Origin of the sequence: Niveispirillum sp. (assembly GCF_017996735.1) — a bacterium.
Classification (GTDB): Bacteria; Pseudomonadota; Alphaproteobacteria; order Azospirillales; family Azospirillaceae; genus Niveispirillum.
In genome coordinates, this window is record NZ_JAGOGJ010000014.1 from 1 (window position 1) to 57,142 (window position 57,142).

The following is a 57,142-nucleotide window of genomic DNA, read 5'->3' on the forward strand; positions in this document are numbered from 1 at the left end:
CACCATGCGCTTTGCCGGTCCCGCCTTCACCATCCGGATGCTGCCCGTGGGCCTGACGGGTGGGGTGGTCGGTGACTATATCGATGACGTAGCGCCGGGTTCCGTTGTCGTCATCGACAATGACGGGCGGCCGGACCAGACGGTCTGGGGCGATATCCTGACCTTCGTCGCTCATGCCAAGGGCATTGCCGGCACCGTCATCGACGGGGTGTGCCGCGACAGCGACCGTTGTGTGGAACTGGGCTACCCTGTGTTTGCGCGAGGGAACACGATGCGCACCGGCAAGGACCGGGTGACGGCCGACGCCTATAATGTGCCGGTGCAGATGGCGGGGGTGCGCGTGGCACCCGGCGACTGGCTGGTGGGTGACGCCGACGGTGTCTTGTCGATCCCCGCCGACAGGCTGGCCGAGGTGCTGGCCATCGCCGAACAGATCGAAGCGGCGGAGGACCGTATCCGCGCCGCTGTGGCCGGCGGCATGCGCCTGGATGAGGCACGGCGCGCCGCCAACTATCACAGCCTGCAGACCCGCAGCGCGGAGGGACGATGAAACCATAGATTAAACTGGCAAAAACCCTTTGGTCCCGTATAGATAGGTGCCATGTCGACCGAACCCGAGACGCCTGCAACCAAGCCCGTGCGCCGCCGCCAGCAGCAGCGCGCCATCGACACGCGCGAGCGTATCGTCGAGGCCGCGATTGCTGAGTTCTCGGCCCGCGGGTTCGAGGCAGCGTCGACACGGGCCATGGCCGATGCGGCGGATGCTAAGCACACGCTGGTCACCTATCATTTCAATGGCAAGGAAGGCCTGTGGCAGGCGGCGATGGACCGCACGGTCAAGGCCTTCACCACCAAGCAAAGTGAAAGGCTGGCGGGTCTGCACGGTGTGGACGACGTCATCAAGCTGCGGCTGGTGCTGGAGGATTTCGTGCGCTACAGCGCGGGGAACCTGCATCTCCATCGCCTGATGACCCACCTGTCCAGTGGCGCCAGTCCGCAACTGGATGCGCTGGTCACCGATTACCTGAAGGGCTATTTCGATCTGGTCGCCGACCTGATCCGGTCGTGCCAGGCGAAGGGGCAGTTCGTGGAGGGTGATCCCCATCACCTCCATTACCTGTTCATCGGCGCTGCGACCCGTATCTTCATGCAGTCGGTGGAAGCCACTCGGATCATCGGCCGGTCGCCGCTGGATCCCGGCTTCATCGATATGCATGTGGACCGTTGCCTTGCCCTGTTCTTCCGCGATCCGCCGAAGAAACGCGACCGCCAGGGTTCCTGACACCGACCATCCATACCCCGGACCGACACCATGGGATTGCCTTGGTGAATGTACGTTGCTGCCTGGAACATGCATTCCATTGTAGGCAAAATAATTCACCAGTCGGCATATTGGGCTTTACTAAATCGACCATGTGGAATAAATAAGTTTCGTGCCCTCCATGAAGGAGAGGACCCAAGAAACAGACGGCGCCGATGCGGGCGCCGCCAATCACAAAACAGGGAGGAAAGTGATGCGCGGATTTTCGCGAGCGATGCTGGTTGGCCTCGTCACCACCGTCAGCCATGGCGCCTTGGCCCAGGAACAGAACCCGGCGGATGGCCCCGTCCTGGAAGAGATCATTGTGACGGCCCTGAAGCGGTCGCAGCCGTTGCAGGAGGTGCCGGCATCGGTCACCGTGGTGCAGGGCGAGGCCTTCACCCGAGCTGCCGTCGTCTCCCTGGACCAGATCACACAGGTCGTACCGGGTATCCGCATGCAGGCGGCCCCCGGCGGCACCATCAATCCCGTGGTGCGCGGCCTGGGCACCAGTTCCTCCAACGACAGTTTCGAACAGACGATCGGCCTTTTCATCGATGGCGTCTTTGCCGGCCATGCCCGTGACTATGCCGCCGCCCTGTTCGATGTGGAGCGGATGGAGATCGTGAAGGGCACGCAGGCCGCCATCCTGGGCAAGAATACCAGCGTTGGCGCCCTGACCCTGACCACCCGGAAACCCGGTGCCGATTTTGGCTATGAAGCCAGCTATATGCATGAGTTCGAGCTGGGGTCCGACATCCTGGATGCGGCGATCAACCTGCCGGTCAACGAAACCTTCGCTGTGCGTTTGGCCGGCCAGTTCGCGGACGAGGGGGGCTGGATCCGCAACGCCCTGACCGGACAGGATGAGCAGAGCAGCAACCGCAAGGCCTTGCGCGCCACTGCGCGGTGGGAACCGACCGATACGCTGGAATGGATCGTGTCGGCCCAGGCCCATTGGATCGACCGCGACGGACAGACCTTTTATGCCGGTGCCGACACGCTGGGACGGTTGGCACAGACAGCGGCCATATATGGCGACGCAGCCTTCACCGCCGCCATCAAGGATGTCAGCCGTGGTACGGTGCGGCCGGGCTTCGACAAGATTTTCGACTATACCCAGGGCTGGCGCACCAATTCGACCATCAATCTGGGGCTGGGTGACCACACGTTGACCGCCGTCACCGGTTATGCCGAATATGACATGAAGCGGGTGATCAATCCGGCGGGTGTGCGCGGTGCGCCTGTGCTGCGTACCGCGCGGGAGCATAATGAGAGTTTCGGGCAGGAACTGCGCCTGACCTCGCCCGAATATGACAAGTTCAGCTACATTGTCGGCGCCTATTACTATCACGACAAATGGGGCAATTTTGACTATCTGGATGTGCTGCCGCAGGCCGGGACGCCCCTTAATGGTGCCGTGACCACCGATCAGGAATATAAGACCGAGGCCCTGTCCCTGTTCGGCCAGTTCAACTATTCCCTGACCGAGGAACTGGAGTTGACGCTGGGTCTGCGCAGCGACAACCAGAAAAAACAGGTCGATTACACCCGTGGCATTGTGCGGCCCGGACTGCTGGCCACCGCAGCCTATCCGGCCTTTGCGCCCACCAGCATGGACCGCAAAGACGATTTCGTCGATTATTCCGGCTCTGTCAGCTACAAGCTGTCGCCTGACGCCATGCTCTATGCCAGCTATGCCACCGGCAGCAAGGGTGGTGGCTTCCAGGCCTCCCCCAGCACCATCGCCACCGCGGAGTTCGGTGATGAAGGGGCGAAGACCGTGGAACTGGGGGCCAAGTTCAGCTTCGGGCGTGGCACGACCTTCAATGTCGCGCTGTTCCAGACCCGCATCTCCGATTATCAGATCGCCATCAATACCGGCGCCGGCTTCGTGGTCCGCAACGACCAGATCCAGTCACGCGGTGCCGACGCCGAATTGAGCATCGCGCTGACATCCGACCTGACCTTCTCCACCAGTGTCACCTATGCCGATGTGGAAAAGCGAGGCGTGCTGCCGGCAAACTCCATCTCCGGTGTCCCGTTCGCGCCCAAGCTGACGGGTGTGGTGCAGATGAATTACGAAACGGCGATCAACCAGAATTTCTCCCTCAATGCCAACGCCTTCGTCGAGTTCCGCACCAAGCAGAACATCATCGACCTGGCCAATGCCGTCATCCCCACGTCGGGCGGCTATGCCAAGCTGAACCTGCGGGTCGGGGTGGCGCATGATCCGTCGGGCGTGGAACTGGCGCTGGTGGGCAAGAACCTGACGGACGAGCGTGTGGTCAATTACGGCTATAACGCCTTCGCACAGGCCGGTGCGGCGATCATCTCCACCGACACGTCGCGCACCATCGGCGTGCAGGCGTCATACCGGTACTGAGGGGAGGCGCGGCCATGAGGGAGGGTCTGAACCGGCGCCAATGGCTGGGCGGTGCCGCCGCCCTGGCCGCCGCTGCTTCCCTGCCGGCGGGGGCGGTTGGCGGGGCGTCGCCCAACATCATCTTCATCATGGCCGACGATCTCGGTTATGCCGATATTGGCTGCTATGGCGGGCGGATTGTGGCGACACCCCATATCGATGCCATCGCGGCAGACGGTGCGCGGCTGACGCAGGCCTGTGCCAATTCCTGCGTCTGTTCGCCCACCCGGCTGGCGCTGCTGACGGGTCGGTATCAGTACCGCCTGCCGCTGGGGCTGGAAGAACCGCTGGTCAGGGCCAAAGTCGGGTTGCCGGCGGATGTCGCCACACTGCCGCGCCTTCTGTCCGGGGCGGGATACCGCACCTGTCTGGTCGGCAAATGGCATCTGGGTGAGGCGCCGTTTCCCGGTCCGCTGGACAGCGGCTATCAGCATTTCTACGGCATCAAGAAGGGTGGGGCCGATTATTTCACCCATCTGGCCCATGGCGATCCCGCAGGGGCGGAGGATGGGCTGTTCGACGGGCGGCAGCCGGCCAAGGATGTCGGCTACCTGACCGACCTGTTGACCGACCGGGCGGTGGCGGAAATCGGGCAGGCTGCCAAGGCCCGCCAACCCCTGTTCCTGTCGCTGCATTACACCGCCCCCCACTGGCCCTGGGAGGGGCCGGAGGATGAGGCGGTGGCCCGCAGCTTGAAGGATATCCGCCATTATGATGGCGGCAGCCTGAAGACCTACGCCGCCATGCTAGCCAGCCTGGACCGGGGTGTAGGCCGGGTGCTGGCGGCCCTGCGTGAAACCGGGCTGGCCGCTAACAGCATCGTCATCTTTACCAGCGACAATGGCGGGGAGCGTTTTTCCGATGTCTGGCCGCTGATCGGGATGAAAGGCGAGCTGCTGGAAGGTGGCATCCGCGTGCCCTGCCTGGTGTCCTGGCCGGGGCATGTCGCGCCGGGCACGGTCCCCCGTCAGGTGGCGATCACCATGGACTGGGTGCCGACCCTGCTGGACGCGGCCGGTGTCACCGGCGGGGATTGGGACGGGGCCAGCCTGCTGGCCCCCCTGACAGGCCGGGCCCCACCCGTCGCGCGAACCCTGTTCTGGCGGCACAAGCAGGATGATCAGGTGGCCGTGCGCCATGGTGACTGGAAATACCTGCGTATCAAGGGCCGGGAAGGGTTGTTCGATCTGGCCGCGGACGAACGGGAGCGGGCCAATCGTATCACAGCGGAACCGGCCATCGCCGCCGACCTGAAACAGCGTTTTGCCCGTTGGAATGAAGGCATGCTGCCCTATGCAGACGCCACTTACAGCTATGATGCCGGTTCCCAGGCGATGGACCGGCCATGAGGGATGCCAGGGAGTGATGCAGATGATCGATTTCAATCCGGCCGATCCGGCCTTTGTCGCCGATCCCTATCCCACCTATCGCCGCCTGCGCGACGAGGCGCCGGTCTGGCAGGACCCGGGCAGCGGTCTCTGGCTGGTCACCCGCTTTTCGGGGGTGGAGCGGGCGACGGCGGATTATGCCGCCTTCTCCTCCTCCAAGGGCAATGTCGTGCAGGACAGCCCGACGCGCGTTGGCAAGACGCTGGGGTCCATCGATCCGCCCCGCCATGACGAACTGCGCCGCATCATCCAGCGTGGTCTGGGCAATGCCCGGATCGAGGCGATGCTGCCCGGCATCCGCGCAGAACTGGCCGATTGCATGGAACGGCTGTCGGAAAGGCGGGAATGCGACTTCATCGCCGATATCAGCCAGCCCATCCTGTTCGGTGCCCTGGGCCGCATGCTGGGGCTTGATGCCGCCGCCGCCATACGGGCCACCGAACTGACCAAGGGTCTGTTCCACCAGGATGACGGACCCCTGGGTTCCATCCTGCCGCCGGAAACCTTTCAGGAGATCGCCCGTTTCCTGCGCGACCAGTTGGACAACCGCAAGCAGGAACGTGGCGACGACCTGATCTCCGTCCTGCTGAATGCAAAGGAAGACGGGGCGCCGCTCAGTGACGAGGAGATCGTGGCCAATGTTTCCACGGTGCTGATGGCAGGCAATGCCTCCATCGGGCATTTCTTCCCCAATGTCATGCATGCGCTCTGGTGTCACCCCGATCAGCGGCGGACGCTGATCGAAGATCCGTCGCGCATCCCGGCTGCCATTGACGAGGCGGTGCGCTGGGACACGTCCACGCAGTGTTTCGCGCGCCAGGTGGTGCAGGAGGTGGAGATCGACGGTACACGCATCCCCGCCGACAGCCGCGCCATCATCTTCTACGCGTCGGCCAATCGTGATGAACGGGTCATCCCCGATCCCGACCGGTTCGACATCAACCGCGCCCGTGTGCGCCATTTCGGTTTTGGCATGGGGCCGCATTTCTGCGCCGGGGCCAATGCCGCCCGCATGATGTTGAAGGAGATCATGCGCGAATTGCTGCCCTTCCTCGGCGATTATGACCTGGATACGGGCAGGGCCAAGCGGGTCAGCCACATCATGGTCAGGGGCTTTGCCAACCTACCCATTTCCTGGTGAACTGCGATGAGCGCGCTTGAGCCATCGCCCCTGGCCCTGGAGCGGGAGGGGGCGGTCATGCGGCTGGTGTTGGACCGGCCGCGCACCGGCAACAGCATCAGCCTCGCCCTGGCCCAGGCACTGATGAAGGCGGCCATCGATTGTGACGAGGATGACGGCATCCGCTGCGTGCTGCTGACGGGCCGGGGCCGCATGTTCTGCGCTGGTGGCGATGTCACGGAATTCGCCGCGGCGGGCGACGGGATCGGCGCACATCTGAAACAGGTGACGGCCTGCCTGCATGTCGCGGTGACCCGTTTCCTGCATATGGCGAAGCCTCTGGTGGTGGCCGTCAACGGGCCGGCGGCGGGGGCGGGGTTCAGCCTTGCCATGGCGGGCGACATCGTGCTGGCCACCCCGGAAGCCCGTTTCATCGCCGCATACGGGACGCTGGGCTATACGCCGGACGGCGGGCTGTCCTGGATGCTGCCGCGCCTGGTCGGCATGCGGCGGGCGCAGGAGATTTTGCTGACCAACCGCACGGTCGGCGGGGAGGAGGCAGTGGCCATGGGCCTCGCCACCCGGCTGGTACCGGGCCCCGAGCTGGATGCGGCGGCCATGGCCCAGGCAAGGGAACTGGCCGCCGCCGCGACGGGGGCGATCGGGCGGACACGGGGATTGCTGGGCAGGGCGCTGGACAGTGCCCTGGAAGTGCATCTGGAGGCCGAAGCACAATGCATCGCGGCCAGCGGGCGCACGGCACACGGGCGCGAAGGGGTGGCCGCCTTTCTGGACAAGCGGCCGGCGCATTTTACGTGAAGGGAAATTGGAATGCCGAAACTGACCATCGTTACGCGCAGCGGCGTCGAGCATGAGGTTGAAGGGGTTGCCGGGCGGTCGGTGATGGAGAACATCCGCGACGCCGGTATTGACGAGCTGCAGGCCTTGTGCGGTGGCAGTTGCGCCTGCGCGACCTGCCATGTCCATCTTGATCCCGCCTCTACGGGGCAGGTGCCGGCGATGGAGGAGGACGAGCAGGACCTGCTGGAGGGGTCCTGCCATCGCACTGAAACCTCCCGCCTGTCCTGCCAGATCCGGTTGACGCCGGCGATGTCCGGGCTGCGCCTGACCATCGCCCCGGAAGAGTGACCGTGAGCAGCCCGGCCCGCTGACATCCATCCGAAACCAGCGACCTTTCATCCCGACTGATCGCGATGAAAGGCTTCGGCGGCATGGGTCGCCGCTGCGCCCCATCCACCACGCGGCCATCCGGTCACATCGCGCTTTCACCCCCGTGCCCCGCCGCGCGACCCTGTGGCCTGGCGTTCACGGAAGGCCCTGCGCGGTGGAGCTTCGCGACCTGGAATATTTTGTCGGCGTGGTCGACACGGGCAGCCTGACTCTGGCCGCGCGGCAACGGGGGCTGTCACAGCAGGCACTGTCGAAAAGTCTGGCCCGGCTGGAAGCGGAACTGGGCGTCACCTTGCTGGAGCGCACGCCCAAGGGCGTCATGGTCACCCGCATGGGCGAGGCGCTGCTGTCGCGTGCGCGCACCGTGCTGGCGGAGGTCGGGCATTTCCGCCGTGACGTGGACGTGGCCCTGGGACGGTCGGCGGCACAGTTTGCGGTGGGGCTGAGCCCGGCAGCGGCCGCCGGCATCGGGCGGTTCGCGGTGCTGCGCCTGCAGCAGAAATTCGCCCGCCTGCGGATGCGGGTGGAACCGGGTGTCGAGGCGGATTTTGTGCGCCAGCTTCTGGCCGGGGACCTGGACGCCGCCATCACGGCCAGCATCAGCCATCCCGATCCCCAGATCATGGCCACCAGGGTGGGGGAGGAACGCTGGGTCGTGGTGGGGCGGAAGGAGAACCGCCTGCTGCATCAGGCGAAAACCATCGCCGATCTGGCCGGGGCCGACTGGATCTTCGGCAAGCTGCCCGACGGGCTGGATGCCCGCGTCGATCAGCATTTCATGGAAGCCGGCATCGATCCCATCCAGCCGCGTATCGCCACCCATTCCATCCTGTTCGGCATGTCGGCCCTGGTCGTCTCCGACATGCTGGCCATCCTGCCGCAATCGATGGTGGTGGCATCGGCGCAGTTGCTGGGGCGCGATCTGGCCGGGGGGCAATGGACCACGCCGCTGATCCTGATGCGCCGCCGCCGTGCCAGCCTGTCACCGGCCGAGGCGGCGCTGGCCGATATCCTGAAGGAAGAGGCGGCACGCCTGGGACCGCTGTCCAGTGACCGGACAGACCCGTGAAACTTTGCACCCTTCACGGGTTTCCCGTTGCCGTTTCCGCTCCTCAATGAGCATAATGATACATCATTATATCAAATAAAAGCCGGGGGCTTGCATGTCTGTCGATCGGTCGGAGTTCAGGCAGGGCTGGAAGGTGGTCGCCGCCTCCGCGCTGGGTATCGGAACGGGGCTGTCGCCCATTCCCTTCTACACGACGGGTGTCTTCGTGGCGCCGCTGTCGGCCGAGTTCGGCTGGGGCGTGGACCAGATCATGTTCTCGCTGGTCATCATGACCTTCGGGGCCATGATTATGGGGCCTGTGGCCGGCATGGCAGCGGACCGGTTCGGTGTGCGGCGGGTGGTGCTGGTCTCCGTGCTGCTGTTCGGCGTGACGCTGGCGGGCTTCGCCCTGTCGAACGGGTCGCTGACCCTGTTCTATGTGAACTGGATGCTGATGGCGGCGCTGGGGTCGGGAACCCTGCCCATCACCTGGACCCGCGCCGTGAACAACTGGTTCAACGCCAATCGCGGTCTGGCCCTGGGCCTGTCGCTGCTGGGCACGGGCCTGTTCGGGGCGTTCGCGAAGCTGTATGCCAATTATCTGATCGGCATTGTCGGCTGGCGCATGGCCTATGTCGGGCTGGCACTGCTGCCGCTGCTGCTGTCGCTGCCGGTGGCGTACTTCCTGTTCCGCGATGTGACGGACAAGGGGGCTACGGGCGCACCCGCCAAGGTGGTCCATCGCGGCTTCACCCTGCGTCAGGCGCTGGGCACTTACCGGTTCTGGGTGCTGGCCATTGCCTTCGTGCCCATCGCCTTCGCTGTGGGCGGTCCGATCCCCAATCTGGAAAAGATCCTGGGCTCCAAGGGGCTGGACGCACAGCAGGCGGTGCAGATCGCCAGCATCATCGGCCCCTCGGTGATTGCCGGGCGCCTGATCGGCGGCTGGCTGATCGACCGTTTCTGGGCGCCGGCGGTGGCCTTTGTGCTGCTGGCCCTGCCGGCGGCGGCCTGTCTGCTGCTCACGGGGGACGGGGTGACAGCCACGCCCGCCATCGTGGCGGTGCTGCTGATCGGGTTCGCGGCCGGCGTCGAATATGACATCCTGGCCTTCATGGTCAGCCGTTACTACGGCATGCGCGCCTATGGCGCCATCTACGGCATGATGTACGGGTTCTTCGCGCTGGGGGCGGGCTTCGGCCCCTTCACCTTCGGCCGCATGTTCGTGCAGAGCGGGACCTATGACACGGCCCTGATCTATGGTGCCATCGCCCTGCTGGCCGGCGCGGCGCTGCTGCTGACCATGGGGCGTTATCCCGCGCCGGAGAGCCTGCCGGAGGGTGACATCCGGGCGTGAGTATGCCCGGGTTTGCCCAACCTATCGGCCCCCTTCAACCCTGTTTGCGGGTGGAAGCCAGGATGATGCCGGCGACGATGCGGTGATAGGTGCCGCAGCGGCAGATATTGGTGATGTTCTCGCGGATATCCGCTTCCGTCGGATGCGGATTTTCCGCCAGCAAGGCGGCCGCCGCCATGATCATGCCCGACTGGCAATAGCCGCATTGCGGTACGTTCAGGTCGCGCCACGCGGCCTGGATCGGGTGGTTGCCGGCGGGGTCCAGCCCCTCGATCGTCGTGACCTTGCCCTTGCCCACGGCCTCGACAGGCAGGGAACAGGAACGCACGGGCGCGCCGTCGATATGCACGGTGCAGGCCCCGCAGGCGCCGATGCCGCAGCCGAACTTGGTGCCCGTCAGGCCCAGCGCGTCGCGCAGCACCCAGAGCAGCGGCGTATCCCGACTGACATCAACGGCTTGCCGCCTGCCGTTCAGCGTGAGGGTGAGATGGTCGGTCATGGAAAATCCCGGTTCAGCCCAGCTTGGCCTTGGCCAGCGGCAGGGAACGGATGCGGATGCCGGTGGCGGCGAAGATGGCGTTGGTGACGGCCGGCGCCACGGTCGGCAGGCCCGGCTCTCCAATACCGCCGATGGGCGCCCCATCGCTTTCCAGGATATGGACATCGACGGGCGGGGTGTCGGCCAGGGTCAGCACCGGCTGGTCTGTGAAGGAGGATTGGTCCACCTGACCGTTGCTGACCGTGATCTCGCCATGGAACAGGGCCGACAGGGCAAAGATGGCCGCACCCTGCACCTGCGCCTCGATGGTGCGGGGATCGACCGCCAGACCGGGATCGACCACAGCGACCAGCCGTTCCACCGTAACCTTGCCATCCCGGACGCTGACCTGCGCGCCATGGGCGACCATGGTGTCGTAGGATTCCATGAAGGCGATGCCCAGCCCCTGTCCGGCCGGCAACGTGCGGCCCCAGCCGATGGCAGACGCCGCCTTGTCCAGCACGCGGCAGGCGCGGGGATTGCCGGCCAGCATGCCGCGCCGGAAGGCATAGGGATCCTGGCCCGCCTCCTGCGCGATCTCATCGATCACGCTTTCCAGGAAGAAGCCGTTCTGCGAATGGCCCACGCCGCGCCACATGCCGATGGGGATGGGCGTGGGCTGGTCCACCCAATCCACCGTCAGGGCGGGCAGGGCGTAATGGCTGTCATCCAGACCGCCCACGGCCGCAAAATCGGCGCGGGGCGTGCCGGTGGCGGCCCGTTGCCAGGCAACCAGTGACGGGCCGACGCTGGTCAGATGCAGACCCGTCAGGCGCCGCCCTGCATCGAAACTGGCGCGGGCGCGCAGGCCCATGCCAGGCCGATAGAAATCGTGCTGCGTATCCTCTTCCCGCGTCCAGATCAGCTTCACGGGCCGGCCCACGGCCTTGGCGATTTCCGCCGCCTGCACCGCGAAATCGCGCGGCCAGCGCCGCCCGAAACCGCCGCCCAGGAACGTGCGATGGACCGTCACCTTTTCCGGTGGCAGGCCTAGCAGCTTGCCCACGGCACGGGCCACGCCCAACGGACCCTGCGTGGGTGCCCACAGGGTGGCGCGATCCGCCTCCACATGCGCGACGCAGGTCATGGGTTCCATGGTCATATGGGCCAGGAAGGGCACGTCGTAGAACCATTCCTGGCGATGGGCCGCCTCTTGCCAGGCAGAAGCACTGTCGCCGATGGCCTTTGCCAGCAGCGCCGGCCCCTTTTCCGCCAGGGCGGGCCGCGCCGCCGCCAGCGCGGCGGTGGAGGCAGCCGGGTCGCGCCCGCCCTTGAAGGTCACGGACAGGGCGTCATAGCCACGCCGCGCAGCCCAGAAATTCTCCGCGACGATGGCGACCCCGGCCTCATAAGGGTAAGGTGTATCAAGGATCTGCCCGCCGAAGGGCACGACGGCGACCACGCCGGGAATGGTCAGGGCCGGCGCCGGGTCGAACCGATCGATCACGGCACCGAAGACGGGCGCCATGCGGACCGTCGCGGTCAGCAGGCCCGGCAGCTTCACATCGATGGCGTAGGTGGCGCGACCTGTCACCTTTTCCGCGACATCCTTCGCCGGGGTGGAACGGCCGACCAGTGTCAGTTGGTCACGCGATTTCAGCGGCGGGTTGTCGGGGACGGGCAGGGTGGCGGCTACCGCCGCCAGCCGGCCGATGGTCAGCCGCCGCCCCCCTTGCGTGTCGATGGCAAAGCCGTTTTCGATGCGCACGCGGTCGACAGGGATGTTCCAATCTGTTGCCGCCGCCTGGCGCAGCATCTCACGCGCCTGCGCGCCCAGCTTGCGCAACAGCGGGTAATAGCCGCGCACGCTGATCGACCGGCCCGTCGACTGGTCCTTGGACGCGGGGTTGATGAAGGCGGGGTTGCCATCGGAATGCACGACCTTGACCCGGCTCCAGTCGCCGCCCAACTCGTCAATCATGATCTTGGGCAGGGATGTGAAGATGCCCTGACCCATTTCCGCCGCCGGCGTGGCGACCGTGATTGTGCCATCCGGTGCGATATCCATCCAGGCAGCGAAGGGGGTGGCGGCCTCTCCGGCCTTGCCCGCCGCCACGGCTGGTCGCCCGGCCAGCAGGCCCAGCAGCAGGCCGCCGCTGCCGGCCAGGACGGCGCGTCGCGACAGGGCGGGCACTGGTCCGCTTGCAAGCTCCTTTGTCACCGGCACTCCTCTGCTCCGCCTTGATGATCTTGATTGTAAATGACGACAAAGCATCTTACCTTCCCGCGGTGATCAGCCAGTCAATCCGTGGGGCGTGTGGATGGGGATCACGGCTTTCTGCGGGTTGTCATCGGGATGCTATGTCATCAGGTCTGTTTTTAAAGGTATCATATAAAATACAATAAGGGCAAATCGCTTCCTGTCACGTCCGGCTTTCATGCCGGGTGCGCGGGGTGGGATCAGGCATTGTCGCTGAGGGCGAAACAGGGAAGGGGGCGGATGGTGGTGGGTCGACGCGGGGCATTGTCCAAGGAAGGCAGCAGCCTGCCTGTCTATCACCAGCTCTATGTCGTGCTGCGCCAGCAGATCATCGATGGGGCCTACAGCCAGACGACGCCCCTGCCCACGGAAATGGCCCTGGCGGCGCAGTTCAACCTGTCCCGCGTCACGGTCCGCCGGGCGCTGGAAGTGCTGGAGCGTGAGGGGCTGGTGGTGCGCCGGCAGGGCGTGGGCACCTTTCCGGCGCCGCAGGAAGGGGGGGCAGCCTCCCCGCCGCGCCTGTCGGGCCTGATCGAGAACCTGATCACCATCGGGGTGGAGACGACGGCGCAGACGCTGGCCCACGACACCGACGTGCCCTTGCCGGCCGCCGCCACCATGGCCCTGAAGCTTCCGCCCGGCAGCCGGGGTGTGCGGTTGGAGCGGTTGCGCTCGCACAAGGACCGGCCCGTCTCCCTGACCGAGGTTTATCTGCCGCCGGAAAGCGCACACCTGCTGAAGGGTCAGGCGATGGACGACCGGCCCGTGGTGCGCATCCTGGAACAGGCCGGCCTTATCGCCGTCAGCGCCGAACAATCGATCAGTGCCATGGCGGCCAATGATGATGTGTCGGAAAAGCTGGGGGTGGCCATCGGGTCGCCGGTGATCCGGCTGCGGCGTACCGTGTTCGACCGGGAAGGCCGGCCGATCTTGCATCAACAGAGCCTGTATAATCCCGATCGCTACGAATATTACATGCTGCTGACGCGGGACAACAGCACCTCCCGGCCGCAATGGCGCCATATCGGCTGACATCGCGGCCGCTGGGCCGGGCGGTTCAGCCCAGCCCCATGCGCCGCAGGGGCAGGGGGTGGCGGGCCAGGGTGACGGTTTTCTGCCTTGTGTAGAAGGCCTCGCAATCCATTCCACCCTCCGCGCCGACGCCGGATTCCTTCCAGCCGCCGAACGGTGCACGCAATTCGCGCATCATGGGCGTGTTGATCCAGACCACGCCCGCCTCCAGCTCCTCCTGCGCCCGCATGGCCAGATAGAGGTCCTGTGTCCAGACATAGGAAACAAGGCCGAAGCGCGTGGCGTTGGCGATGCGGAACGCATCGTCGGGCGTATCGAAGGTCATGATCGTGGCGAAGGGGCCGAAAATCTCCTCCTGGCACACGGTCAGGCCTGGATCGTCCGTCAGGGCCACGGTGGGTTCCACATAAAATCCCTTGGCGAAATCCGCATGGGCCTTGCCGCCGGCCAGGATGCGCATGCCTTCCCGCCGCGCCGTCTCGGCATAGGCCAGGATGCGGTCGTGATGCGTGCGTGAGGAGACGGGGCCGATCTCCGTCGTCCCATCCAGCGGATGGCCCACCCGCAGCTTCGCCACCCTTTCCAGGAAGGCGGGAATGAACCGGTCGGCGATGGAACGCTGCACCAGGATGCGCGAACCCGCCAGGCATTGCTGGCCGTTATTGGTGAAGATGCCCAGCAGGGCGCCGTCCAGCGCCTGATCGAAATCAGCACTTTCAAAGATGATATTGGCCGATTTGCCACCCAACTCCATGGTCGACGGCTTCAGCAATTGTCCCGCCGCCGACATGATGGTACGGCCCGTGCCGGTGCCACCGGTGAAGGAGACCACGTCCACATCCGGATGACGGACCAGCGCGTCACCCGTCACCGCACCCCGGCCGCTGACCAGATTGATCACGCCGTCGGGCAGGCCCGCCTCGTGGATCAGTTCAACCAGCCGGTGGACGCCCAGCGGCGCCTGCTCCGACGGCTTGATGATGCAGCTATTGCCGAAAGCGATGGCCCCGGCGAGCTTCATCGCGCCCAAGGCGATGGGGGCATTCCAGGGGGCGATCAGGCCCGCCACACCCACCGGCTGCCGGCGGACCATGGTCAGGTGATCGGGCGCCTGATCGTAAAGGCGCCCCGCCGTCTGGCCGATATAGTCGGCGAAGAAGCGGAAATTATGCCCTGCGCGGGCCACGTGCCGGGCCTTGGCCTGGGACAGGGGGATGCCGGTATTGGCCGTTTCGATCGCTGCCAGTTCGTCCGACGCCGCATCGATCCGGTCGGCGATGCGGCGCAGGATCTCCTGCCGCGCTTCCACCGGGCGGTTGCGCCAGCGTCCGTCATCGAAGGCGGCACGGGCGGCACGCGCGGCCTGATCCACCAGATCGGGGCCTGCTTCGGTGATCCCGGTCAGTTCCGTTTCGTCCGCCGGATTGATGACGGGCAGGACGGCACCGGAACCAGTGACGGGCTTGCCGGCGATGAAGGCGCTGAAGGTCGACATGGGTGCGGTTCCCCTTGGCGTTAAACCTGATCCAGGTGAGTGTACCTCATCTGGGTCGGGTTCGGCGGCGACGGCCGCCGCGCGCCACATGGCGCGTAGCCGAGCCCACGGATGTGGGCGCTGGCGACTGAAGTCGGTGATCGGTCACGATCACCGAGACGGTGCATTATTGAATCTGCGCCGATTTGCGCAGGGCTTCGATCATCGAGGAGCGCAACAGATAGGCCCTGGCGCTTTCCGGATTGCCGATGATACGCAGCAGATCATCCATGATCACGCGCCGCTTGGCAGGGTCACGTTCCTGCATGCGGGATCGGTTGCGGTCGGCCTGGGCCAGCACCTCGGCCTCGGCGATGGGCCGGCGCTGTCTTGTATAGCGGTCCAGCAGGTCCAGCGACCCGCCCCGCAGGATTTCCCCCAGCGTGGCCGTCAGGTTGAAGGCGTCGTGCAGGCCGCCATTCATGCCCATGCCGCCGCTGGGGCTGTTGATATGGGCGGCGTCGCCCGCCAGCACGACCCGGCCGTTGCGGTAATCGCGGGTGATGCGCATATGGACACGGTAGGCGCGGGCTTCCCCGATCTCATAAGCGGTATCGCGCGGCACGATCTCCTGCATCTTACGGTCGATATTCGCGGGCAGCAGCGCTTCCTCGATCGGCATCTCGGGGTCGGGGTAAAGGCTGCACCGCCAGCGGTCGCGCAGGCGCAGCAGGCTGAAGGTCCCGTCCTGCTTCCAGACATAGTTCACGTTGGACAGGCCGGGCAGATGTTCCTCGAACGGGAATTCCGTGGTCGCCAGGATCGTCGTCTCCGGATAGGTGACGCCGTCAAATTCCAGCCCGATCAGGCCCCGCACGACGCTGCGCGCACCGTCGGCACCCACCAGGAAGGGGGCCTGCAACCGCTCAGTACCCTCCGGCGTCTCCACCTGCGCCGTGACACTGTCGCCATCCTGCTCCAGTCCCGTCAGCCGGGTGGAGAAACGCAGCGTGACCAGGGGCTCGTCCTGCAGCCTTTCCACCAGCAACGCACATAACCGCCATTGTTCGCATTGCAGGCGATAGGGATGGGCCGTATCGTTCTTCAGCACCGACAGGTCGAACACCGCGCGTTCATGCGTGTCATGCATGCGGATCTGCCAGGTCGGGCAGAGGCGCCCCTGGGCGATCAGCGGCGCCGCCAGCCCTTCACCATCCAGCATGTCCAGGGTCGGCGGGTGGAAGGTGGAGGCGCGCAGATCCTGCGATATGGCGGCATCCTGTTCCAGAACGGTGGAGGCAATGCCCTGACGGGCCAGGAGATGGGCCGTCATCAGACCCACCGGCCCGGCGCCGACGATGATGATAGGCCGTTGGCTGGCTTGCATGATGTGTTCGCTGCTTGTTTGTGCGCTGAATTGTATCCACTATAAGACAATATGGCGGGCTGGCAACCCCTGAAATGTGCATATTGTATTTATTTAGATACATATAAAGCGGGGCTTTGGTGGTCGGCGACATCTGTGCATGATAACAGATCATTGATTTATAACAGTTTTTATCTGAAATCTCTTTTCAGCCAAAAAGCGCTTGTGCCTATATTGTCTTCTAATGTATTCATTGTGACATGATACCATTCCGTTGCGGCATTGATCCTTTGCCGCGGGAGAGTGCGCATGGTGCGGCTTTTGACCTGGGTGCGCGACTTTGCGTTCCTGCTGGTCGCCACGATGACGGTGCTGTTCTTTCTGGTGCGGCTGGCCGGTGATCCCGCCATCATGCTGGCGGGTCCGGACGCCACACCGGCGCAGCTTGACGCGGTGCGGCATGCCTATGGCTTCGATCGCGGCCTGTTCGAACAGTACCTGATCTTCGCCCTGCATCTGCTGCGGCTGGATTTCGGCGCCTCCCTGGTGGATGGCACGCCGGCCCTGGCCAAGGTGCTGGAGACCTTTCCGGCCAGCCTTTATCTGGCGGTCATGGCCATGGGGCTGAACCTTGCCGTCTCCATTCCGGTGGGGGCTTGGCTGGGGCAGGCGCAGGGTGGTGCCGCGCGCCGGGTGGCGCATGGGATATTGTCGGTCATGCAGGGCTTTCCGGGATTCGTGCTGGCCCTGCTGCTGGTCAATGTCTTTGCGGTCGGCCTGGAATGGCTGCCGGCCGTGGGCTATGCCGGTCCGGCAAGCTGGGTGCTGCCCGTGATCTCCGTGGCGTCCTTCCTGGCGCCCAAGCTGATCCGGGTGATCGAGGCGAACGCAACGGCGGCCTATCGCTCCCATTATGTACGGACTGCCGTTGCCATCGGTGCCGGTCCGCGCACGATCCTCTGGCGGCATGTCATGCCCAACGCGCTGCTGGGGGCTGCGGCGGTGGTGGGGGCGGAATTCGCCTTCATGGTGACGGGCCTGGTGGTCATCGAAACCATCTTTGCCTGGCCGGGCATCGGCTGGTTGCTGGTGCGCTCGACCCTCAACCTGGATTTCCCCGTGGTGCAGGCCATCGTCTTCATCATCGTCATCGCCGTTTTCCTGACCAATGCGGCCACGGAGGCCGTGCAGGTCCGGCTGGACCCGCGACTGCGCGGGCCGGGTGCCGCAGGGGGTGGACATGGCTGAGCGTATCCTCACCTCCGGCAAGTCGCTGCTGTTCCTTATCGTGCTGGGCCTTTGCCTGCTGGCATTGCTGGCGGGGCCCTATCTGGTGGCCTTCGATCCGGGCCTGATCAATCTGTCCCGGCGCTTTGCGGCCCCCTTCACCGACGGCCATTGGCTGGGGGCGGATCAGTTGGGCCGCGACGTGGCGGCGCGGCTGCTGGCCGGTCTGTACCGTTCGCTGGGCACGGCCCTGGCGGCGACCGCGATCGCGTTCTGCATCGGCACGGCCCTGGGCCTGCTGGCGGCGCGCAGCACGTCACTGCTGGGGGCGTTCATGCGGCAATTGACCAGCTTCACCCAGTCCTTCCCCGTCTTCGTTCTGGCGGTCAGCGTCATCGCCATTGTTGGCAGCAACGGCTTCTGGTCGGTGGTGCTGACCCTGGGTCTGGCGACCTGGCCGGTCTTCGCCCGCGTCGCCTATGCCGAGGGGCGCAGCCTGCTGAAGCGCGAATATGTGCTGGCGGCGGAAATGATGCAGATGGGCACGGCCCGCCTGCTGCTGCGCCATGTGCTGCCGGGTCTGGTGCCCAGCCTGTCGGTGCTGGTCGTCTTCCATTTCGCCGACATGATCATCGCGGAGAGCGCCTTGTCCTTCCTGGGTATCGGTGCGCCGCTGGGTGCGCCAAGCTGGGGCGGCATGCTGAATGAAAGCCGGGCCTATATGCTGGTCGCACCCTGGATGCTGCTGGCCCCGGCCGGCGCCATCATCCTGCTGGTGGTCAGTGCGCATCTGTTCGGCCAGAAGCTTCGGGAAGCCACGGCATGACCGGTTCCACCCCCCAATCCCCGATCCTGGAAATCCGTGACCTGTGCATCGATGCCGTGGCGCCGGGCGTGCCCGCCCGCCGGCTGGTGGAGGACCTGTCGCTGACCGTCGCGGTCGGAGAGGTGCTGGGCATCGTGGGCGAGTCCGGTTCGGGCAAGTCCCTGTCGGCCTTCGCCGTGGCCCGCCTGTTGCCCGACAGTATCCGCGTTTCCGGCGGGTCGGTGCATCTGGGCGGACAACGTATCGATGATCTGGACGAGGGGGCGATGCGGGGCCTGCGCGGCGGACGAATCGGCTTCGTCTTCCAGGACCCGCTCTCCTCCTTCAATCCGGTGCGCAGCATCGGGTCGATCCTGATCGAATCCATCCGCCGGCATCAGGGGCTGGATCGCAAGGCGGCCCGCGCGCTGGCGGTGGAGATGCTGTCGCGCATGCGCCTGCCGGCCCGCAGCGTCGATGCCTATCCCCATCAATTGTCGGGCGGTCAGCGGCAACGCGCCATGATCGCCCTGGCTCTGGCCAACGGTCCGGACCTGCTGATCGCGGACGAGCCGACGACCGCGCTGGACCCCACCATCCAGTTGCAGATCCTGGCGCTGCTGAAACAGCAGACGGCGGACCGGGCCAGCATCCTGATCACCCATGATTTCTCCGTTGCGGCGGCCATCTGTGACCGGATCGCCGTGATGCATCGGGGGCGGCTGGTCGAAACCGGCCTGGCAGCGGCGTTGCTGGCCCATCCGCAGCATGATTATACACGCGACCTGCTGCGCCATGCCCGTTTGGGGGGAGAGGCATCATGACGGTCTCCCTGCTGACAATCGATGGTCTGGCTGTGCGTTATGGCACCGGAAACAAGGCCAAACAGGCGCTGGAGGATTGCCACCTGTCGCTTGCGGCCGGTGAGATCCTGGCGGTGGTGGGGGAGTCCGGTTCGGGCAAGTCTACCCTGGCCCGCGCCGTGGCCGGCATCGCGCCGGTCAGTGCCGGCCGCATCCGGCTGGACGGGCAGGACCTGGCAACCCTGAGGGGCGATGCGCGGCGCAAGGCACGGCGATCGATCCAGATGGTGTTTCAGGACCCGGATGCCAGCCTGAACCCCCGCCATTCCATCCGCACCATCCTGTCGGAACCGCTGGAGGTGATCGGCTTCGGTGACCGGGCGGCGCGCACCGCGCGGATCGCGGCGTTGATGGCGCTGGTGCATCTGGACCTGTCCCTGCTGGACCGCCGTCCCGCTGGCCTGTCGGGCGGGCAGAAGCAGCGTGTGGCCATTGCCCGCGCCCTGGCGATGGAACCGCGCGTGCTGATCGCGGACGAGGCGCTGTCGGCGCTGGATGTCTCTACCCAGGCGGCGGTGGCGGCCCTGTTCACGGAACTGCGCGACCGGCTGGGCCTTGCCATCCTGTTCATTTCCCACGACATGGGCATGGTGCGGCAACTGGCCGATCATGTCTGTGTCATCCGGGGTGGTCGCATCGCGGAGGCGGGGCCGGTGGCCACGTTGATGCAACGGCCGACCCACCCTTACACCAACCTGTTGCTGGCGGCGTCGCTTGATCCCAAGGGCGCGCTGGCCGACCCCGAATTGCTGGCGGCACTGACCCGGCCGGGAAGGATGGACGAGGATTATCTGGGCCGCCTACTGGCCGCGCATCGCGGCCGCAACGGCGCTGCGAATGCAGGAGAGGGACCATGATCACCGCACCGCATGAAATGCTGCCCGAGATGACGGCCGAGGATATCAGCCGGCAGCAAGGCATCGTCGCCCTGCGCCGCTTCCTGAACAGCCAGGTCCGTGCGCGCAATATCGAGCATTACGAGACCGAGGCGCAGCCCGCCTATGTCGCTGCCCATGGCCGCGCCCCGCAATCGCACGAGGAAGTGGCCGCCGCCTTCCGGCTCAGCCCCAGTTACCGCACCTGGAGCGCCATGAACCGGTCGGCGCAGGAACTGCTCTGGCAGGCGGCCGGGGAGCCGATCCAGCGCAACGCGGAGGTGCTGAGCGCCCATTACCGCCGGCTGGTGGCCGAAAAGCTGCCGCAGGTCGGTGGCGGCCTGTCGCTGAATCCGGGCCTGTCGGGCCTGGGCCTTGTGGCTGATATCGACATCCACCTGCAGCCGGGCGGCTATACCCTGGATCGGGCCGACGATGACGTCCTGGCCGGTGCGCTGTACGAGATGGGTGGCCGTGTCTATTCGGTAGGGCAGGGGATCGGCGCGGGCGACAGCAAGGCGGGGGCCGTGATCCGTTTCCTGGCCGAACGGTTCCCAGACTTAAAGCCGGCGCGCATCCTGGATATCGGCTGTTCGGCCGGTGCCGCCGCCTGTGAATATGCGCTGCACTTTCCGGAAGCCGAGGTGCATGCCGTGGATATCGGTGCGGGCATGCTGCGCTATGCCCATGCGCGGGCCCTGGCGCTGGGCGCGCGGGTGTTCTTCCACCAGATGGACACCGCCCATCTGGGCTTCCCCGATGGGCATTTCGATCTCGTGGTCTCGCACAATGTGATGCATGAGATCGACAATGACGTGCGCCGCGCCATGATGCGGGAAAGCCACCGCCTACTGGCGGCGGGCGGGGTCGCCCTTCATCAGGACGTGCCCTACCGTTTCCAGGACCTGGATGTTCCGCAGCAGGTGGAGAAATCCTGGGACGTCGAATTCAACAACGAGCCGTTCTGGGTCACCTATACCACGGCGGATGTGACCGGTGATCTGGTCGCCGCCGGCTTCGCGCCGCAAACGGTGCGCGATGAACGTATCCCCAAGCTGCGCGGGCCGGGCGCCTGGTACGTCGCTTACGGGCAGCGGGGATGAGGATGCTGCGATCCCTGCGGACCCTTCTGCTTCTGGCCATGATCGTGGCGGGTCTGGCGTCGCCGCCCGCCAGGGCGGACGAAGCCGCACCCTTTGAATTGCGCATGGCGGTCAATTCCTTGCCGGCCAGCCTGGGCAACCCGTTCCGGGGCAATGGAAGGCCGGGGTCGCTGGTCTGGTCGGCCATCTTCGATGCGCTGACGGAACTGGACGCTGACGGGCAGTTGCGCCCGGCGCTGGCCACAGGGTGGGAACCGGCCGGCCCCACGCTCTGGCGCTTCAGCCTGCGCGACGATGTACGCTTTGCCAATGGCCGCGTGTTCGACAGTGGCGCCGTCGTTGCCATCATGGAATGGCTGATCTCCCCGGAAGGGCGCCGCACCGTCATCGGCAATGAATTGCGCGGGGTGAAGGTCGTGCGGGCCGCCGGTCCGACCATGGTGGAGATCGAAACGGCGGAGCCGGACCCGATCCTGCCCAAGCGGATGGCCGCCGTCATGATGGTGGAACCGGACCTTTGGCGGCAATTGGGACCGGACGGTTTTGCCCTGGCGCCCGTGGGGACCGGCAGCTTCCTGCTGACCGGATGGGACCAGCGGCGTCGTCAGGCGCGGGCTGTAGCCAACCCCTATCGCTGGCGCCCCAGTGACGTGACGGGCCTGACCTTCATGGAACTGCCCAATGCTGCCGTGCGGGCGCAGGCGCTGCTGTCGGGCGACGTGGATATCGCGGGTGTGGAGATCGACGAGCTGGAACGGCTGCGCCGCAACGGCTTTCCGATCCATATCACCTCCTCCATGCAGGTCATGTCGATCGCCTTCCGGGTGGAGGGCACGGCACCGACGGCGCCGCTGCGCGATGTCCGTGTGCGGCAGGCGTTGAACTATGCCATCGACAAGCAGGCCCTGGCCGATGTCCTGCTGGAAGGTCTGGCCGGGCCGGCGGGACAGCCGGCCCCGGCCTTCAGCTTCGGTTATGATCCGTCCCTGGCGCCCTATCCCTATGATCCGGCCAGGGCCCGCGCGCTGCTGCGCGAAGCCGGCTATGCCGATGGCTTCACCCTGACCGCGGAAGTGGTGATCGACAGTGTGCCGGCCGACACCCTGATCTATCAGGCGGTGGCGCAATATTGGCGGGCCGTGGGGGTGGGGGTGACGTTGCAGATCATCACCTTCCCGCAATATCTGAAGAAGTTCCTGACCAATAGCTGGACCGTCGACGCCTTTGGCGCGTCCTGGAACAGTTCCCCCTACAATGACGCGCTGCGGCCCATGGAGGTGTTCTCCTGCCGTCGGCCCAAGCCCTTCTTCTGTGATCGCGCCATGGCGGACCGTCTGGGTCATGTCGGGCAGATCATGGATGATGGTGAGCGTCTGGCCGCCATGCAGGCCCTTGCGCATGATTATCAGGTGGCCGCGCCCGCCGCCTTCCTGGTCGATCAGATAGACCTGTTCTCCAACAATCCAGGCCTTTCCAACATTGCTGTCCGCAACCGGGTGCCGGATTACCGGACCATCAGGCGCGGCACCGCAAAGGGTCAGCCGACGGAGTGAACGCAGATGAAACAGGCAGACGCCATCGTGGAACTGGCCGGCCTTGTCCGGGGCGCCCGCCCACCCAGCCTGGACAATGCCGAGACCGAGGCGGTATTGCGCATCGCCATGGCCTTGCTACTGGAACTGTCGGTCACCAATGACCGGGTCGACAGGCTGGAACGCGAATTGGCGGCGCTGCGTGGCGTTCCGGTGGAGAGCCTGAAATCCGCACCGCTGGCCCCGGCCGCGGTTGCGGACCGGCAGGCGGCGACAGATGGGTTGATGGCGCGTGTGCTGTCCGGGATGGTGCGCAAGGACGCGGCCGGCAATGTCTGATCGGCGGCAGCAGGATCTTGAATATGGCGGCGGCGGTATCCTGGGCGTGCTGACGCCGTCCGGCAATCCGACGGTGGAACCGGAGATGCAGCGTCTGCTGGCTCCTGACATCACCATGCTGACCGCCCGCATGCACAGTAGCGACCCGTCGCTGTTGCGCCGTCTGGAGATCTATGCCGAGACACTGGACGCGACCCTGGACAGTTTCGGCGGCATCGCCCTGGATGCAGTCCTGTTTGCCTGCACCGGCTCCTCCTACCTGCTGGGGCCGGCGTCGGAGGACGCGCTGGTTGCCCGGCAGAAGGCGCGCGGTGTCCGCCTGCTGACGGCGGCGCAGGCGATCCGGACCGCAGCGGCAGAGGCCGGCGTGCGGCGTGTCGTCCTGGTCAACCCCTATCCGCCAGAGCTGCGGGAAAAGGCCGTCGCCTATTGGCAGGATGTGGGCTTCGATCTGGCCGATGTGGTGGAGGTGCGAAACCCAAAGCCCGGTTACCATGCGATCTACACCTTACGCGGGGAGGCGGTATCGGCGGCCCTGGCGCGGGCGGCGGCCATTCCCGCCGATATGGTCTTGTTGATGGGGACGGGCATGGCCAGCCTCCCGTCGCTGCGGCAACTGGTCAATTCGTCTGCATCAGGAAACAAGTTGATTGTGTCGTCCAACCTGGCCCTGGCCTGGGCGGGGCGGCGGGCGTTGAACCCGGAGACGGGCGGACCCCACAAGCTTTTGCGTTGAAGCCGTGGGCGGTTGTGGAACTTGCGCGGAATTTAACGAAATCCTATCCATTCTGCGCCGGTACGCCGGCGCATGAGCCTATGGATTGTGGCGCGCGCCTAATGATCCATCAATAGGTCATTTTTCCATTCTTGGGGCGACAAAGCAGTTGACAACCCCTGCCGCCGAAACCATTCTGCCTCCATATTGTATTAAAAAAAATACAACACGGACGGATCGATCCAACGGTCCTTCCCGGTGATGGCGAGCAGACAGGAGGCAAAGATGAGTAGGAATGTCCTGGCGCGGTTGATTTGCTGCGCCCCGCTGGCAGGGTTGCTGGCGCCTGTGACGGCGCTGGCCCAGACGGCCGATGCGCCGCTACAGCTTGAAGAGATCATCGTCACCGCCCGCAAGCTCACGGAGCGCCAGCAGGATGTGCCGGTTTCGGTGACGGCAATGAGCCGCGCCACGCTGGACCGCATCGGTGCAAAGGATATCGGCCAACTCTCCAATCTGGTGCCCGGCCTGTCCTATGATCAGGATTTCGGGCGCCGCCTGGACCGCCCGGCCATCCGTGGCCAGTCGTCCATCCTGGGCACGCCGAACGCGGCGTCCTTCCTGGACGGTGTCTTCATTCCCGACAGCCTGTTCGGCACAGAAATGGCGTTCGTCGATCAGGTCGAGGTGATCAAGGGGCCGCAATCGGCGCTCTATGGCCGCCAAACCTTCTCCGGCGCCATCTCCTACACCTCGCGCAAGCCGTCCGACGTGATGGAAGGCCAGGTGAAGCTGACTGCCGCACAGCATGACGAATATAACGCGTTGGCCATGATCAGCGGGCCGTTGGTGGAAGACAAGCTGGCCTTCCAGTTGGCCGGCAACTACTACACCTATGGCGGCGAATACCGGAACAACAACCCTACCGACGCCTATTACCGCAAGAAGATCGGGGACGAGGAGACCAAGGCGGTCTCCGGTGCGTTGCTGTTCACGCCGAATGACAATCTGGACATCACGCTGCGCTATTCCTACGGCAAGAACGAGGATGGCGTGGATGCCACAGTGTTGCAGCGGGCATCCAGCAATAATTGCTTCCGCAATGCCGCCGGCACGGCCTTCCAGTATTATTGCGGCACGGTGCATGCCACGCCCGACCAGATCAGCATGAACCTGGGCGCGGTGGAAGGCGGCGGGCTGACGCGTGAGACGTCGCGTGCGGCGGCCATCATCAATTATTATGCCGGCGACATCCAGCTCACCTCCATCACCGGCTACACGGATTCCGACGAGGACCGCAAGGCCGACCTGGACTTCCTGCCGATCACCGGCGCCGGCGGCACGCTGCATGTGCGCGACGGCGTCTATATCGAAAGCTTCTCGCAGGAATTCCGTGTCTCCAACGACGGGGCCGACGGTTTCCGCTGGCTGGCTGGCGCCTACATGTATGACGAGGATCGGGCGACCGAGCGGTACATGTTTCCCACCAAGCGCCTTCAGGACAATGGCACCAACACGATCCGCAACTATGCGGGCTTCGCGCTGGTGAATTTCGACCTGACCGAGGCGCTGTCGGCCGGTGCCGAACTGCGCTACGCGGTGGACAAGCTGGGCCTGGAGGGCGGTGACAACCGTTACAACCTGTCCAAGACCTTCAAAAGCTGGAACCCCCGCTTCACGCTGGACTATAAATTCACCGACGATGTTATGGCCTATGGTGTGGCCGCGCGCGGCAACAAGCCGGGTGGCTTCAATTCCGACGTCCGGCTGACCGGTTCCCAGGTCTATTATGATGAGGAATCGGCCTGGAATTACGAACTGGGCCTGAAGACCGACCTGCTCAATCGCCGTCTGCGCCTGAATGTCGCCGCCTATTATATCGACTGGAAGGACCAGCAGCTTACCCAGTCGGCCGTCTTCTCCACCGGTTCCATCTCCTATATCGCCAATGCGGGTTCGTTGGAGGTGAAGGGCATCGAGGTCGAGGCGCAGGCCGCCCTGACCGAGTGGTGGAAGCTGTCGACCGGCATTTCGCTGAATGACCCGGAATATACCAGCGGGACGGATGCTGAGGTCGGTCGTCTGACGGGCAACAGCTCGATCAAGGGCAAGACCGCGCCGAATACACCGAAATATCAGTTCTCGGTGATGTCGGATTTCGACACGGCGCTGACGGACGAGGTCGATGGCTTTATGAACATCGTCTATACCTACCGGTCGAAGAAGTATGATCAGGTCGGTAATTTCGCCTCCACCGGCAGCCGCGACCAGTTGGACGCCCGCGCGGGCGTGACCTATGGCGACTATCGGGCGACCCTGTTCGTGAAGAACCTGTTCGACAACATGGATCCGCTTGGCGTCATCCGCTATGTCGATTTCGGTGTCACGGGCAGCCCGCGTGGCTATCAGGTCTCGCTGCCGCGTGGCCGGCAGGTGGGCGTGACCCTGGAAGCCAAGTTCTGATAAGACCGACGGTCGGAAATATCTGACTGTCGGTCACTCTTTCAAGCCGACAGTATAGGGCAAGTGCAGGAAAAGGGCCTGTCCGATGTGAATCGGACAGGCCCTGATGCCTTTACCGCAAGCGCTTTCCGGGTCAGCCGCAAGCCGCCACCGCGACCCTTGTGGACAAGGTCAGCGGCTGCGGCAAGGCATCCAGGCTGAACCAGCCCCAGTCGGCCATGGCATCCGGTTCCATCACCCGCGGTTCACCCGACAGGATGCGGGCGCGGTGGACGGGGTTGACCCAGTGGCTGGGGCCGGCCGTGTCGATCTGATCGACAACGCAGAGCAGGCCCGTCAGTTCGATGACGACGCCCAATTCCTCCGCGATTTCGCGGCGGATCGTATCGGGCACGGCTTCCAGAAAATCGACCTTGCCGCCCGGCAGGCCCCAATGGTCGGCCTCGGGGTTGCGGCGGCGCTTGACCAGCAGCAAACGGCCCTGGTCATCGATGATGAAGGCGCCGCAGCCGACGCGGATTGTAGTCATTTAAAACCCCTTACCGCATGGGCACGGTGGTGCGTTTGGCCACCGTGCGCAGGGTGAAGCTGGACCGGACGCGCGCCACGCCGGGCAGGCGGGTCAGGGTCTGGGTGTGCAGGCGTTCATAATCGCTGCCATCGGCAACGACCACGCGCAGCATGAAATCGGCATCGCCCGCCATCAGATAGCATTCCATCACCTCTGGGCATTCCATCACCTTGGCCTCGAACGCGCGCAGGTCCTGATCCTGCTGCCGGTCCAGCGTGATCTGCACGAAGACCGAGGTGCCACGGCCCAGGGCGGCGGGACTGACCAGCGCAACATAGCCTTCGATCACGCCCTCATCCTCCAGCCGTTTCAGGCGGCGGTGACAGGCGGATGGGGACAGGCCGACATGGTCGGCAAGATCGGCGACGGAGATGCGGCCATCGGCCTGCACCTTTATCAGAATCTTACGATCAATGGCGTCAAGGTCGGCTGGTCGCATTTTCCACCGCTTATGCCGAATTTCATGCATGAAACGTCGAAATAGGGCCATGCCGAACCCGGTCTTTGCAAGGACATTCGGCGGGGTTCGGGCGTATTCTCTCCCCACATCCGAACAGGGAGAAAAATCATGCTCATCGGCGTTCCGAAAGAGATCAAGAATCACGAGTACCGCGTCGGCCTGATCCCCGGCAATGTGCGCCAACTGGTGGTCCACGGCCATCAGGTGATCGTCCAGAAGGACGCCGGCACCGCCATCGGCCTGACCGATGACCTGTATGTCGCCGCCGGCGCCACCATCGTCGAAACCGCCGCAGAAATCTTCGCCCGCGCCGACATGGTGGTGAAGGTGAAGGAGCCGCAGCCCGTCGAATGCAAGATGCTGCGCCCCGGCCAGCTCCTGTTCACCTATCTGCACCTGGCACCCGATCCGGAGCAGACCAAGCTTTTGCAGGAAAGCGGCGCCATCTGCATCGCCTATGAAACCGTGACCGACCGCAATGGCGGCCTGCCCCTGCTGGCGCCGATGTCGGAAGTGGCCGGGCGCATGTCCATCCAGGCCGGCGCCCACTGCCTGGAAAAGTCCTATGGCGGTATCGGCATCCTGCTGGGCGGCGTGCCCGGTACGCCCCCGGCTAAGGTCGCCATCATCGGCGGTGGCGTGGTCGGCACCAATGCCGCCCGCATGGCCATGGGTCTGGAAGCCCATGTCACCGTGCTGGACAAGTCGCTGGACCGGCTGCGTCAGCTTGATCAGCAGTTCGGCCGTCGCCTGAACACCGTCTATGCCAATGTCGAGACGATCGAGCAGGCCGTTCTGGAGGCCGATTTGGTGATCGGTGCCGTTCTGGTGCCGGGTGCCGAGGCCCCCAAGGTGGTCAGCCGTCAGCTGGTCAGCCGCATGAAGAAGGGTGCAGTTCTGGTCGACGTCGCCATCGACCAGGGCGGCTGCTTTGAGACCAGCTACGCCACCACCCATGCCGACCCGACCTATGTGGTTGACGGCGTGATCCATTATTGCGTCGCCAACATGCCGGGTGCCGTCGCCCGCACCTCCACCTTCGCCCTGAACAACGCCACGGCCCCGTTCGTGCTGGCGCTGGCCGACAAGGGCTGGGTGCAGGCGCTGAAGGATGATGTGCATCTGCGCCACGGCCTGAACGTCGCCAAGGGCCAGTTGACCTATCCCGGTATCGCCCATCTGGGCCCGGTGGTCACCGCCGAAAGCGTGCTGGCCTGAATGTCAAAGGCCCCGAAGCGGTGACTGCTTCGGGGCCTTTCGTTTTTCAGTGCGTCCCGGTCGTGCAGGCCGGGATCAATCTTCCAGCATGTTCGCCAGCTTCATGGCGATGCCCATATTGCCGCTGACCTTCAGCTTGCCCGTCATGAAGGCCAGGGTGGGGGCCAGCTTGCCTTCGGCCAGCTTCACCAGATTCTCGCCAGAGATGGTCAGCGTCGTGTCGGGTGCGGCACCCTGACGCCCCACGGTGGGCGGGGTCGCACGGCCATCGATGAACAGCGCATCACCGCCGCCCAGGTCGAACTTCACCAGGGCGCCCAGCCCGACAAAATTCAGGGCGCGGGCCTTCATCTGGGCTTCGATCTGGTCGATATTCATGGTGCTTTCCTCGTATCGCGCGAAGTAACGTTTACGTAATCGGAATTGATACAATAACTACCTGTGCCGGGCAAGGGAAAGGCCCGGCACATCGTCCTTACCGCGCGGCCACCGCCACGGCCACGCCCGCCATCACCCCACCCGTGGCGCGGTTGACGGTGCGCATGCGTTCCGGCGTGGCGATGAAACGGCGGGCGCCATCGGCCAGCATGGCATAACCCGTCATGATGCCGCCCAGCACGACCACCATGACCGCGCACAGTTCGGCGATGGCCAGCGGCGTCATGGCGCGCAGCGCGATGACCTGCGGCAGGATGGCCAGAAAAAACACCATGGTCTTCGGGTTGCCCAGCGTCAGGCCCAGCCCGCCCATGACCAGCTTGAACCCCTCGCCCTTGATCTGCGGCTGTTCGGTGATACCCCGCGCCGGGGCACGCCACAGTTTCCAGGCCATGTACAGCAGATAGGCGGCGCCGGCATATTTGATGATGGTGAAGACGATCTGGAAGCTCTGTGCCAGAACCGCCAGACCACCCACAACCAGCGCGAACCAGGTGAGGTCACCGATCACGATGCCGGCGATGAAGGGCAGGGTCCGGCGCGTGCCCGTCCCCATCGCACGCGCCACCACGGCCGCCACGCCGGGACCGGGGGAGGCGACAGCCACGGCGTAAATGCCGGCGAAGATCAGCAGGGCGGTCAGTTCCATGATGATACCCGTTAAAGGTCGTATCGACAGCGTAGCATGGAACCGGGGCGGGGGCACGGGGCACCGTCATATCCAAAAGCGATTGGGCGAAGCCTGTGATCACGCGCACCGACGTCACCCCGCCCTGGGGCAGGTCGTGGGCCGACGTGCCTCACCTGATCGGCGCTCGCCCCCTCAGAACCGTAGCGTGAACACCGATCCCCCGTCCGGATTGGGGCTCAGATTGATGCTGCCGCCATGGGCCAGCATCACCTGTCGGGCCAGTGACAGGCCCACACCCGACCCGTCACGCTTGGTGGTGTAGAAGGGGATGAAGATCTTTTCCGCCACGTCGGACGGGATGCCCGGTCCATTGTCGCCGACATTGATGACGACGTGCCCGCCTTCGTCCAGATGGGCGGTCAGCCGGATACGGTGCCCGCCCGCGCGCGGTTCCATGTCGCGCATGGCCTCCACGGCATTCTTCAGCAGGTTGATCAGCACCTGTTCCACCATGTCGCCATCGGCCAGCAGTTCAAGCTGCGGCGGCAGCACCAGCACCTCCATGGATACGCCATGGCTGTCGGCGGCGGGCGCCATCAGGCGCTGCAGCCGTTCGGTGATCTCCTTCATCTTGATGCGCGACAATTGCGGCTTGGGCACCGAGGTGAACTGGCGATAGCGCTCGACAAAGCGCAGCAGGCTGTTGGAGCGGCGGGCAACCGTATCGATGGCCATTTCCGCATCCTGCATCTCCTCCACCAGATGCGGCTGTCCCGCCACCTTTTCCCGCATGTCGGACAGAACGCCCTGTGCCGTGCGGGTCAGTGACGCGATGGGGGTCAGGGAATTCATCATCTCATGCGTCAGGACGCGCACCAGATCCTGCCAGGCGCGGACCTCCGTGGCTTCCAGGTCGCCAGCGATATTCTGCAAAGACAGAAGCAGGCGGGATTCGCCACCCAGGATCAGGCGGGTCGCGGTCACGGTCAGTTGCTGCGGCCCCACCGAACTGCCCGACGCCACGCGGATCAGGCTGCGCGTGCCCGGTGCCAGCCCGCGCAGCGCATCGGCGATCAGTTGCCCGTCCGTGGTCCGCCGGCTCAGTTCCTCCGGCCCCAGCAGCCGGTGGGCGAAATTGTTCAGCAGTTCGACGCGCCCATCCTCATACACGGCGGCCAGGGCGACCGGCACATGGTTCAGCATGGCATTCAGGTAATCGGCCTGCTTTTCCGAACTGGCGCGGCTGGCGCGGAACTTGTCCATCACCTGGGTGATGGCGGCGCCCAGTTCGTCAAAGGCCGACCCCTGGTCCATCTGGCGGAAGGTCTGGCTGAAATCAGAATGCGCAATGGCACCCAGGAACCGCGCCACCTCCCGGTTGGTTCGGGTGACGGCCCGCAGCAGACTGCCCACCTGTGCCAGGATCGCCAGGGCAACCAGGAAACTGGTGGCGCGATAGGTGGTTTCCACCAGCATGATGCCCAGCAGCATGGAGGACAGCGCCAGCAGCGCCACCCGCAGCGTGACATTCAGCTCGAACCGCCTATAGCCCATGCTTTTCCATCCGGCGATAGAGAGAGGCACGGGTGATGCCTAGATCCTGGGCCGCGTGGCTGATATTGCCCTGGTGCTTGGACAGGGCCTTGCGGATCGCCTCGCGCTCCACCGCCTCCAGGTCCAGCGTATCCAGGACCAGTGTGCCGGCCGGTGCGGCGCTGGCCGCCTGTGCCGCGGTGGGGGCCGGCGCCTGTCCCGCCGTGGAGGGCAGGGAGAAATCCTCCGCCTCCAGCATGGCCCCGCCCGACAGGATCATGGCCCGTTCGACCGCATGGCGCAGGGCCCGCACATTGCCGGGCCAGCGCCAGGCCATCAGCCGGGGCAGGGCGGCGGGCGCCACCTTCTTCACCGGCATATTGTATTTGCGGGCATAGATGGCGACGAAATGGTCGATCAGGGCCGGAATGTCGTCCGCCCGGTCGCGCAGCGGCGGCAGGTGCAGTTCCACCGTATTGATACGGTACAGAAGATCCTGCCGGAACACGTCCTCACGGCCCAGTTGTTCGGGCGGCATGTTGGTGGCGCTGACCAGACGGACATCGATGGGCATGGGCTTGGTCCCGCCCACGGGGATCACCACCCGTTGTTCCAGGACCGACAGCAGCTTGGATTGCAGGTACAGGGGCAGGTTGCCGATTTCGTCCAGGAACAGGGTGCCGCCATTGGCCGCGACCAGACGGCCGACCCGGTCTTCCTTGGCATCCGTAAAGGCGCCCTTCTTGTGGCCGAACAGTTCGCTTTCGAACAGGCTTTCGGAGACGGAGCCGAGATCGACCGACACGAAAACCTGATCGCGCCGCTTCGACCGGCGGTGGATTTCGCGGGCGATCACCTCTTTGCCCGTGCCGTTCTCACCCAGGATCAGGACATTGGCTTCCGTCGGTGCGGCGCGGTCCAGCAGGGCGAAGATGCGGGCCATGGCGGGGGCCGACCCGATGATGGTGTTGGGCGTGCCATCCAGGGCGACGCTGGCCAGTTCCTTTGTCGTTGCCGCCGATTGCTGCGCCTCGCGCTTCGACGCGGTCAGTTTCAGGGCCGATGACAGGGTGGCCAGCAGCCGTTCATTCTGCCAGGGCTTCAGCACGAAATCGGCTGCCCCCTGCTTCATCGCCTCCACCGCCGTGCCGACATCGCCATAGGCGGTGATCAGCACCACCGACAGGGTGGGGTCGATCTCCACGATACGTTTCAGCCACTGAAAACCCTCGCGCCCCGTATTGGCGCCGATGGCAAAATTCATGTCCAGCAGCACGGCGTCGAACACGCCATCCTTCAAAAGCTGCGGAATGCGGTCGGGCCGTGGTTCCGTGTGGCAGAGAATGCCCTCGCGTTTCAGCATCAGGCGGGCGGCGACAAGGATATCCTCGTCATCATCGACGATCAGGACGCGCGGCTGGTCGGCCATGATTCACCAGGGCAGGAACGGAACTGTCCGGAAACGTACAGTCTTTGCCGCATCAAGGCGAGCGGATTACGGTAAACGGTCTGTGTCGTAATATTCATATGAATATATCGTCGTCAAATGTGAAATCCCGCCGTGAAATGGCGGCCGCCGGGACTTGGCGACATGGTTTGACACGCCATTTACCGTTCTGAAACAAAATCCCCGGCCCCTGACACCGGTGTTATCCCTATTCTGATTTCAAAATAATCCGCTTGGCAGAAGGTGAACGCGATGATCGAACTGACCATCAATGGCAAGATGCATCGTCTGGATGCCGATCCGGATATGCCCTTGCTCTGGGCCATCCGTGATCTGGTGGGGCTCACCGGCACCAAATATGGCTGCGGCGTGGCCCAGTGCGGGGCCTGTACCGTGCATGTGGATGGTGTCGCCACGCGCTCCTGCTCCATCCCGCTGGAATCGGTGGCCGGGTCCAAGGTCACGACGATCGAGGCGCTGGGCGGTTCCCACCCGTTGCAGAAGGCGTGGGAGGAGATGCAGGTGCCGCAATGCGGCTATTGCCAGTCCGGGCAGATAATGTCGGCCGCCGCCCTGTTGAAAGACACGCCCAAGCCGACGGATGCTGATATCGATGCCGCCATGGATGGCAATCTCTGCCGTTGCGGCACCTATCCGCGCATCAAGGCCGCCATCAAGCGCGCCGCCGGCGTCGCGTCCTGAACGGGAAGGGGAGGATTGATCCATGGATAACCACCTGACCCAGACCGACATCACCGACCTGTCGCGCCGCGCCATCCTGTCCGGTCTGGGCGGGCTGACCGTTGCCGTCGCCCTGCCGCTGCCGATCCTGGCCCAGGGTGCGCCGCCGGCCCTGCCCGGCCTGGGGCGTGACGCCGCCGGCGCCAATGCCCGCACGGGCATGGTCACCGCCCATGTGGTGGTGAAGCCCGACGGCAAGATCGTCATCGTTTCGCCCACGACGGAGATGGGGCAGGGCACGCACACGGCCCATGCCGCCATCATCGCCGATGAGATCGGCGTGAATTTCGCCGATGTCTCGGTCGAAACCGCCATTCCGGCCGATGCCTACCGTTTTGGCGGTAATATGGGGTCGGGCGGGTCGATGGGCGTGCGCCGCTGGAACGATCATCTGCGCAAGGGGGCGGCGCAGGCTCGTGCCCTGCTGATCCAGGCGGCCGCCAACCGCTGGCAGGTCGATCCCGCCGGCGTGACCCTGGACAATGGCCGCCTGACCCATGCCGCGTCCAAGCGCAGCCTGGGCATCGGGGAGGTGGCGGATGAGGCCGCGAAGCTGACGCCGCCCGACAATCCGCCGCTGCGCGATCCCGCCACCCGCCGCTATGTCGGCAAGGGTGTGCCGCGCCTGGACATCCCGGCCAAGGTACGGGGCGAAACCGTTTACAGCATGGATTTTCGCCTGCCCGGCATGCTCTATGCCTGCGCCCGCCTGAACCCCGTTTTTCATGGCGATATCTCCACCTTTGATGCGGCCGCCGCGTTGAAGGTGAAGGGCGTGCGCAAGGTGGTGAAGATCCAGGGCGGCGTGGCGGTCGTGGCCGACACTGTCTGGGCCGCCATGAAGGGGGCCGATGCCGTCGCCGTGTCCATGGCCCCGTCACCGCAGGACACGATCAGCAGCACTGCCCTGGCCGCCGCCATGGTGGAAGGGCTGGGTGCGGAACAGGCGATACCGGCCACGGCGCGCGGCGATATCGATGCGGCCTTCAAATCCGCCGCGAAGACGGTGACGGCTGATTACGGCGTGCCCTATATCTGTCACGCGCCGATGGAGGTGTGGAGTTGCACCGGCCTGTTCAAGGATGGCAGGCTGGAACTCTGGGCGCCGACCCAGGTGCAGGATCGCTCCCGCCGGACCGCCGCCACCACCATCGGCATTGATGCCGAGGCGGTGACGGTCAATACCCTGCTGCTGGGCGGCGGTTTTGGCCGGCGCCTGATGGATGACGGCATCCCCGGCGCGGCGCAGGTGGCCAAGGACATGGCCGGCACGCCGGTGAAATTCTTCTGGCGGCGGGAGGATGAATTCGACCGTGGCTATTACCGCCCGGCCCAGATGGCACGCCTGACCGCGTCGCTGGATGCCAAGGGGGCGGTGACCGGCATGGCCATCCGCATTTCCGGCCCCTCCATGCGGTCGGAATTCACGCCCGGCGGGCTGAAGGAGACGGAACTGGACACGTCGTCGGTCCAGGATCTGTCGACCCTTCCCTATGCCCTGCCCAACTTCAAGCTGGACTGGGCACGCCGCCATGTGCGGGTCACCACATCCCCCTGGCGGGCCGTGGGCGCAACGCACAATGCCTTTTTCCTGGAATGTTTCATCGATGAACTGGCGGCGGCGGCCGGCAAGGACCCGGTCGCCTTCCGCCGCCAACTGCTGGCCGGCAACAAGCGGGCGCTGGCCGTCATCGATCTGGTGGCGGAAAAGGCGGGCTGGGGCAAGACGCTGCCCAAGGGCCATGCCCATGGCATCGGCTTTTTCGCCAGCTTCGGCTCTCTCTCGGCCCATGTGGTGGAGGCATCGGTCATCGACGGCCAGCCGCGTATCCACCGGGTGACGACCGTGCTGGATTGCGGCGACGTGGTCCTGCCCGATGGGGCAAGGAGCCAGATGGAGGGCGGGGTGGTCATGGCCCTGTCGGCCGGCCTGTACGAGGCGGTGACGGTGAAGGATGGCCGCGCCGAACAGCGCAATTTCGATACCTACCGCCTGATGCGCCATTCGGAGGCGCCGCCCGTCATCGATGTGCATTTCATCAATTCCGGCGAGGCGCTGGGCGGTGTCGGCGAACCAGGGCTTCCCCCCACCTTCCCGGCGGTCGCCAACGCCCTGTCCGCCGCGACGGGCAAGCGTCTGCGCAGCCTGCCGCTGGTGGAGGCGCTGGCCGTTTAGAGTTCGTCAGGTCTGGATGGAAAGGCACCCCAACCTGGGGGCTTTTCCATCCAAGCGGCAACCGGACGGTTGCTTAACCGAGGCGTACTCCCTCGCGCGTCAGCCAGTCCGCCGTGTCGGCCAGCGACTTTTCGAACCGGAACAGCAGCGTCTCGATCTCTTCGGCGTTGATGATCAGGGGCGGGGAGAAGCCGATGCTGTCGCCGATGGGGCGCAGGATGGCGCCATGCTGGTGACTGAACGAAACCAGTTTGGCGCCGACGCCCAGGGCGGGGTCGAAGGGTCGTCTGGTCGCCTTGTCGGCGACCAGTTCAACCCCGCCGATCAGGCCGATGCCCCGCACCTCCCCCACCAGCGGATGGTCGCGGAAGGCGCGCAGCCCCTGTTGCAGGTGCGGCGCCAGGGCGCGGACATGGCCGATAATATCCCGCTCTTCGTAAATCTTCAGGGTTTCCAGGGCGACGGCACAGCTCACCGGGTGGCCGGAATAGGTGTAGCCATGACCGAAGGTGCCGATCTTGGCGCTTTCGGCGACGCAGGCCTGATAGATGGCGTCCGACACCAGCACGGCCGACAGCGGCAGATAGGCGGACGTCAGCGCCTTGGCCGAGGTCAGGATATCCGGCTTCATGCCATAGGTCTGGCTGCCCCACATATTGCCGGTGCGGCCATAGCCGCAGATCACCTCGTCCGCGACCAGCAGCACGTCGTACTTTTTCAGGACGGCCTGGATCCTCTCGAAATAGGTGGCGGGCGGCAGGATGACGCCGCCGGCCCCCATCACCGGCTCGGCGAAGAAGGCGGCCACCGTGTCCGGCCCCTCGCGCAGGATCAACGCTTCCAGATTGTCGGCCAGACGGGTGGCGAAATCCACCTCGCTCTCCCCGTCCTGGGCGAACCGGTAATGGTGGGGGCAATCGGTATGCAGGATGCCCTGGATGGGCAGGTCGAAATCCCGGTGGCAATTGGGCAGGCCCGTCAGGCTGGCGGCCGCGACGGTGACGCCGTGATAGGCCTTCTGCCGCGCAATGATCTTCTTCTTCTGCGGGCGGCCCAGGGCGTTGTTATAATACCAGACCAGCTTCACCGCCGTGTCGTTCGCCTCCGATCCCGAGCAGGCGAAGAACACCTTGCTCATCGGCACGGGCGCCAGGGCGATCAGCCGTTCAGCCAGATCGATGGCCGGTTCGTGCGATTTATGGGCGAAGGCATGGTAGAAGGGCAGGGTCCGCATCTGACGGATGGCGGCATCGACCAGCCTCGGCTCATCGAAACCCAGGCTGGTACACCAGAGGCCGGCGACCCCTTCGATATACTCTTTGCCCGCCTCGTCCGTCACCGTCACGCCCTTGCCGGAGGCGATCACCAACGGCCCAACGGTTTCGTGTGCCTTCAGGTTCGTATAGGGGTGAAGGTGGTAGGCGATGTCACGGCTGCCGGCGGAATTTCCCAGATGCGTCATGATGGTGGCGTCCTGTTGCGGGTTGCCGCCATGGTGAAGTGCGACATGGTCCCATGGCAACCCCTTACCCGGCCCGCCGTGCCGCACTGGGCGGGGCATCGTGCAGGCGGCCCCAGGCGCGGCGTAACTGCCGCGTCGATCCAAAGCCTGCGCGCTCCGCCACGGCCTCCATATCCAGGCGGGAATTCTCGATCATGCGGCGGGCCAGGCCGACGCGCAGGCGATTGACATAATCCGGCACCGTCATGCCGGCATGTTCACGGAACAGGCGGGACAGGTGGCGGGGGCTGGTATAGGCGATGTTGGCCAGGGTGGCCAACGACCAGTCGCGCGCCGGGTCATTGGCGATGGCATCCTGGACCCGGTGGATGGCCGGATGCAGATGGTTGCGCCCTTCCAGCCAGGGGGAAAGCTGCGGATCGTCACCGGTGCGGCGCATATAGACGACGAGATAGCGGGCCACCGCTGCCGCCACACCGGGACCGCAGCGCCGTGACACAAAATGCAGGGCCAGATCGATGCCCGCGGTGATGCCGGCACTGCTCCAGCAATTGCCATCCTCCACAAACAGCCGGTTCTCCATGACCCGGCATCCGGGGGCGGCCTGCCGCAACTCGTCATAGGAGCTGTGATGCGTTGTGCAGGCCCGACCCTGCATCAGCCCGGCCCGGGCCGCGATGACCGATCCGGAGCAGATGCAGAGCAGCAGATGTTGGGGCCGCACCGTCCGGCGCAGCCAGTCGACGATCACCTGTTCCTGCACATTGTCGGCCCGCACATCCTGCCCCGGCAGCGGATCGATATTGCCGGACAGCATGATGATGGCATCCGGCGGCAACCGGTCGGGCAGGGGGGCGATATGGGACAGGATCAGGCCCACCGAACTGGCCAGTTCCGGGACCGGTCCCACGAAGTGCATGTCGAAACCCAGCCTGTCCTGTTCGACCCCGGCCCGGCGCAGCACCTCCGTCGGCCCCGCCACGTCCAGCAGCATGGCGCGCGGGGGCAGCACAACATAGACCGGGACCGTTTCCCGCACCCGACCGTCACCCGGGGGCATCAGGCCGCCTCCCGGTCCGGTTTGCCATCCACGGCCCGCGCCAGGGCCTGTTCCACGCTGGCGATGGTGGCGAAACGACCGGCCAGGACCAGTTCGGTCCGCGCCCTGATCTCCTCGGCGGACCAGATCCGGCCGGCGGCATCGGTCATGGCAAAGGTCAGCGTGGCCTCCGTCACATAATCGACCTCATATCCCAGGTCACTGGCATGCCGCGTCGTCGTCTCACAACATTGTTCGGTGCGGATGCCGCAGATGATGATGCGGCGAATGCCCCGCGCCACCAGCCAGACATCCAGGCCGCTGCCGACCAGGGCGCTGTGCCGCGTCTTCTCGAAAATCGCGTCGGGAGTGACCCGGACCGGTGACAGGGGCTTCACATGACCCGAAGCCTTGGAAAACGGCCCCTCCGGATCGACATGGAAAATCTGGGCGATGGGCAGGCCCACCCGCCGCGCCCCGTCGATCAGGCGCTGGATGCGGGCAAAGAAGGGTTCCGCCTCGTCCTCCCGCCAATAGGGACGCTGACGGAAACTTTCCTGGACATCGATGACCAGCAGGGCGGTATCATGGACGGACATTTCATGCTCCGGTTCCGGTTGCGGTGACCGCCACGATAGAAGGCCGTTATCATATCCGAAAGGCACGCTCAGGACCAGGAGCGGACAGAAAAAGACAGGGATGAGCAGCGCCCGGCGGGCTGCCTTGCTTCTCTGTCTGCCGGGCAAAAGCACGGCTTTGCGTCGAATTATACGGAATTCCTTCCTGTGACCCCGCAAATCCATGGAAAGCGCTGAATCGGCTTGGTATCATTCCGGTTCGACAGCGATGCTGGAATCCCCTGGGTCTGCCCATGGGGGCTCTTTGTATGCGCGGGTCGGTTCTGGGGTGGGACAGGGTGACGTCGATGGAGACCGATGGCGGCGGGTCAACCGATGCCGAATTGCCGCGCAAGAAGCTGAGCGGCAAGAAAATCGTCCTGTTCATCGTGCTGCCCGTTGTGCTGATCGTGGCGGGTGCCGCTGCGGCTTTCTTCACCGGCGCGCTTGACGGCCTTCTGGGCAAGAAGCACGAGGGTGAAGGTGAGCATGTGGAGGAGGAGCACAAGGAACCGGACCTGCCGCCCTACAAGGGGCCGCCGGTCTATGCCGACATCCCCGACATGCTGGTCAACCTGAACACGGGCGAGCGTCGGGCAACGCTGTTGAAATTGGGTATTTCGGTGGAACTGAACCGGCCGGAGGAAAAGGCCACCGTCGAACTTGCCATGCCGCGCATCACCGATGCGTTCCAGGTTTATCTGCGCGAATTGAAGGTGGATGATCTGCGCGGATCGGCGGGCATGTACAGGTTGCGGGAGGAGCTGCAGCTTCGGGTGAACACGGCGGTCGCCCCGATCAAGGTGAAGGACGTGTTGATCAAGGAATTCCTGGTCCAGCAATGATGCAAGGGGAAGCGTGATGGCCGGGCCCGAGGAGCTGAGTGAAGAAGAACGTATGGCGGCCGAATGGGCCGCCATGGCGGACGAAGGGGCTGGCGACGCCTTTGGCGACATGGGCGGCGGCGGTGGGGCCACGCGCGTCCTGAACCAGGACGAAATCGACAGTCTGCTGGGCTTTGACAAGGATGGCGCCGGCGACGGCGACAATACCGGCGTCATGGCGCTGGTGAATTCCGCGCTGGTCAATTACGAACGCCTGCCCATGCTGGAGGTGGTGTTCGACCGCCTCGTGCGCATGATGTCGACGAGCCTGCGCAATTTTACGTCCGACAACGTCGAAGTCTCGCTGGACCAGATCAGCTCTGTGCGTTTCGGCGATTACCTGAACTCCATCCCGCTGCCCGCCATGCTGGCCGTTTTCAAGGCTGAGGAATGGGACAATTACGGCCTGATGGTCATCGATTCGGCCCTGATCTATTCCATCGTGGACGTGTTGCTGGGCGGGCGACGCGGCACGGCGGCCATGCGTATCGAAGGCCGCCCCTATACGACCATCGAACGCAATCTGGTCGAACGCATGGTGCATGTAGTCCTGTCGGACCTGTCGGCCGCGTTTGACCCGCTGTCGCCCGTGACCTTCCGCTTCGACCGTCTGGAAACCAATCCGCGTTTCGCCACCATCGCCCGGCAGGCCAATGCCGCCGTTCTGGTGAAGCTGCGTATCGACATGGAAGATCGCGGCGGGCGCCTGGAACTGCTGATCCCCTATGCCACCCTGGAACCCGTGCGCGAGCTGCTGTTGCAGATGTTCATGGGTGAAAAGTTCGGTCGCGACAGTATCTGGGAAACCCACCTGGCATCGGAACTGTGGCAGACCGACGTGCATCTGTCGGCCGTGCTGGACGAGATTGTCCTGCCCTTGAGCGAAGTGATGGCCTGGCGCGTCGGTAGCCGCGTGCTGCTGAACGTGGCCCCCGACGAAACGATCGAACTGCGCTGCGGTGATGTGCCCATGTTCCTGGGCCGGATGGGCCGCAAGGGTGGTAACATCGCGGTCCGTATCGACAAGGAAGCCCCCAAACCGGAGACGCAGCCATGATCGCCTCCATCCTGTCCCTGTTGCTGGACGTGGCCATCGTCGGCCTTCTGGTGGCCACGATCATCTATGCCCTGCGTCTGAACCGGCAATTGTCGGCCGTGAAGGAAAGCCGCGCGGAACTGGAGGAACTGGTCAGGGGCTTCGCCGAAGCCACGGCCCAGGCCGACAGTTCCGTGAAGGGCATGCGCAAGACGGCGCAGGAATCCGGTGAAAACCTCTCCGCCCTGATCAACCGCGCCCAGACCTTGAAAGAGGAGATGGAGTTGATCGTGCAGGCGGCTGACGGGCTGGCCAACCGTCTGGAGGCCGCTTCCGGCAAGGCGCGGGCCGCTGTGATGAACGCGGCACCGCCCGCGTCGTCGATGGCGCCGTCGCCCATGGCCAGTCGCCCCCAGGCTGCGCCTGCCGCGCCGGCACCTCGTCCGGCAGCGGCACAGCCCCAGCCGACCCAGGGCGCGCCGACCCCGGCCGGGGCAGAGCCGCGGTCCAGGGCTGAGAAGGAACTGTTGCAGGCGCTGGAGAATCTGCGGCAATGACCGACACGCCCAGCCCGCCCGCCGCGAAGCCGGCGGCCAAACCCGCAGCAGGGGCCAAGCCGGCGGCCAGACCGGCGGCCAAGCCCGGTACACGTCCGGCTGCGCGCAAGGCCCCGGTCAAGGCAGCCAAGCCGCGCCGCGCCCTGATACGGCCCGGCCTGCTGCCGGCCACCATCTTTGTGGCGACGCTGGTTCTGGGCTTCAAGGTCGGCGACATCTGGCTGACCGTGACCACCGGCAAGGGTCTGTCGCTCATCCCCGCCTCTGTGGCGGAGGAAACGGTGCCGCAGGGACTTCCCGATGTGAAGCCGGCGGCGGCCGTCGCCGTGCCCGGCGCCCCGGCTTCGACGGGTCTGGCATCCATACCCGCGCCGATACAGGTGGCAGAGGCGGCGTCGGAACAGCAGCCGGCCACGCCGCAACACCCGCCCGCTGCCGGTGGTGAGCATGCTCCGGCCCCGGCCGCCGAGCATGGCGCCCCCCCCGCCGATGCGTCCAGCCCGGCACCGTCCGGCACGCCCGGCCAGGGCTTCACCCCGACCGAGGTGGAGCTTCTTCAGCGCCTGCAGGAACGGCGGGAGCAATTGGACAGCCGCGCGCGCGAGCTTGATCAGCGCGAGGCGATGCTGACGGCGGCAGAGACGCGATTCGACCAGAAAATTACCGAGTTGCAGAATCTGAAGAAGGAAATCCAGGGGCTGCTGACCCAGGCGAATGCCGAACAGCAGGCCCAGTTGGACAGTCTTGTGAAGATTTACGAGACGATGAAGCCCGCCGACGCTGCTAAAATTTTCAACAATCTGGATAATATTGTGCTGCTGAACGTGATCAGCCGGATGAAGGAAGCCAAGGTCGCTCCGGTTTTCGCCGCCATGGACGAAAAACGGGCGCAGGAGGTCACCATACTTCTGGCTGCACGGAAGAGGCTGCCCACCGTGCCTGAATGATTGTATGAAGGCCCGGGGGAGCCTGTCCCCCGTCCCCGGCGCCATGCCGGCCCCGAAGTCATCGCGCTCCGAAGGTGTTCTGATGTTCCGCACCGCCACTGCCGCCGATCCCGTTCTCCAGGACCGGCTGGACAATGCCCGCGCCGAGGCGCGCCAGCCGCTTTCGCGTGAAGAGGTGGCGACCATCGTCGCGTCGGTCCTGTCCTCCATGGGCGGTGACATGGGCCAGCATGACCTGCATGTCTATGCAGAGCTGGAAGGACTGGCCCGGTTCATCAATAACGCCAAGAAAGAAATCGCCAGCATTCAGCCGGCCGATATCCATTCTGAACATATCCCGCTGGCCACCGACGAACTGGATGCGGTCGTCGGCGCGACGGAGGATGCCACCAACCGGATCATGGACGCCTGCGATCAGATGATGGCACTGGCCGGTGACGTGCCGGCGGACGTGTCCAACAAGCTGATGGACATCACCACCGGCATCTATGAGGCGTGCAATTTCCAGGACATTACCGGCCAGCGCATCACCAAGGTGGTGCGCGCCCTGAAACATATCGAACAGAAGGTGGAGGCCCTGCTGGTCGCCCTGGGCGAGGAGGTGCAGCGCCGCCATCCCGCCATGGAAGCGGCCGCGCCCGCCGACACCCCGTCCGACACCAAGCTGTTGAACGGCCCCGCGATGCCCGGTGTGGGCATCGATCAGGCCTTCATCGACAGCCTGTTTGATTGAGGTTGAATGCCCGAGACGCACACACCCGGCAGCACCGATCCTGACATGGCGGTTCCCCTGCGGTTCGGCGCGTCCGGCGGCCGTCAAGAGGGCGGGGATGGGGCGACCTTGCTCTATCTCGGCGTGTTCATCCTGCTTCTGGCCTTTTTCATCCTGTTAAATTCCATCTCGCATTTCCATGACGAGAAGGTGGGCGCCGTCATCCGCAGCGTCGATCAGGCCTTCTCGACCCAGGCGCTGCTAAGCGGCGCGCCCGGCGACCGGCAGCAGGCCCGGCGCGAGGCGGCGCGTGCCGTCCAGGATCTGGGCGACCTGATCCGTGCCGAACTGCCGCTGGCCAAGGTGGAGGCGGGGACACAGACGGGGACCCTGATCGTGGCCCTGCCCGTCGCCAACCTGTTCCTTGCCGATGGCAGTGCGGTCCGGCCCAGCCATCAGGCGCTGATGGACCGCATGGCCCGCACGCTGGAACCGCGCCGGCATGGCGTATCCGTGCGGGCGGAATTCCTGTTCGCCACCAAGGGTGGGGCCGACAATGCCGCGCTGGTGGCACGCGCGGGCGTGCTGGCCCGTGCCATGACGGGGTTGGGGGCCGATCCCGCCGCCCTGTCGGTCGGGCTGGAAACGGGGGCAGAGGCCGGGCAGGTGCGGTTGCTGTTCTCCGTCCCGGTGGGGGAGGGTGTGCAATGACGCCGACCCGTCCGCCGTCCCCGTTCAGCTTTGCGTCGCCCGCCTCCCCGTCGGGCAAGGCCTGGCTGGTCACCTTTTCCGATCTGATCTGCCTGTTGCTGACCTTCTTTGTCATGCTTTATGCCATGTCGGAACCCGATCCCGCCCGTTACAAGGCGCTGGCGGCCGGCGTTCCGGGGGCTGATCCCGCGCAGGTGGGGGAACAGCGGCCCGAAGCGGCCTTTTCCGCCGCCAGCCTGGATCGCGGCAAGGCCATCGAACTGGGCTATCTGGGCCGTGTCTTCGAAAGCCAGATGGCGGCCAACCCGGAACTGGCCGCCATGCGCATTGCCCGCATCGATGGCACCCTGGTCCTGTCCATGCCGTCGGATCTGCTGTTCGCACCGGGTGACGCGGCGCTGTCCGGCGGGGGGCGGCGCATCCTGTTCCTGATGGGCGGTGTGGCCGCCAATATTGGCAATGCCCTGGATGTGGTCGGCCATGCCGATGCGTCGCCGTCCGGTCCACGCTGGACCAGCAATTGGGAATTGTCGCTGGCGCGGGCCCAGACCGTGGCCGACGCCCTGCGGCAGGCCGGGTATCTGCGCGACATCACCATCCGTGGCCATGGTGACGGACAGGCGGGCGGTCAGGTCCGTGCCGAGGCACGGCGTGTCGATCTGGTGGTCCGCGAACATGGGGGCGCGTCATGAGGACGGCCCGTCTTCTGACAGCGACGCTGGCCCTGTCGGTTGCCGCCGTGGCGCTGCTGCCGGGACCTGTCCTGGCGCAGCAGCCGGCCCCGGCGACGGCCGCCGCGACCTCGGCCCCGGTCCCGCCCGCCACCCGCGTCCCGGTCCGCAGCGGCGTGCATCCCGATTACAGCCGTCTCGTCTTCGACTGGCCGCGTCAGGTGCCCTATTCTGTTGAACAGAGCGGCGCGTCGGTCAGCGTGCGGTTCCCCGTGGCGGCCCAGATTGATCTGGCCAATGTTCTGCGCGCCCGGCCCAGCCGTGTCAGCGGCCTGACGCAGGTCACTGCCGAGGATGCGGTCACCGTCCGGTTCGACATTCCCGCCGGTGCAGGCGTCAAGCACAGCCGCGCGGGCACACGCGTCGTGCTGGACATTCTGGATAAGCCGCCACCCGGCACCGCACAGGCACCCGCCACGCCACCCGCTTCTGCTCCGGTGCCGGTACAGACGGCGGGCGCCGGCCCGGCCCCGGGACAGCAGACGCCCCCCCGGCCCGCCGATCCGCGCCAGACCAAGGAAGGCGCACCGCTTTACCAGTTGCGTGGCAACGCCGCTCCCGCCAATGCTGGTACGTCCGCCCCGGCGGCCACCGCCTCCGGCGCACCGACCCCCCTGGTCCCGGCCCCGACCGCAACAGCGGCGCCGCCCCCTCCACCGCCGCCGCCCCCTCCACCGCCGCCGCCAGCCGTCGCGACGACGGCAGCGCCCCCGCCCCCACCCCCGCAGACGGCAGCGCCGGCCCCGACGGCGGCACCACCCCCCGCCGCAACTGCATCGACGCCCCCGACGCCGTCGGAGCCGTTGATGACCCCGGTCATGTTGTCCTTCGATCCGAAGGTCGCGCGGACGGCGGCGATCTATGAGCGCGCGGGCTACCTGTATGTGTTGTTCGGTGAACCGGTGCCGCCGGAGACTGCGCCGACGGTGCCACCGGAGCTGCAGATGACGGTGGAACCCGTCGCGGTGGAGGGGGGGAGCGGTTTCCGTCTGCCCATGCCGGCCCTGCAGCAGGCTGCGGTGAAGCGCGACGGCACCGCCTGGCAGGTGATCCTTTCCCGGACCAGCGAAACGGCCGAAAAGACCACCTCTGGCAGCACCATACAGCCCCGGCCCGATCCGGAATTCGCCCTGGGTCCGCGTCTGGTGGTGCCCGCCGCCGAGGCGGAACGGGTGATCGCATTCAAGGACCCCGTGGTCGGCGACACGCTGTCGGTCGTGCCGCTGCCGCTGCCCGGCCAGCATGTCGAGGCGCCGCTGCGTTATACCGAGGTGCAGTTTCTGCCAACCCTGCAGGGCGTGGTGGTTCGCCCCCTGGATGACCGGCTGACGGTACAGCCGGTGCGCGAAGGGTTGGAGGTAACGGTGCCGGGGGGGCTGCGCCTGTCGCCACCGTCCGATATCCTGGCCGCGATCCCACCGCCGCCGCCGCCCGTTGAACAGGAAAAACTGTTCGATTTTAAGCGCTGGGGGCAGGTGCCCGCCCGGGATTACATCAAGACGCGGCAGGCCCGCTGGGACCGTCTGGCCAACCTGCCGGAAGCGGAGAAGACGCGCGGCCGGCTGGATGTCGCCCGGTTCTATCTGGCCAATGGCATGGGGTATGAAGCCCTGGGCATGCTGACCCGCGTGCAGTCACAGCAGCCCGACGTGGACCGGCGGTCGGAATTCCTGGCCATCCGGGGAATCGGGCGCGTTCTGACGGGCGATTTCGCCGGCGGGTTGGCCGATCTGTCGAACCGGCAACTGGCCGCTGAGCCGGATGCCGCGCTCTGGCGGGCGGCGGCACTGGCCGGGCAGGGGGATTATGCCGGCGCCCATGCGGGGTTCCAGTCCTCCAAGGACCTGCTGGACCGTTATCCCGACCCGTTCTACACGGGGCTTGCCCTGGCGGCGGCGGACGCGGCGCTGCGCGTGAACCAGCCGGAGGCGGCGGCCCTGATCATGGATCGCGTTGCCAAGCGGGGCGGGGAAAACGGTAACCAGGCGGCGGCGGTCCAGTATTTCCGCGGCTCGGTCTTCCGTGCCCTGGGCGACAATGACAAGGCCCTGTCCTATTTCAAGCAGGCGCGGGAAGGCCGGGACCGGCTGTATTCCATGCGGGCCAAGCGCGACTTCATCGATACCGCGCTGGCGTCCGGCAAGATGGACCCCAAGGACGCCGCCAAGCAGATGGAGGAAATGCGCTTTGCCTGGCGCGGCGACGCGCTGGAACTGTCCAACCTGCGCCGGATCGGGGAGGTGCATGCCCTGGCCGGTGATTATCCGCGTGCCTTTGACACGATGCGGCAGACCATTTCCGCCTTCCCGGACACGCCCGAGGCGAAGGAGATCGCGGCCGACATGACGCGCACCTTCACCGACCTGTTCGCCAAGGACGGGGCGGCGAAGATGACACCGCTGGAGGCCATGGGCCTTTACGAACAATATCGGGAATTGACGCCCCCCGGCCCCGATGGCGACCGTATCATCCGCAAGCTGGCCGAACGGCTGGTCGAGATCGACCTGCTGGACCGGGCCGCACAATTGCTGGACCATCAGGTCCAATACCGGCTCTCCGGTCTGGAAAAGGCCCAGGTGGGCACGCGGCTGGCTGGCATCCGCCTGCTGGATGGCAAGCCGGAGGAGGCGGTGGCGGCGCTGGACAAGAGCACCGTGCCGGAGATAACGCCGGAACTGGCGGAGGAGCGCAAGCTGCTGCGCGCCCGTGCCCTGTCGCAGATCGACAAGGGGACGGAGGCCGTGCAGTTGCTGGCCGCCGACCAGTCGCGCAACGCCAACCTGTTGCGCATCGACATCGCCATGCGTGACAAGCAATGGAAAGCGGCGGCCCAGGCGCTGTCCGACGTGATTGGCCCGCCGCCAGCCCCCGACGCCGCCCTTGACCCGCAGCTTTCCAGTCTGGTGGTGAACCGGGCCACGGCGCTGTCGCTGGCGGGGGACAATGCCGGTCTGGACGCCCTGCGCCGGGATTTCGGGCCGGCGATGGAGAAGACCAAGGATGCGGCCTTTTTCCGCCTGCTGACCCGGCCGGAGGAGTCGGCCGGCTTGGCCGACGCCAACACCATCCGCCAGCGCATCACGGAAATCGACCTGTTCCGCAGCTTCCTGGACAATTACCGCACGTCTCGGCAGGAGGCGGCGGCCCCACAGCCGGCACCACCCGCCGGGCAGACACAGCCGCCATCCTGACCTTGAACATTGCGCCGCTCCATTCCCATCTGGGATGATGGGGGCGCAACGGGATCGGCTGTACGGGGATTTGCCAAGTGTCGGGTTTGTTCGAAGCACAGGCGCCACGGCCGCTGGCCGACCGGTTGCGGCCGCAAAGCCTGGATCAGATGGTGGGTCAGGACCATCTGCTGCGTCCCGACGGCCCCATCGGCCGCATGATCGGGTCCCGCCGGCTGGTCTCCATGATCCTGTGGGGGCCGCCGGGCTGTGGCAAGACCACGCTGGCCCGGTTGCTGGCCCAGACCACCGATCTGCATTTCGAACCGCTATCCGCCATTTTCAGCGGCGTGGCCGATCTGCGCAAGGTGTTCGAAGCGGCGAAGGCCAGGCGGCTGGGCGGGCAGGGCACGCTGCTGTTCATTGATGAGATCCACCGGTTCAACCGGTCGCAGCAGGATGGCTTCCTGCCCTATGTGGAGGATGGGACCGTCACCCTGGTGGGGGCGACGACGGAGAATCCCAGCTTCGAACTGAACGCCGCCCTGCTGTCGCGGGCGCAGGTGTTCGTGCTGAACCGGCTGGATGATGCCGCCCTGGAAAAGCTGCTGCAACGGGCGGAGGCGGAAGAGGGGCGGCCCCTGCCGCTGGACGCGGATGCGCGGGCGTCGGTAAAGGCGCTGGCCGATGGCGACGGGCGCTATTGCCTGAACCTGTGCGAGGAACTGTTCGCGCTGCCGGCCGACAAGGTGCTGGACACCAATGCCCTGGCCAGTGCGGTGCAACGGCGCATGCCGCTGTACGACAAGGCGCAGGAGGGACACTACAACCTGATCTCCGCCCTGCACAAATCCCTGCGCGGGTCGGATACGGATGCCGCCTTGTATTGGTACGCCCGCATGCTGGCGGGTGGGGAGGACCCGCGATATATCGCCCGCCGCCTGACCCGCTTCGCGGTGGAGGATATCGGCATGGCGGACCCGGCGGCCCTGACCCAGGCAACGGCGGCGTGGGAGGCCTATGAACGGCTGGGCAGCCCGGAAGGCGAGTTGGCCATCGCCCAGTTGGTCATCTATCTGGGCACGGCGCCCAAATCGAACGCCGCTTATACCGCCTATAAGGATGCCGTGCGCGCCGCCAAGGAGACGGGCAGCCTGTCCCCGCCCAAGCATATCCTGAACGCGCCCACCAAGCTGATGAAACAACTGGGCTATGGCCACGGCTATAATTACGACCACGACACTGCGGAGGGTTTCAGCGGACAGAATTATTTCCCCGACGAGATGGGCCGACGGGAGTTTTACCGCCCGGTCGAACGGGGGTTCGAGCGCGAAGTGAGGAAACGCCTGGATTATTGGGCGCGGCTGCGGGCGGAGAAGGGTGGGGGGTGATTATGCCTATGCATTGCCGGATCCTATGGCATGAGATTTGATGGAATGTCCGCGCGCAACCGCGCCGGCTACATCTGATTTGGTCAGGCCACGCCTGCATTAACCGGTACTTGCGCCGAATGGGTTGGCGCCCCACTCTTATGACGCCCGATGCCGGAGAGTCCGCCCCTTGACCTTCCTCCTGTCCGACCGTGTCCGACCTATTGCCGACTGGCTGCTGCTTGAAGGCAACCAGCTTTTCGACATCGACCTGCTGTTCGCGCAGTTGGTGGATCGTGTCGCGCAGTCGGGCATTCCCATCGGCCGCGTTTCCCTGAACCTGGAGATACTGCATCCCGAGGTGGTTGGCGAGGGGCGCGTCTGGCTGTGTGGTCAGGCCACCGGTACGCACCGGCTGAACCGTGTCGATACCGACATGGGGGAATATCTGAATTCCCCCGTTCGACGCGTAGATGAAACGGGTGCGCCCTTCCGTGTCCGCCTGGCGCAGGAAGAGACCAACCTGCCGCTGTTGAGCCGGCTGACGCGGGAAGGTTTCCTCGACTATTTCATCGCCCCCATTCAGGTGCAGGACAAGCACCGGTCGGCTGCCATGTCGTTTGCGGCCAAGCGTACGCCCTTCACCGATGAGGATATCCGCGACCTGACCCATATCGTGGCCGCCGTCTCCCCCATCCTGGAGGCCCGCGTGGTGCGCAATATCGCGCGTGACCTGCTGGCCACATATCTGGGGTCGGGCGCGGGGGAGCGGGTCTATGCGGGGCAGATCTCGCGCGGCGATGCGGACAATATCTTCGCCGCCATCCTTTTCGCCGACTTGCGCAGCTTCACCCGCTTCACGGCCGACAATCTGTCGACCCAGGTGCTGGAACGGTTGAACCATTGGTTCGATCTGGCCGTCGACGCGGTGGAGGCCCATGGCGGCGAGGTGCTGAAATTCATGGGCGACGGCATGCTGGCCATTTTCCCGGCCGATATGCTGAACCCGCGAGAGGCCTGCGGCCATGCCCTGGCCGCGGCCGCCACCCTGCACGATGCCGTTACCGCCTGGAACGCGGCCTGCCCCACGGGACAGACCCGCATCGATTACGGCCTGTCGCTGCATCTGGGTCATGTCGCCTTCGGCAATATCGGTGGCAAGCGCCGGCTGGATTTCACGGTGGTGGGGCCGGCCGTCAATCTGGCCAGCCGGCTGCTGGAAGTGGCCAAGGTTCTGGACAGCCATTTTGTCGTCTCCACCGCCTTTGCCGGTTGTTCCGGTCGGGCCATGCGGTCGGTGGGGGTGCATCCCGTGCGCGGGTTGGACCTGCCGGAAGAGATTTTCGTGCCCTGTTGACGGGGTCCATGCTATCGCTGGCCCCCGATCTCAACACCTGCGTCTGATCCCGGAAAATGAACGTCGCCGTCCGCTTCGCGCCCAGCCCGACCGGCCATCTGCATATCGGCAATGTCCGCACCGCCATCATGAACTGGCTGTTTGCGGCCCGGCATGGTGGCAGCTTCATGTTCCGCCTGGACGATACGGACGAGGAACGATCCACGCATGCCTTTGCCGACGCGATTGCCGAGGATCTGACCTGGCTGGGCCTGACCTGGGACCGCTTTGCCCGCGAGTCCGATCGCTATGCCCGCTATGCCGAGGCGGCGGAAGCGCTGAAGGCGGCCGGGCGCCTCTATCCCTGCTATGAGACACCAGAGGAACTGGGCCTGAAGCGCAAGGCCATGCTGGCCCAGCATCGCCCGCCCATCTATGACCGCTCCGCCCTGCGCCTGACCGACGCAGACCGCGCGCGGCTGGAAGCCGAAGGCCGACGCCCGCACTGGCGGTTCAAGCTGGAGCATGCCGACATCACCTGGGACGATCTGGTGCAGGGGCACAAGCATTTCCGGGGTGCCGACCTGTCCGACCCCGTGCTGATCCGTGAGGATGGGCGCCCGCTCTATACCCTGACCTCCGTCGTGGATGATCTGGATTTCGCCATCACGCATATCGTGCGCGGTGAGGACCATGTCACCAACACGGCGGTGCAGGTGCAATTATTCCAGGCCCTGATCGGGATCGAGGGCAAGGGTGCGGTCCCGACCTTCGCCCACCTGCCCCTGGTGGCAGGGTCGGAGGGGGAAGGCCTGTCCAAGCGTCTGGGTTCGCTCTCCGTCCGGTCCCTGCGCCAGGATGAGGGGGTGGAGCCGCTGGCCCTGACTGCCTATCTGTCCCGCCTGGGCACGTCGGACGCCATTGCGGCGGCCGGCAGCCTGAGCGAACTGGCCGAAGGGTTCGACTTCGCCAAGTTCGGGCGTGGCACGCCAAAGTTCGATTCCGATGAACTGATGCGCCTGAACGCGCAGGTTCTGCATGCCGCCCCCTTTACCGCCGTGGCCGACCGGCTGGCGGCGATGGGCATGGTGGGGGTGGATGAGGCGTTCTGGCTGGCTGTGCGCCCCAACCTGTCCCGCCTGTCGGATGCCAGGGAATGGTGGGCGGTAACCAAGGAGGCGGTGACGCCGCTGGTCGACGATGCCGCGTTCCTGGCCAGGGCTGCCGAATTGCTGCCCCACGGCACCTGGGACGATACCACCTGGGGTGTATGGACCAAGTCCCTGTCGGCCGCGACGGGCGCCAAGGGCAAGGCCTTGTTCCTGCCGCTGCGCCGTGCGCTGACGGCCCATGACCATGGGCCGGAACTGAAGACCCTGCTGCCGCTGATCGGGCGCGAACGGGCGCTGGCGCGATTGTCGGGCTGTACGGCCTGACCCTCTGCCGCTATCTCTAACGACGACCTTTCTGCAAACGGAAAGCCTGCTCCCATGACCCTGTCGCTCTACAACACGCTGCTGCGGACCAAGGAAGTGTTCGCGCCCATCGACCGGACCCATGTGAAGCTCTATGTCTGCGGCCCCACCGTCTATGACTATGCCCATATCGGCAATGCCCGGACCTTCAGCGCCTTCGACCTGCTGGCCCGGCTGCTGAAACATCTGTACCCGAAGGTCACCTACGCCCGGAACATCACGGACGTGGATGACAAGATCATCGAACGGTCGAACCAGTCGGGTGAGCCGATCGACAGCGTGACGGCGCGGACCACCGCGCAGTTCCATGCCGACATGGATGATCTGGGCCTGCTGCATCCCGACATCGAACCGCGCGCCACGCGGCATATCGGTGACATGGTGGCGATGATCGAGGCATTGATCACCAAGGGCTTCGCCTATGCGGTTGAAGGCCATGTCCTGTTCAACGTGCCCGCCATGGCGGATTACGGTCAGTTGTCACGCCGAAGCCAGGATGAGCTGATCGCCGGCGCGCGGGTGGAGGTCGCCCCCTACAAGAAGTCGCCGGCCGATTTCGTGCTGTGGAAGCCGGCCAAGGATGGGGAACCCGGTTGGGACAGCCCCTGGGGCAAGGGTCGCCCCGGCTGGCATATCGAATGCTCCGCCATGACGGCGGCGCATCTGGGGCAGGTGTTCGATATCCATGGCGGCGGCCTGGACCTGATCTTCCCGCATCATGAGAATGAGATCGCGCAGAGCCGTTGCGCCCATGGCACCGCCGTCATGGCCAATGTCTGGATGCATTCCGGCTTCCTGACCATTGCCGGCGACAAGATGTCGAAGTCGCTGGGCAATTTCTACACCGTGCGCGAACTGCTGGACGTGTTTCCGGGGGAGGCGCTGCGTCTGGCCATCCTGTCCGCGCATTACCGTCAGCCGCTGGATTTCAGCAAGGACAAGGTGGCGCAGGCACGTCAGACGCTGGACCGCTGGTACGGGGTGCTGCGCGCGGCCGGTGATGTGCCGGCGGGGGAGATCCCGGCGGATTTCCTGGCGGCCCTGACCGACGACCTGAATACGCCGTTGGCCATTTCCGTTCTGCATGAACTGGCCAACGCCTATCACAAGGCGGGCGACGATGCGGGGCGCGCGGCCGCCGCGTCGGCGCTGAAGGCTGCGGCTAACCTGCTGGGTTTCCTTGGGCAGGAGCCGGAATCCTGGTTCAAGTGGCAACCGACCGGTGCCGACGGTCTGGACGATGCCGCCATCGAACAGGCCATTGCTGACCGTCTGGCCGCCCGCAAGGCCAGGAACTTCGCCGAGGCCGACCGCATCCGCAACGATCTGGCGGCCCAGGGCATCATCCTGGAGGATGGACCGAAGGGGACGACCTGGAAGCGGGGGTGAGGGTTCCGGCCCTCACCCTCCCAAGCCTTGGCAGGCTTGGGCCCCTCCCTCTCCCGCAAGCGAGCGAGGGGCGAAAACACAAGCGTGCGAGGGGCAAAGCAGTTGATGTGCCGAGTCCCTTTCCTTGCCCATGGTGACGGGCGAAGGGAAATGTCAGGTTCCGCCCCTCGCCCGCGTGCGGGAGAGGGAGGGGCCCGTCGGCGTCAGCCGATGGGAGGGTGAGGGTTAGCCCGGATACTTACTGTTACCCCTCCACCTTCCGCTGCTTTTTCCGCCCCGTCAGCGCTGCAATGACGCCGTGGAAGGTGCGAACCTCCTGTTCGGTCATGCCGCAGCGCTGCAGCGTGTTGCGCACATTGCGGATCATGGAGGGGCGCTTGTCCGGGTGAGTGTAGAAACCGGACTGTTCCAGCTCACCTTCCAGATGGTCGAACAGATTTTGCAATTCGGCCTTGGTCGCCGGCTCCGACTGCCCGGTGTGAAGGTATCGGTCTTCCACCTCCACGCCCGTCATCCACCATTCATAGGCGATCAGCAGCACGGCCTGTCCCAGATTGAGGGAGGAGAAGCCGGGGTTCAGCGGCACGGAAATCAGCGTGTCGGAGAGCGTGATGTCGTCATTCACCAGCCCCGTTCGTTCCGGCCCGAACATCAGCCCGACCTTGCGACCGGCCGACCAATGCCCGCGCATCTCGTTGGCCGCCTCACGCGGGGTGACGACCGGCTTCACCAGATCGCGCACGCGGGCGGCGGTGGAGAAAACCTTGTGCAGGTCGGCGATGGCGGCTTCGGTACTGTCGAACACCCGAACCCGGTCCAGCACCAGGGTGGCGCCGGCTGAGGCTGACACGGCCTTTTCATTGGGCCAGCCGTCGCGGGGGCTGACAAGGCGCAGGTCGGTCAGCCCACAATTCAGCATGGCCCGGGCGCAGGCGCCGATATTCTCCCCCATCTGGGGTTGGATCAGGATGACGGCGGGGCCGTCCCCGTCCGCCTGCATCTTGGCCAGTTCGCGCTTGTTCGTCCCGCTCGACATCACACTGATACCTGAAAACCCGAAGAAGCGGCCTGGATATCAGGCCGCCTTGGTGCTGTCGATAGCGGCACCGGACCGGTAAAGGCAATAGGTGATGCTGTCCGACAATGCGTTGAAGCTGGCATCGATGACATTGGCGGAAACGCCGACCGTTGCCCAGCGATTGCCGTGCCGGTCGGCCGTTTCGATCATGACGCGGGTGACAGCCTTGGTTCCGTCCTGCGCGTTCAGGATACGCACCTTGTAATCGACCAGCCGCATACCCTCCAACGCCGGATAGACGGGGATCAGGGCCTTGCGCAAGGCCTGATCCAGGGCGTTGACGGGGCCGTTGCCCTCTGCCACCGTCATGACATTGTCGGTGCCGCCGGGGCCGGGCACTTCCACCTTGGTGGTGGCTTCCGACAGGGTGACAAGGTCGCCCTTGGCGTTCCAGCGGCGTTCGTCCAGCACGCGGAAGGCGGCCAGACGGAAATAATCCGGCACTTCGCCCAGGGCGCGGCGGGCCAGCAGTTCAAAGCTTGCCTCCGCCCCGTCGAAGGCATAGCCCTCGAATTCCTTCTGCTTGACCAGATCGACCAGCAAGCCGACGCGGTCATCCCTTGGGTCGACATCTACCCCGACCTCACGCAGGCGGGCCAGGATGTTGGACCGGCCGGCCTGGTCGGAGACCAGCACATGGCGGCGGTTGCCGACCAGCGCCGGATCGACATGTTCGTAGGAGGTCGGGTCCTTCTCCACCGCGGAGACATGCAGCCCGCCCTTGTGGGCAAAGGCGCTTTCCCCGACATAGGCCGCGTGGCGGTTTGGCGTGCGGTTCAGCCGTTCATCCAGCATGCGGCTGATATGGACCAGCCGGGACATGCCGTCCCTGGAGATGCCGACATCGAAGCCCATCTTCACCGACAAGGTGGGGATCAATGACAGAAGATTGGCGTTGCCGCAGCGTTCGCCCAGCCCGTTCAGGGTACCCTGGACCAGCCGCACGCCGGCGCGCACCGCAGCGATGGAGTTGGATACGGCATTTTCCGTATCGTTATGGGTATGGATGCCCAGATGGCTGCCGGGGATACGCTTGGCGACTTCGCCCACGATGGTCTCCACCTCGTGCGGCAGGGTGCCGCCATTGGTGTCGCACAGCACGACCCAGCGGGCCCCGGCCTCATACGCCGCCTGCACGCAGGAAAGGGCATAGTCGGGATTGGCCTTGTACCCGTCGAAGAAATGTTCGGCATCGAACAGCGGTTCCCGCCCGCGCGCCTTGATCTCCCGGATACTGTCGGCGATCAGGGACAGGTTTTCCTCACGCGGGATGGAAAGCGCTACGTCGACATGGAAATCCCAGGTCTTGCCCACGATACAGACGGCCGGCGACTGGCTGTCCAGCAGGGCCGACAGGCCGGGATCGTTCGACGCGCTGCGCCCCGGCCGGCGGGTCATGCCAAAGGCCGTGAAGGTGGCGCGCGGCAGTTTCGGCGGATCGGCGAAAAAGGCGTTGTCGGTGGGGTTGGCACCGGGCCAGCCGCCTTCGACATAATCAATGCCCAGCGCGTCCAGCTCCTGCGCGATGGCAATCTTGTCCGCCACCGTGAAATCAACGCCGGAGGTCTGCGCCCCATCGCGCAGCGTGGTGTCATAGAGATAGACGCGGTTCGTTTCGTTCATAATCACTGGCCAGATAGCAACGACGTTGCCGAATGTGGCGCATCGGCGCGCGCGGATCAATGGTCATGCGCGCATGGGGCAACTGTCCCATGGTATCGCCACCCGGCCAAAGGCCGGGTGGCTGGCGCGTTGAGCGCCCGCGCACCCCTGTGCGCGTGAAGCCCAGCCGCCGGATGGCGGCACCCGGCGAATGAGGGCAAAGCGTGATCACACCATTGGTGTTGGCCGCGATTTGCCCTAAATAGGCGTTACCCCCAGCTTGCAGGTTGATGATGATCGAGTGGCGGATCAGCGACCAGACTGTCGAATATCCCGAAGCCCTTGCCTTCATGGAGGCAAGGGTGGCGGACATACGGGCCGGCATGGCGCCGGAAACGGTCTGGCTGCTGGAACATCCCCCGCTTTACACGGCCGGCACCTCCGCGAAGGAGACGGACCTGCTGACCCCTATGCAGTTCCCGGTGTTTCAGGCCGGGCGGGGCGGGCAATACACCTATCACGGTCCGGGCCAGCGCATCGGTTACACCATGCTGGACGTGCAGGAGCGTGGCGGCGACCTGCATGATTTTGTCTGGCGGCTGGAGGAATGGCTGATCCGGACCCTGGCGCAATTCGCGGTGAGGGGCGAACGCCGCTGCGGCCGTGTCGGCGTCTGGGTCGATATGGGGCCGTTCGGGCAGCCGGGCGTGGAGAACAAGATCGCCGCCATCGGCGTGCGCGTGCGACGCGGCGTCTCCTTCCACGGTGCGTCCTTGAATGTGGAGCCGGATTTGAGCCATTTCGGCGGCATCGTGCCCTGCGGCATCCGCGAGCATGGCGTCACGTCGCTGGCGGCGCTGGGTCATATCGTGACCATGCCGGAGGTGGACATGGCCCTGCAGGCGGCGTTTGAGGAGGTGTTCGGAGAGAATGCCGTGCCCCGCGAACGAACCAGCGCCTGCGCCGTGGCGGGGGGCTGAGCCATGGACAAGCGGCGCAGCATCACGGCCCTGGTGCTTTATTTCTTTGGCGCGGCGGCGGTGATTGTCTCAGCCTTCATGCTGATCGCCCCCACACCTGACAGCTATGGCCCCGCCCTGGTCGGCCTGTTGCTGGGCGTGCTGCTGCTGGGTGTGGGGCGGGCCTGCCAGCACCTGTCCCGTATCCGTGATCTGATGGAAGGGCGGGGCTGACCCCGCTCCCGTTTGCGTTGCCGTCATCCCGCGTCCGCCGGCTTCAGCACCGGTTGCAACAGGTGCAGCCAGCCCAGCGCCAGCAGGTAGGATACCGACACCAGCGCGAACATCGGGGCGTAGGAGCCGCCGGTCGCCAGTACCCAGCCGGCCGCCTGCAGGATGGCCATGCCCGCCAGATTGCCGCAGAGCGCGCCGATGGAAATGACGGTGCCGATGCGCCCCTGCGGCACGATGTCGGTGGCGATGGCGAAAAG

Annotated in this window: 53 protein-coding genes (1 of these 53 cut by a window edge); 36 read left to right on the forward strand and 17 right to left on the reverse strand. The window is 65.4% G+C overall.

All coding sequences use genetic code 11. From position 1 onward, the window contains the following. The 9 genes from KBA48_RS07040 to KBA48_RS07080 all read left to right on the forward strand — a co-directional run. The coding region (locus KBA48_RS07040; RefSeq protein WP_292904616.1) for an RraA family protein at positions 1 to 550 on the forward strand (550 nt) is incomplete at its 5' end. A 51-nt stretch (positions 551 to 601) separates the two neighbouring features. Then, the gene (locus KBA48_RS07045; RefSeq protein ID WP_292904618.1) at positions 602 to 1,282 is read left to right on the forward strand and encodes a TetR/AcrR family transcriptional regulator; all 681 of its coding nucleotides are present in this window, start codon (positions 602 to 604) and stop codon (positions 1,280 to 1,282) included. A gap of 232 nt (positions 1,283 to 1,514) precedes the next feature. After that, positions 1,515 to 3,686, forward strand: coding sequence for a TonB-dependent receptor (locus KBA48_RS07050; protein WP_292904620.1), 2,172 nt, complete (start codon positions 1,515 to 1,517; stop codon positions 3,684 to 3,686). 14 nt (positions 3,687 to 3,700) lie between these two features. After that, positions 3,701 to 5,074 (forward strand): sulfatase-like hydrolase/transferase, encoded by a 1,374-nt coding sequence (locus KBA48_RS07055; RefSeq protein WP_292904622.1) that lies wholly within the window; start codon positions 3,701 to 3,703, stop codon positions 5,072 to 5,074. A gap of 16 nt (positions 5,075 to 5,090) precedes the next feature. Beyond that, positions 5,091 to 6,254: a cytochrome P450 gene (locus tag KBA48_RS07060; RefSeq protein ID WP_292904624.1), complete on the forward strand. Its 1,164-nt coding sequence runs from the start codon at positions 5,091 to 5,093 to the stop codon at positions 6,252 to 6,254. Positions 6,255 to 6,260: 6 nt separating this feature from the next. Next, positions 6,261 to 7,052, forward strand: a complete 792-nt coding sequence (locus tag KBA48_RS07065) for an enoyl-CoA hydratase/isomerase family protein (RefSeq protein ID WP_292904626.1) — start codon at positions 6,261 to 6,263, stop codon at positions 7,050 to 7,052. Between the two features lie 12 nt (positions 7,053 to 7,064). Continuing rightward, positions 7,065 to 7,382 carry a 2Fe-2S iron-sulfur cluster-binding protein gene (locus tag KBA48_RS07070; protein ID WP_292904628.1) on the forward strand — a complete coding sequence of 106 codons (318 nt, stop codon included), beginning with the start codon at positions 7,065 to 7,067 and terminating at the stop codon, positions 7,380 to 7,382. Between the two features lie 196 nt (positions 7,383 to 7,578). Further along, positions 7,579 to 8,493: a LysR family transcriptional regulator gene (locus tag KBA48_RS07075; protein ID WP_292904630.1), complete on the forward strand. Its 915-nt coding sequence runs from the start codon at positions 7,579 to 7,581 to the stop codon at positions 8,491 to 8,493. 94 nt (positions 8,494 to 8,587) lie between these two features. After that, entirely contained in the window at positions 8,588 to 9,829 is a 1,242-nt protein-coding gene (locus tag KBA48_RS07080) for an MFS transporter (RefSeq protein WP_292904632.1), read from the forward strand. A gap of 34 nt (positions 9,830 to 9,863) precedes the next feature. Here the strand turns inward: KBA48_RS07080 and KBA48_RS07085 are convergent, their stop codons facing one another. Then, entirely contained in the window at positions 9,864 to 10,328 is a 465-nt protein-coding gene (locus KBA48_RS07085; RefSeq protein ID WP_292904634.1) for a (2Fe-2S)-binding protein, read from the reverse strand. A gap of 13 nt (positions 10,329 to 10,341) precedes the next feature. Continuing rightward, positions 10,342 to 12,528 (reverse strand): molybdopterin cofactor-binding domain-containing protein, encoded by a 2,187-nt coding sequence (locus tag KBA48_RS07090; protein WP_292904636.1) that lies wholly within the window; start codon positions 12,526 to 12,528, stop codon positions 10,342 to 10,344. A 279-nt stretch (positions 12,529 to 12,807) separates the two neighbouring features. Here KBA48_RS07090 and KBA48_RS07095 point away from each other — a divergent pair, with 279 nt between their 5' ends. Further along, positions 12,808 to 13,599, forward strand: a complete 792-nt coding sequence (locus KBA48_RS07095) for a GntR family transcriptional regulator (protein ID WP_292904638.1) — start codon at positions 12,808 to 12,810, stop codon at positions 13,597 to 13,599. Positions 13,600 to 13,624: 25 nt separating this feature from the next. Here KBA48_RS07095 and KBA48_RS07100 read toward each other — a convergent pair whose 3' ends face one another. Both KBA48_RS07100 and KBA48_RS07105 read right to left on the reverse strand, forming a co-directional pair. After that, positions 13,625 to 15,094, reverse strand: coding sequence for an aldehyde dehydrogenase (locus KBA48_RS07100; RefSeq protein WP_292904641.1), 1,470 nt, complete (start codon positions 15,092 to 15,094; stop codon positions 13,625 to 13,627). 166 nt (positions 15,095 to 15,260) lie between these two features. Continuing rightward, positions 15,261 to 16,460 carry an FAD-dependent monooxygenase gene (locus KBA48_RS07105; protein ID WP_292904643.1) on the reverse strand — a complete coding sequence of 400 codons (1,200 nt, stop codon included), beginning with the start codon at positions 16,458 to 16,460 and terminating at the stop codon, positions 15,261 to 15,263. A gap of 288 nt (positions 16,461 to 16,748) precedes the next feature. Between KBA48_RS07105 and KBA48_RS07110 the strand changes: the two genes are divergently transcribed. The 9 genes from KBA48_RS07110 (at position 16,749) to KBA48_RS07150 (ending at position 26,361) form a co-directional block, all read left to right on the forward strand. Further along, a complete protein-coding gene (locus KBA48_RS07110; protein WP_292904645.1) occupies positions 16,749 to 17,687 on the forward strand; it encodes an ABC transporter permease in 939 nt (312 codons plus the stop codon). Continuing rightward, entirely contained in the window at positions 17,680 to 18,492 is an 813-nt protein-coding gene (locus KBA48_RS07115; RefSeq protein ID WP_292904647.1) for an ABC transporter permease, read from the forward strand. The genes KBA48_RS07110 and KBA48_RS07115 overlap by 8 nt, the downstream gene beginning before the upstream one ends. Beyond that, the gene (locus tag KBA48_RS07120; RefSeq protein ID WP_292904649.1) at positions 18,489 to 19,295 is read left to right on the forward strand and encodes an ABC transporter ATP-binding protein; all 807 of its coding nucleotides are present in this window, start codon (positions 18,489 to 18,491) and stop codon (positions 19,293 to 19,295) included. Before KBA48_RS07115 ends, KBA48_RS07120 begins: the two co-directional genes overlap by 4 nt. Further along, entirely contained in the window at positions 19,292 to 20,191 is a 900-nt protein-coding gene (locus KBA48_RS07125; RefSeq protein ID WP_292904651.1) for an ABC transporter ATP-binding protein, read from the forward strand. Before KBA48_RS07120 ends, KBA48_RS07125 begins: the two co-directional genes overlap by 4 nt. Further along, positions 20,188 to 21,312, forward strand: coding sequence for a class I SAM-dependent methyltransferase (locus KBA48_RS07130; protein ID WP_292904653.1), 1,125 nt, complete (start codon positions 20,188 to 20,190; stop codon positions 21,310 to 21,312). Before KBA48_RS07125 ends, KBA48_RS07130 begins: the two co-directional genes overlap by 4 nt. Positions 21,313 to 21,314: 2 nt before the next feature. Further along, positions 21,315 to 22,865, forward strand: coding sequence for an ABC transporter substrate-binding protein (locus KBA48_RS07135; protein ID WP_292904655.1), 1,551 nt, complete (start codon positions 21,315 to 21,317; stop codon positions 22,863 to 22,865). 6 nt (positions 22,866 to 22,871) lie between these two features. After that, positions 22,872 to 23,183 carry a hypothetical protein gene (locus KBA48_RS07140; RefSeq protein ID WP_292904657.1) on the forward strand — a complete coding sequence of 104 codons (312 nt, stop codon included), beginning with the start codon at positions 22,872 to 22,874 and terminating at the stop codon, positions 23,181 to 23,183. Next, entirely contained in the window at positions 23,176 to 23,919 is a 744-nt protein-coding gene (locus KBA48_RS07145) for a hypothetical protein (protein ID WP_292904659.1), read from the forward strand. Before KBA48_RS07140 ends, KBA48_RS07145 begins: the two co-directional genes overlap by 8 nt. Positions 23,920 to 24,183: 264 nt before the next feature. Beyond that, positions 24,184 to 26,361, forward strand: coding sequence for a TonB-dependent receptor (locus KBA48_RS07150; protein ID WP_292904661.1), 2,178 nt, complete (start codon positions 24,184 to 24,186; stop codon positions 26,359 to 26,361). A gap of 133 nt (positions 26,362 to 26,494) precedes the next feature. Here KBA48_RS07150 and KBA48_RS07155 read toward each other — a convergent pair whose 3' ends face one another. Beyond that, entirely contained in the window at positions 26,495 to 26,890 is a 396-nt protein-coding gene (locus tag KBA48_RS07155) for an NUDIX domain-containing protein (protein ID WP_292904663.1), read from the reverse strand. Positions 26,891 to 26,900: 10 nt separating this feature from the next. Beyond that, entirely contained in the window at positions 26,901 to 27,371 is a 471-nt protein-coding gene (locus tag KBA48_RS07160; protein ID WP_292904665.1) for an Lrp/AsnC family transcriptional regulator, read from the reverse strand. A 129-nt stretch (positions 27,372 to 27,500) separates the two neighbouring features. Here KBA48_RS07160 and ald point away from each other — a divergent pair, with 129 nt between their 5' ends. Beyond that, the gene (gene ald / locus KBA48_RS07165; RefSeq protein WP_292904667.1) at positions 27,501 to 28,610 is read left to right on the forward strand and encodes an alanine dehydrogenase; all 1,110 of its coding nucleotides are present in this window, start codon (positions 27,501 to 27,503) and stop codon (positions 28,608 to 28,610) included. A 75-nt stretch (positions 28,611 to 28,685) separates the two neighbouring features. Here the strand turns inward: ald and KBA48_RS07170 are convergent, their stop codons facing one another. The 4 genes from KBA48_RS07170 to KBA48_RS07185 all read right to left on the reverse strand — a co-directional run bounded on the left by KBA48_RS07170 (position 28,686) and on the right by KBA48_RS07185 (position 32,641). Then, positions 28,686 to 28,988, reverse strand: coding sequence for an SCP2 sterol-binding domain-containing protein (locus KBA48_RS07170; protein ID WP_292904669.1), 303 nt, complete (start codon positions 28,986 to 28,988; stop codon positions 28,686 to 28,688). 97 nt (positions 28,989 to 29,085) lie between these two features. Further along, positions 29,086 to 29,697 (reverse strand): LysE family translocator, encoded by a 612-nt coding sequence (locus KBA48_RS07175; protein ID WP_292904671.1) that lies wholly within the window; start codon positions 29,695 to 29,697, stop codon positions 29,086 to 29,088. Between the two features lie 174 nt (positions 29,698 to 29,871). Continuing rightward, the gene (locus tag KBA48_RS07180; RefSeq protein WP_292904673.1) at positions 29,872 to 31,233 is read right to left on the reverse strand and encodes an ATP-binding protein; all 1,362 of its coding nucleotides are present in this window, start codon (positions 31,231 to 31,233) and stop codon (positions 29,872 to 29,874) included. Beyond that, positions 31,223 to 32,641, reverse strand: coding sequence for a sigma-54 dependent transcriptional regulator (locus KBA48_RS07185; protein ID WP_292904675.1), 1,419 nt, complete (start codon positions 32,639 to 32,641; stop codon positions 31,223 to 31,225). The genes KBA48_RS07180 and KBA48_RS07185 overlap by 11 nt, the downstream gene beginning before the upstream one ends. A 270-nt stretch (positions 32,642 to 32,911) precedes the next feature. On the opposite strand from KBA48_RS07185, the gene KBA48_RS07190 reads away from it, so the two are divergent. Both KBA48_RS07190 and KBA48_RS07195 read left to right on the forward strand, forming a co-directional pair. Beyond that, positions 32,912 to 33,361, forward strand: coding sequence for a (2Fe-2S)-binding protein (locus KBA48_RS07190; RefSeq protein WP_292904677.1), 450 nt, complete (start codon positions 32,912 to 32,914; stop codon positions 33,359 to 33,361). Positions 33,362 to 33,383: 22 nt separating this feature from the next. After that, complete coding sequence (locus tag KBA48_RS07195) at positions 33,384 to 35,576, forward strand: molybdopterin cofactor-binding domain-containing protein (protein ID WP_292904679.1); 2,193 nt, start codon at positions 33,384 to 33,386, stop codon at positions 35,574 to 35,576. Between the two features lie 73 nt (positions 35,577 to 35,649). Here the strand turns inward: KBA48_RS07195 and KBA48_RS07200 are convergent, their stop codons facing one another. The 3 genes from KBA48_RS07200 to KBA48_RS07210 form a co-directional block, all read right to left on the reverse strand. Continuing rightward, entirely contained in the window at positions 35,650 to 37,038 is a 1,389-nt protein-coding gene (locus KBA48_RS07200; RefSeq protein ID WP_292904681.1) for an aspartate aminotransferase family protein, read from the reverse strand. 64 nt (positions 37,039 to 37,102) lie between these two features. Further along, on the reverse strand, positions 37,103 to 38,098 hold the full coding sequence (locus KBA48_RS07205) for a GlxA family transcriptional regulator (protein ID WP_292904683.1): 996 nt from the start codon (positions 38,096 to 38,098) through the stop codon (positions 37,103 to 37,105). Further along, positions 38,098 to 38,676: an isochorismatase family protein gene (locus KBA48_RS07210; RefSeq protein WP_292904685.1), complete on the reverse strand. Its 579-nt coding sequence runs from the start codon at positions 38,674 to 38,676 to the stop codon at positions 38,098 to 38,100. Before KBA48_RS07210 ends, KBA48_RS07205 begins: the two co-directional genes overlap by 1 nt. 287 nt (positions 38,677 to 38,963) lie before the next feature. Here KBA48_RS07210 and KBA48_RS07215 point away from each other — a divergent pair, with 287 nt between their 5' ends. The 12 genes from KBA48_RS07215 to cysS all read left to right on the forward strand — a co-directional run bounded on the left by KBA48_RS07215 (position 38,964) and on the right by cysS (position 53,012). Then, positions 38,964 to 39,539 carry a flagellar basal body-associated FliL family protein gene (locus KBA48_RS07215; protein ID WP_292904687.1) on the forward strand — a complete coding sequence of 192 codons (576 nt, stop codon included), beginning with the start codon at positions 38,964 to 38,966 and terminating at the stop codon, positions 39,537 to 39,539. A 16-nt stretch (positions 39,540 to 39,555) separates the two neighbouring features. Next, a complete protein-coding gene (gene fliM, locus KBA48_RS07220; RefSeq protein ID WP_292904689.1) occupies positions 39,556 to 40,635 on the forward strand; it encodes a flagellar motor switch protein FliM in 1,080 nt (359 codons plus the stop codon). Then, positions 40,632 to 41,171 carry a DUF6468 domain-containing protein gene (locus tag KBA48_RS07225; RefSeq protein WP_292904691.1) on the forward strand — a complete coding sequence of 180 codons (540 nt, stop codon included), beginning with the start codon at positions 40,632 to 40,634 and terminating at the stop codon, positions 41,169 to 41,171. Before fliM ends, KBA48_RS07225 begins: the two co-directional genes overlap by 4 nt. Continuing rightward, positions 41,168 to 42,118 (forward strand): hypothetical protein, encoded by a 951-nt coding sequence (locus KBA48_RS07230; RefSeq protein ID WP_292904693.1) that lies wholly within the window; start codon positions 41,168 to 41,170, stop codon positions 42,116 to 42,118. Before KBA48_RS07225 ends, KBA48_RS07230 begins: the two co-directional genes overlap by 4 nt. Before the next feature lie 82 nt (positions 42,119 to 42,200). Continuing rightward, entirely contained in the window at positions 42,201 to 42,851 is a 651-nt protein-coding gene (locus KBA48_RS07235) for a protein phosphatase CheZ (protein WP_292904695.1), read from the forward strand. A gap of 6 nt (positions 42,852 to 42,857) precedes the next feature. Beyond that, positions 42,858 to 43,541 carry a hypothetical protein gene (locus KBA48_RS07240; RefSeq protein ID WP_292904697.1) on the forward strand — a complete coding sequence of 228 codons (684 nt, stop codon included), beginning with the start codon at positions 42,858 to 42,860 and terminating at the stop codon, positions 43,539 to 43,541. Then, positions 43,538 to 44,233: a flagellar motor protein MotB gene (locus KBA48_RS07245; RefSeq protein WP_292904698.1), complete on the forward strand. Its 696-nt coding sequence runs from the start codon at positions 43,538 to 43,540 to the stop codon at positions 44,231 to 44,233. Before KBA48_RS07240 ends, KBA48_RS07245 begins: the two co-directional genes overlap by 4 nt. Beyond that, entirely contained in the window at positions 44,230 to 47,463 is a 3,234-nt protein-coding gene (locus tag KBA48_RS07250) for a tetratricopeptide repeat protein (RefSeq protein ID WP_292904700.1), read from the forward strand. The genes KBA48_RS07245 and KBA48_RS07250 overlap by 4 nt, the downstream gene beginning before the upstream one ends. 77 nt (positions 47,464 to 47,540) lie before the next feature. Next, a complete protein-coding gene (locus KBA48_RS07255; protein ID WP_292904702.1) occupies positions 47,541 to 48,833 on the forward strand; it encodes a replication-associated recombination protein A in 1,293 nt (430 codons plus the stop codon). Between the two features lie 169 nt (positions 48,834 to 49,002). Then, complete coding sequence (locus KBA48_RS07260) at positions 49,003 to 50,169, forward strand: adenylate/guanylate cyclase domain-containing protein (protein WP_292904704.1); 1,167 nt, start codon at positions 49,003 to 49,005, stop codon at positions 50,167 to 50,169. Between the two features lie 56 nt (positions 50,170 to 50,225). Next, complete coding sequence (gltX, locus tag KBA48_RS07265; protein ID WP_292904706.1) at positions 50,226 to 51,584, forward strand: glutamate--tRNA ligase; 1,359 nt, start codon at positions 50,226 to 50,228, stop codon at positions 51,582 to 51,584. 54 nt (positions 51,585 to 51,638) lie between these two features. Further along, positions 51,639 to 53,012, forward strand: coding sequence for a cysteine--tRNA ligase (cysS, locus tag KBA48_RS07270; protein WP_292904708.1), 1,374 nt, complete (start codon positions 51,639 to 51,641; stop codon positions 53,010 to 53,012). Between the two features lie 244 nt (positions 53,013 to 53,256). On the opposite strand, the gene KBA48_RS07275 is transcribed toward cysS, so the two are convergent. Genes KBA48_RS07275 through KBA48_RS07285 form a run of 3 tightly spaced genes read right to left on the reverse strand, consistent with a single transcriptional unit; the run spans position 53,257 to position 56,065 of the window. Then, complete coding sequence (locus tag KBA48_RS07275) at positions 53,257 to 54,048, reverse strand: RNA methyltransferase (protein WP_292904710.1); 792 nt, start codon at positions 54,046 to 54,048, stop codon at positions 53,257 to 53,259. A gap of 39 nt (positions 54,049 to 54,087) precedes the next feature. Further along, positions 54,088 to 55,713 carry a citramalate synthase gene (cimA, locus tag KBA48_RS07280; protein ID WP_292904712.1) on the reverse strand — a complete coding sequence of 542 codons (1,626 nt, stop codon included), beginning with the start codon at positions 55,711 to 55,713 and terminating at the stop codon, positions 54,088 to 54,090. Continuing rightward, positions 55,682 to 56,065, reverse strand: coding sequence for a hypothetical protein (locus KBA48_RS07285; RefSeq protein WP_292904759.1), 384 nt, complete (start codon positions 56,063 to 56,065; stop codon positions 55,682 to 55,684). The genes cimA and KBA48_RS07285 overlap by 32 nt, the downstream gene beginning before the upstream one ends. Here KBA48_RS07285 and lipB point away from each other — a divergent pair. Next, entirely contained in the window at positions 55,989 to 56,672 is a 684-nt protein-coding gene (gene lipB, locus KBA48_RS07290) for a lipoyl(octanoyl) transferase LipB (RefSeq protein ID WP_292904757.1), read from the forward strand. The two genes, KBA48_RS07285 and lipB, sit on opposite strands and share 77 nt — an antisense overlap. A 3-nt stretch (positions 56,673 to 56,675) precedes the next feature. Next, entirely contained in the window at positions 56,676 to 56,885 is a 210-nt protein-coding gene (locus KBA48_RS07295) for a hypothetical protein (RefSeq protein WP_292904714.1), read from the forward strand. A gap of 23 nt (positions 56,886 to 56,908) precedes the next feature. Here KBA48_RS07295 and KBA48_RS07300 read toward each other — a convergent pair whose 3' ends face one another. Then, a protein-coding gene (locus KBA48_RS07300) for an MFS transporter (protein WP_292904716.1) crosses the window boundary here: on the reverse strand, positions 56,909 to 57,142 show its 3' end. The gene runs 990 nt beyond the window's last position; 234 of the gene's 1,224 nt are visible here — the last part of the coding sequence; the start codon falls outside the window, past its right edge — the gene reads right to left on this strand; it ends in the stop codon at positions 56,909 to 56,911.

Bases quoted from the DNA above. Each gene is read 5' to 3' on its own strand.
- KBA48_RS07045 (WP_292904618.1), top strand. From the start codon at position 602: ATGTCGACCGAACCCGAGACGCCTGCAACCAAGCCCGTGCGCCGCCGC.
- KBA48_RS07050 (WP_292904620.1), top strand. From the start codon at position 1,515: ATGCGCGGATTTTCGCGAGCGATGCTGGTTGGCCTCGTCACCACCGTC.
- KBA48_RS07055 (WP_292904622.1), top strand. From the start codon at position 3,701: ATGAGGGAGGGTCTGAACCGGCGCCAATGGCTGGGCGGTGCCGCCGCC.
- KBA48_RS07060 (WP_292904624.1), top strand. From the start codon at position 5,091: ATGCAGATGATCGATTTCAATCCGGCCGATCCGGCCTTTGTCGCCGAT.
- KBA48_RS07065 (WP_292904626.1), top strand. From the start codon at position 6,261: ATGAGCGCGCTTGAGCCATCGCCCCTGGCCCTGGAGCGGGAGGGGGCG.
- KBA48_RS07070 (WP_292904628.1), top strand. From the start codon at position 7,065: ATGCCGAAACTGACCATCGTTACGCGCAGCGGCGTCGAGCATGAGGTT.
- KBA48_RS07080 (WP_292904632.1), top strand. From the start codon at position 8,588: ATGTCTGTCGATCGGTCGGAGTTCAGGCAGGGCTGGAAGGTGGTCGCC.
- KBA48_RS07085 (WP_292904634.1), bottom strand. From the start codon at position 10,328: ATGACCGACCATCTCACCCTCACGCTGAACGGCAGGCGGCAAGCCGTT.
- KBA48_RS07095 (WP_292904638.1), top strand. From the start codon at position 12,808: ATGGTGGTGGGTCGACGCGGGGCATTGTCCAAGGAAGGCAGCAGCCTG.
- KBA48_RS07100 (WP_292904641.1), bottom strand. From the start codon at position 15,094: ATGTCGACCTTCAGCGCCTTCATCGCCGGCAAGCCCGTCACTGGTTCC.
- KBA48_RS07105 (WP_292904643.1), bottom strand. From the start codon at position 16,460: ATGCAAGCCAGCCAACGGCCTATCATCATCGTCGGCGCCGGGCCGGTG.
- KBA48_RS07110 (WP_292904645.1), top strand. From the start codon at position 16,749: ATGGTGCGGCTTTTGACCTGGGTGCGCGACTTTGCGTTCCTGCTGGTC.
- KBA48_RS07115 (WP_292904647.1), top strand. From the start codon at position 17,680: ATGGCTGAGCGTATCCTCACCTCCGGCAAGTCGCTGCTGTTCCTTATC.
- KBA48_RS07120 (WP_292904649.1), top strand. From the start codon at position 18,489: ATGACCGGTTCCACCCCCCAATCCCCGATCCTGGAAATCCGTGACCTG.
- KBA48_RS07125 (WP_292904651.1), top strand. From the start codon at position 19,292: ATGACGGTCTCCCTGCTGACAATCGATGGTCTGGCTGTGCGTTATGGC.
- KBA48_RS07130 (WP_292904653.1), top strand. From the start codon at position 20,188: ATGATCACCGCACCGCATGAAATGCTGCCCGAGATGACGGCCGAGGAT.
- KBA48_RS07135 (WP_292904655.1), top strand. From the start codon at position 21,315: ATGCTGCGATCCCTGCGGACCCTTCTGCTTCTGGCCATGATCGTGGCG.
- KBA48_RS07140 (WP_292904657.1), top strand. From the start codon at position 22,872: ATGAAACAGGCAGACGCCATCGTGGAACTGGCCGGCCTTGTCCGGGGC.
- KBA48_RS07145 (WP_292904659.1), top strand. From the start codon at position 23,176: ATGTCTGATCGGCGGCAGCAGGATCTTGAATATGGCGGCGGCGGTATC.
- KBA48_RS07150 (WP_292904661.1), top strand. From the start codon at position 24,184: ATGAGTAGGAATGTCCTGGCGCGGTTGATTTGCTGCGCCCCGCTGGCA.
- KBA48_RS07155 (WP_292904663.1), bottom strand. From the start codon at position 26,890: ATGACTACAATCCGCGTCGGCTGCGGCGCCTTCATCATCGATGACCAG.
- KBA48_RS07160 (WP_292904665.1), bottom strand. From the start codon at position 27,371: ATGCGACCAGCCGACCTTGACGCCATTGATCGTAAGATTCTGATAAAG.
- ald (WP_292904667.1), top strand. From the start codon at position 27,501: ATGCTCATCGGCGTTCCGAAAGAGATCAAGAATCACGAGTACCGCGTC.
- KBA48_RS07170 (WP_292904669.1), bottom strand. From the start codon at position 28,988: ATGAATATCGACCAGATCGAAGCCCAGATGAAGGCCCGCGCCCTGAAT.
- KBA48_RS07175 (WP_292904671.1), bottom strand. From the start codon at position 29,697: ATGGAACTGACCGCCCTGCTGATCTTCGCCGGCATTTACGCCGTGGCT.
- KBA48_RS07180 (WP_292904673.1), bottom strand. From the start codon at position 31,233: ATGGGCTATAGGCGGTTCGAGCTGAATGTCACGCTGCGGGTGGCGCTG.
- KBA48_RS07185 (WP_292904675.1), bottom strand. From the start codon at position 32,641: ATGGCCGACCAGCCGCGCGTCCTGATCGTCGATGATGACGAGGATATC.
- KBA48_RS07190 (WP_292904677.1), top strand. From the start codon at position 32,912: ATGATCGAACTGACCATCAATGGCAAGATGCATCGTCTGGATGCCGAT.
- KBA48_RS07195 (WP_292904679.1), top strand. From the start codon at position 33,384: ATGGATAACCACCTGACCCAGACCGACATCACCGACCTGTCGCGCCGC.
- KBA48_RS07200 (WP_292904681.1), bottom strand. From the start codon at position 37,038: ATGACGCATCTGGGAAATTCCGCCGGCAGCCGTGACATCGCCTACCAC.
- KBA48_RS07205 (WP_292904683.1), bottom strand. From the start codon at position 38,098: ATGCCCCCGGGTGACGGTCGGGTGCGGGAAACGGTCCCGGTCTATGTT.
- KBA48_RS07210 (WP_292904685.1), bottom strand. From the start codon at position 38,676: ATGTCCGTCCATGATACCGCCCTGCTGGTCATCGATGTCCAGGAAAGT.
- KBA48_RS07215 (WP_292904687.1), top strand. From the start codon at position 38,964: ATGCGCGGGTCGGTTCTGGGGTGGGACAGGGTGACGTCGATGGAGACC.
- fliM (WP_292904689.1), top strand. From the start codon at position 39,556: ATGGCCGGGCCCGAGGAGCTGAGTGAAGAAGAACGTATGGCGGCCGAA.
- KBA48_RS07225 (WP_292904691.1), top strand. From the start codon at position 40,632: ATGATCGCCTCCATCCTGTCCCTGTTGCTGGACGTGGCCATCGTCGGC.
- KBA48_RS07230 (WP_292904693.1), top strand. From the start codon at position 41,168: ATGACCGACACGCCCAGCCCGCCCGCCGCGAAGCCGGCGGCCAAACCC.
- KBA48_RS07235 (WP_292904695.1), top strand. From the start codon at position 42,201: ATGTTCCGCACCGCCACTGCCGCCGATCCCGTTCTCCAGGACCGGCTG.
- KBA48_RS07240 (WP_292904697.1), top strand. From the start codon at position 42,858: ATGCCCGAGACGCACACACCCGGCAGCACCGATCCTGACATGGCGGTT.
- KBA48_RS07245 (WP_292904698.1), top strand. From the start codon at position 43,538: ATGACGCCGACCCGTCCGCCGTCCCCGTTCAGCTTTGCGTCGCCCGCC.
- KBA48_RS07250 (WP_292904700.1), top strand. From the start codon at position 44,230: ATGAGGACGGCCCGTCTTCTGACAGCGACGCTGGCCCTGTCGGTTGCC.
- gltX (WP_292904706.1), top strand. From the start codon at position 50,226: ATGAACGTCGCCGTCCGCTTCGCGCCCAGCCCGACCGGCCATCTGCAT.
- cysS (WP_292904708.1), top strand. From the start codon at position 51,639: ATGACCCTGTCGCTCTACAACACGCTGCTGCGGACCAAGGAAGTGTTC.
- KBA48_RS07275 (WP_292904710.1), bottom strand. From the start codon at position 54,048: ATGTCGAGCGGGACGAACAAGCGCGAACTGGCCAAGATGCAGGCGGAC.
- cimA (WP_292904712.1), bottom strand. From the start codon at position 55,713: ATGAACGAAACGAACCGCGTCTATCTCTATGACACCACGCTGCGCGAT.
- KBA48_RS07285 (WP_292904759.1), bottom strand. From the start codon at position 56,065: ATGTCCGCCACCCTTGCCTCCATGAAGGCAAGGGCTTCGGGATATTCG.
- KBA48_RS07295 (WP_292904714.1), top strand. From the start codon at position 56,676: ATGGACAAGCGGCGCAGCATCACGGCCCTGGTGCTTTATTTCTTTGGC.